Source organism: Rothia nasimurium (assembly GCF_049068285.1).
Lineage (GTDB): Bacteria > Actinomycetota > Actinomycetes > Actinomycetales > Micrococcaceae > Rothia > Rothia nasimurium_I.
Window position 1 is genome coordinate 226,832 of sequence record NZ_JBLKPV010000002.1, and the last position, 54,980, is coordinate 281,811.

58 protein-coding genes (2 of these 58 running past the window's edge) are annotated in these 54,980 nt (G+C 60.3%); 23 read left to right on the top strand and 35 right to left on the bottom strand.

Translation table 11 applies throughout. From position 1 onward, the window contains the following. Together ACMXX3_RS03045 and rarD are read left to right on the top strand one after the other, a co-directional pair. A protein-coding gene (locus tag ACMXX3_RS03045; protein ID WP_421083292.1) for a DUF6882 domain-containing protein crosses the window boundary here: on the top strand, window positions 1-628 show its 3' end. It extends 716 nt beyond the left edge of the window; the window shows 628 of its 1,344 coding nt (coding positions 717-1,344); the start codon falls outside the window, past its left edge; the stop codon is at window positions 626-628. Window positions 629-792: 164 nt separating this feature from the next. Beyond that, window positions 793-1,713, top strand: coding sequence for an EamA family transporter RarD (gene rarD / locus ACMXX3_RS03050; protein WP_421083293.1), 921 nt, complete (start codon window positions 793-795; stop codon window positions 1,711-1,713). A gap of 10 nt (window positions 1,714-1,723) precedes the next feature. On the opposite strand, the gene ACMXX3_RS03055 is transcribed toward rarD, so the two are convergent. The 3 genes from ACMXX3_RS03055 to ACMXX3_RS03065 form a co-directional block, all read right to left on the bottom strand. Further along, window positions 1,724-2,485, bottom strand: a complete 762-nt coding sequence (locus ACMXX3_RS03055; protein ID WP_421083294.1) for an amino acid ABC transporter ATP-binding protein — start codon at window positions 2,483-2,485, stop codon at window positions 1,724-1,726. A 30-nt stretch (window positions 2,486-2,515) separates the two neighbouring features. Then, window positions 2,516-3,310, bottom strand: coding sequence for an amino acid ABC transporter permease (locus ACMXX3_RS03060; RefSeq protein WP_421083295.1), 795 nt, complete (start codon window positions 3,308-3,310; stop codon window positions 2,516-2,518). 109 nt (window positions 3,311-3,419) lie between these two features. Beyond that, window positions 3,420-4,184 (bottom strand): ABC transporter substrate-binding protein, encoded by a 765-nt coding sequence (locus tag ACMXX3_RS03065; RefSeq protein WP_421083296.1) that lies wholly within the window; start codon window positions 4,182-4,184, stop codon window positions 3,420-3,422. Window positions 4,185-4,419: 235 nt separating this feature from the next. Here ACMXX3_RS03065 and ACMXX3_RS03070 point away from each other — a divergent pair, with 235 nt between their 5' ends. The 4 genes from ACMXX3_RS03070 (at window position 4,420) to ACMXX3_RS03085 (ending at window position 8,201) form a co-directional block, all read left to right on the top strand. Then, window positions 4,420-5,139 carry a demethylmenaquinone methyltransferase gene (locus tag ACMXX3_RS03070; protein WP_421083297.1) on the top strand — a complete coding sequence of 240 codons (720 nt, stop codon included), beginning with the start codon at window positions 4,420-4,422 and terminating at the stop codon, window positions 5,137-5,139. Between the two features lie 116 nt (window positions 5,140-5,255). Next, complete coding sequence (locus ACMXX3_RS03075) at window positions 5,256-6,278, top strand: polyprenyl synthetase family protein (RefSeq protein ID WP_421083387.1); 1,023 nt, start codon at window positions 5,256-5,258, stop codon at window positions 6,276-6,278. A gap of 163 nt (window positions 6,279-6,441) precedes the next feature. Then, complete coding sequence (locus tag ACMXX3_RS03080; RefSeq protein WP_421083298.1) at window positions 6,442-8,049, top strand: sodium-dependent transporter; 1,608 nt, start codon at window positions 6,442-6,444, stop codon at window positions 8,047-8,049. 2 nt (window positions 8,050-8,051) lie between these two features. Continuing rightward, window positions 8,052-8,201, top strand: coding sequence for a methionine/alanine import family NSS transporter small subunit (locus ACMXX3_RS03085; RefSeq protein WP_421083299.1), 150 nt, complete (start codon window positions 8,052-8,054; stop codon window positions 8,199-8,201). 84 nt (window positions 8,202-8,285) lie between these two features. Here the strand turns inward: ACMXX3_RS03085 and menD are convergent, their stop codons facing one another. Together menD and ACMXX3_RS03095 are read right to left on the bottom strand one after the other, a co-directional pair. Then, a complete protein-coding gene (gene menD / locus ACMXX3_RS03090) occupies window positions 8,286-9,983 on the bottom strand; it encodes a 2-succinyl-5-enolpyruvyl-6-hydroxy-3-cyclohexene-1-carboxylic-acid synthase (protein ID WP_421083300.1) in 1,698 nt (565 codons plus the stop codon). Between the two features lie 20 nt (window positions 9,984-10,003). Then, the gene (locus ACMXX3_RS03095; protein WP_421083301.1) at window positions 10,004-11,053 is read right to left on the bottom strand and encodes an o-succinylbenzoate synthase; all 1,050 of its coding nucleotides are present in this window, start codon (window positions 11,051-11,053) and stop codon (window positions 10,004-10,006) included. Between the two features lie 259 nt (window positions 11,054-11,312). Between ACMXX3_RS03095 and ACMXX3_RS03100 the strand changes: the two genes are divergently transcribed. After that, window positions 11,313-12,818 carry a phosphatase PAP2 family protein gene (locus ACMXX3_RS03100; RefSeq protein WP_421083302.1) on the top strand — a complete coding sequence of 502 codons (1,506 nt, stop codon included), beginning with the start codon at window positions 11,313-11,315 and terminating at the stop codon, window positions 12,816-12,818. 72 nt (window positions 12,819-12,890) lie between these two features. Here the strand turns inward: ACMXX3_RS03100 and ACMXX3_RS03105 are convergent, their stop codons facing one another. Then, the gene (locus tag ACMXX3_RS03105) at window positions 12,891-13,805 is read right to left on the bottom strand and encodes an MBL fold metallo-hydrolase (RefSeq protein ID WP_421083303.1); all 915 of its coding nucleotides are present in this window, start codon (window positions 13,803-13,805) and stop codon (window positions 12,891-12,893) included. A 114-nt stretch (window positions 13,806-13,919) separates the two neighbouring features. Here ACMXX3_RS03105 and gluQRS point away from each other — a divergent pair, with 114 nt between their 5' ends. From gluQRS to ACMXX3_RS03135, 6 genes are all read left to right on the top strand, one after another. After that, entirely contained in the window at window positions 13,920-14,894 is a 975-nt protein-coding gene (gene gluQRS / locus ACMXX3_RS03110) for a tRNA glutamyl-Q(34) synthetase GluQRS (RefSeq protein WP_421083304.1), read from the top strand. Between the two features lie 57 nt (window positions 14,895-14,951). Then, window positions 14,952-15,908 (top strand): EamA family transporter, encoded by a 957-nt coding sequence (locus ACMXX3_RS03115; RefSeq protein ID WP_421083305.1) that lies wholly within the window; start codon window positions 14,952-14,954, stop codon window positions 15,906-15,908. Between the two features lie 161 nt (window positions 15,909-16,069). Beyond that, on the top strand, window positions 16,070-17,569 hold the full coding sequence (putP, locus tag ACMXX3_RS03120) for a sodium/proline symporter PutP (protein ID WP_421083306.1): 1,500 nt from the start codon (window positions 16,070-16,072) through the stop codon (window positions 17,567-17,569). Between the two features lie 218 nt (window positions 17,570-17,787). Then, complete coding sequence (locus ACMXX3_RS03125; protein WP_421083307.1) at window positions 17,788-18,741, top strand: 1,4-dihydroxy-2-naphthoyl-CoA synthase; 954 nt, start codon at window positions 17,788-17,790, stop codon at window positions 18,739-18,741. Window positions 18,742-18,972: 231 nt separating this feature from the next. Then, on the top strand, window positions 18,973-19,227 hold the full coding sequence (locus tag ACMXX3_RS03130) for a type II toxin-antitoxin system Phd/YefM family antitoxin (RefSeq protein ID WP_083090784.1): 255 nt from the start codon (window positions 18,973-18,975) through the stop codon (window positions 19,225-19,227). A gap of 8 nt (window positions 19,228-19,235) precedes the next feature. Continuing rightward, a complete protein-coding gene (locus ACMXX3_RS03135; RefSeq protein WP_185174195.1) occupies window positions 19,236-19,493 on the top strand; it encodes a Txe/YoeB family addiction module toxin in 258 nt (85 codons plus the stop codon). A 187-nt stretch (window positions 19,494-19,680) separates the two neighbouring features. Here the strand turns inward: ACMXX3_RS03135 and ACMXX3_RS03140 are convergent, their stop codons facing one another. Next, entirely contained in the window at window positions 19,681-19,905 is a 225-nt protein-coding gene (locus ACMXX3_RS03140) for a hypothetical protein (protein WP_421083308.1), read from the bottom strand. A 3-nt stretch (window positions 19,906-19,908) separates the two neighbouring features. Then, complete coding sequence (locus tag ACMXX3_RS03145; protein ID WP_421083309.1) at window positions 19,909-20,082, bottom strand: hypothetical protein; 174 nt, start codon at window positions 20,080-20,082, stop codon at window positions 19,909-19,911. A 208-nt stretch (window positions 20,083-20,290) separates the two neighbouring features. Here ACMXX3_RS03145 and ACMXX3_RS03150 point away from each other — a divergent pair, with 208 nt between their 5' ends. Further along, window positions 20,291-22,468 carry an acyltransferase family protein gene (locus ACMXX3_RS03150; protein ID WP_421083310.1) on the top strand — a complete coding sequence of 726 codons (2,178 nt, stop codon included), beginning with the start codon at window positions 20,291-20,293 and terminating at the stop codon, window positions 22,466-22,468. Between the two features lie 120 nt (window positions 22,469-22,588). Here ACMXX3_RS03150 and ACMXX3_RS03155 read toward each other — a convergent pair whose 3' ends face one another. Then, a complete protein-coding gene (locus tag ACMXX3_RS03155) occupies window positions 22,589-22,819 on the bottom strand; it encodes a hypothetical protein (RefSeq protein WP_421083311.1) in 231 nt (76 codons plus the stop codon). Window positions 22,820-22,822: 3 nt separating this feature from the next. After that, a complete protein-coding gene (locus tag ACMXX3_RS03160) occupies window positions 22,823-22,999 on the bottom strand; it encodes a hypothetical protein (protein WP_421083312.1) in 177 nt (58 codons plus the stop codon). Between the two features lie 107 nt (window positions 23,000-23,106). Here ACMXX3_RS03160 and ACMXX3_RS03165 point away from each other — a divergent pair, with 107 nt between their 5' ends. Next, window positions 23,107-24,366, top strand: coding sequence for an AMP-binding protein (locus ACMXX3_RS03165; protein ID WP_421083313.1), 1,260 nt, complete (start codon window positions 23,107-23,109; stop codon window positions 24,364-24,366). A gap of 110 nt (window positions 24,367-24,476) precedes the next feature. Next, window positions 24,477-25,394 carry a 1,4-dihydroxy-2-naphthoate polyprenyltransferase gene (locus tag ACMXX3_RS03170; protein ID WP_421083314.1) on the top strand — a complete coding sequence of 306 codons (918 nt, stop codon included), beginning with the start codon at window positions 24,477-24,479 and terminating at the stop codon, window positions 25,392-25,394. Between the two features lie 82 nt (window positions 25,395-25,476). Here ACMXX3_RS03170 and ACMXX3_RS03175 read toward each other — a convergent pair whose 3' ends face one another. Continuing rightward, on the bottom strand, window positions 25,477-25,755 hold the full coding sequence (locus tag ACMXX3_RS03175; RefSeq protein WP_421083315.1) for a hypothetical protein: 279 nt from the start codon (window positions 25,753-25,755) through the stop codon (window positions 25,477-25,479). 117 nt (window positions 25,756-25,872) lie between these two features. Here ACMXX3_RS03175 and ACMXX3_RS03180 point away from each other — a divergent pair, with 117 nt between their 5' ends. Continuing rightward, window positions 25,873-26,268 carry a PLD nuclease N-terminal domain-containing protein gene (locus tag ACMXX3_RS03180; RefSeq protein WP_421083316.1) on the top strand — a complete coding sequence of 132 codons (396 nt, stop codon included), beginning with the start codon at window positions 25,873-25,875 and terminating at the stop codon, window positions 26,266-26,268. A gap of 76 nt (window positions 26,269-26,344) precedes the next feature. Here the strand turns inward: ACMXX3_RS03180 and ACMXX3_RS03185 are convergent, their stop codons facing one another. From ACMXX3_RS03185 to ACMXX3_RS03240, 12 genes are all read right to left on the bottom strand, one after another. After that, the gene (locus tag ACMXX3_RS03185; RefSeq protein WP_421083317.1) at window positions 26,345-27,409 is read right to left on the bottom strand and encodes a hypothetical protein; all 1,065 of its coding nucleotides are present in this window, start codon (window positions 27,407-27,409) and stop codon (window positions 26,345-26,347) included. Between the two features lie 39 nt (window positions 27,410-27,448). Next, the gene (locus tag ACMXX3_RS03190; protein WP_421083318.1) at window positions 27,449-27,766 is read right to left on the bottom strand and encodes a PadR family transcriptional regulator; all 318 of its coding nucleotides are present in this window, start codon (window positions 27,764-27,766) and stop codon (window positions 27,449-27,451) included. 124 nt (window positions 27,767-27,890) lie between these two features. Then, window positions 27,891-28,991 carry a c-type cytochrome biogenesis protein CcsB gene (gene ccsB, locus ACMXX3_RS03195; protein ID WP_421083319.1) on the bottom strand — a complete coding sequence of 367 codons (1,101 nt, stop codon included), beginning with the start codon at window positions 28,989-28,991 and terminating at the stop codon, window positions 27,891-27,893. A 39-nt stretch (window positions 28,992-29,030) separates the two neighbouring features. Continuing rightward, entirely contained in the window at window positions 29,031-30,623 is a 1,593-nt protein-coding gene (resB, locus tag ACMXX3_RS03200) for a cytochrome c biogenesis protein ResB (protein ID WP_421083320.1), read from the bottom strand. A 34-nt stretch (window positions 30,624-30,657) separates the two neighbouring features. Next, window positions 30,658-31,410 carry a cytochrome c biogenesis CcdA family protein gene (locus ACMXX3_RS03205; RefSeq protein ID WP_421083321.1) on the bottom strand — a complete coding sequence of 251 codons (753 nt, stop codon included), beginning with the start codon at window positions 31,408-31,410 and terminating at the stop codon, window positions 30,658-30,660. Next, window positions 31,403-32,014, bottom strand: a complete 612-nt coding sequence (locus ACMXX3_RS03210) for a TlpA family protein disulfide reductase (protein WP_421083322.1) — start codon at window positions 32,012-32,014, stop codon at window positions 31,403-31,405. The genes ACMXX3_RS03205 and ACMXX3_RS03210 overlap by 8 nt, the downstream gene beginning before the upstream one ends. Window positions 32,015-32,064: 50 nt before the next feature. Continuing rightward, the gene (locus tag ACMXX3_RS03215; protein ID WP_421083323.1) at window positions 32,065-32,751 is read right to left on the bottom strand and encodes a histidine phosphatase family protein; all 687 of its coding nucleotides are present in this window, start codon (window positions 32,749-32,751) and stop codon (window positions 32,065-32,067) included. A 64-nt stretch (window positions 32,752-32,815) separates the two neighbouring features. After that, window positions 32,816-33,070 carry a glutaredoxin family protein gene (locus ACMXX3_RS03220; protein ID WP_421083324.1) on the bottom strand — a complete coding sequence of 85 codons (255 nt, stop codon included), beginning with the start codon at window positions 33,068-33,070 and terminating at the stop codon, window positions 32,816-32,818. 167 nt (window positions 33,071-33,237) lie between these two features. Further along, window positions 33,238-33,336: a 30S ribosomal protein bS22 gene (locus tag ACMXX3_RS03225; protein WP_005504750.1), complete on the bottom strand. Its 99-nt coding sequence runs from the start codon at window positions 33,334-33,336 to the stop codon at window positions 33,238-33,240. 268 nt (window positions 33,337-33,604) lie between these two features. Further along, entirely contained in the window at window positions 33,605-35,617 is a 2,013-nt protein-coding gene (locus ACMXX3_RS03230; RefSeq protein ID WP_421083325.1) for an FCD domain-containing protein, read from the bottom strand. Between the two features lie 51 nt (window positions 35,618-35,668). Then, window positions 35,669-36,445, bottom strand: coding sequence for a metalloregulator ArsR/SmtB family transcription factor (locus ACMXX3_RS03235; protein WP_421083326.1), 777 nt, complete (start codon window positions 36,443-36,445; stop codon window positions 35,669-35,671). An 83-nt stretch (window positions 36,446-36,528) separates the two neighbouring features. Then, window positions 36,529-37,680 (bottom strand): acetoin utilization protein AcuC, encoded by a 1,152-nt coding sequence (locus ACMXX3_RS03240; RefSeq protein ID WP_421083388.1) that lies wholly within the window; start codon window positions 37,678-37,680, stop codon window positions 36,529-36,531. A 289-nt stretch (window positions 37,681-37,969) separates the two neighbouring features. Between ACMXX3_RS03240 and ACMXX3_RS03245 the strand changes: the two genes are divergently transcribed. Together ACMXX3_RS03245 and ACMXX3_RS03250 are read left to right on the top strand one after the other, a co-directional pair. Continuing rightward, window positions 37,970-39,319, top strand: coding sequence for a TrkH family potassium uptake protein (locus ACMXX3_RS03245; RefSeq protein WP_421083389.1), 1,350 nt, complete (start codon window positions 37,970-37,972; stop codon window positions 39,317-39,319). Next, complete coding sequence (locus ACMXX3_RS03250) at window positions 39,312-39,980, top strand: potassium channel family protein (protein ID WP_421083327.1); 669 nt, start codon at window positions 39,312-39,314, stop codon at window positions 39,978-39,980. The genes ACMXX3_RS03245 and ACMXX3_RS03250 overlap by 8 nt, the downstream gene beginning before the upstream one ends. A gap of 424 nt (window positions 39,981-40,404) precedes the next feature. On the opposite strand, the gene proC is transcribed toward ACMXX3_RS03250, so the two are convergent. The 6 genes from proC to ACMXX3_RS03280 form a co-directional block, all read right to left on the bottom strand. Continuing rightward, on the bottom strand, window positions 40,405-41,259 hold the full coding sequence (gene proC / locus ACMXX3_RS03255) for a pyrroline-5-carboxylate reductase (RefSeq protein WP_421083328.1): 855 nt from the start codon (window positions 41,257-41,259) through the stop codon (window positions 40,405-40,407). Between the two features lie 30 nt (window positions 41,260-41,289). After that, window positions 41,290-42,117 carry a sugar phosphate isomerase/epimerase family protein gene (locus ACMXX3_RS03260; protein ID WP_421083329.1) on the bottom strand — a complete coding sequence of 276 codons (828 nt, stop codon included), beginning with the start codon at window positions 42,115-42,117 and terminating at the stop codon, window positions 41,290-41,292. A 24-nt stretch (window positions 42,118-42,141) separates the two neighbouring features. Next, entirely contained in the window at window positions 42,142-43,119 is a 978-nt protein-coding gene (locus ACMXX3_RS03265) for a Ppx/GppA family phosphatase (RefSeq protein WP_421083330.1), read from the bottom strand. 109 nt (window positions 43,120-43,228) lie between these two features. Continuing rightward, window positions 43,229-46,027 carry a type I DNA topoisomerase gene (gene topA, locus ACMXX3_RS03270; protein WP_421083331.1) on the bottom strand — a complete coding sequence of 933 codons (2,799 nt, stop codon included), beginning with the start codon at window positions 46,025-46,027 and terminating at the stop codon, window positions 43,229-43,231. A 114-nt stretch (window positions 46,028-46,141) separates the two neighbouring features. Next, the gene (locus ACMXX3_RS03275) at window positions 46,142-46,561 is read right to left on the bottom strand and encodes a pyridoxamine 5'-phosphate oxidase family protein (protein WP_421083332.1); all 420 of its coding nucleotides are present in this window, start codon (window positions 46,559-46,561) and stop codon (window positions 46,142-46,144) included. A 15-nt stretch (window positions 46,562-46,576) separates the two neighbouring features. After that, complete coding sequence (locus tag ACMXX3_RS03280; protein WP_421083333.1) at window positions 46,577-48,214, bottom strand: DUF7059 domain-containing protein; 1,638 nt, start codon at window positions 48,212-48,214, stop codon at window positions 46,577-46,579. A 48-nt stretch (window positions 48,215-48,262) separates the two neighbouring features. Here ACMXX3_RS03280 and ACMXX3_RS03285 point away from each other — a divergent pair, with 48 nt between their 5' ends. Genes ACMXX3_RS03285 through ACMXX3_RS03295 form a run of 3 tightly spaced genes read left to right on the top strand, consistent with a single transcriptional unit; the run spans window position 48,263 to window position 49,208 of the window. Further along, window positions 48,263-48,580 carry a thiamine-binding protein gene (locus ACMXX3_RS03285; RefSeq protein ID WP_421083334.1) on the top strand — a complete coding sequence of 106 codons (318 nt, stop codon included), beginning with the start codon at window positions 48,263-48,265 and terminating at the stop codon, window positions 48,578-48,580. 2 nt (window positions 48,581-48,582) lie between these two features. Then, window positions 48,583-49,023 carry a pyrimidine dimer DNA glycosylase/endonuclease V gene (locus ACMXX3_RS03290; protein ID WP_421083335.1) on the top strand — a complete coding sequence of 147 codons (441 nt, stop codon included), beginning with the start codon at window positions 48,583-48,585 and terminating at the stop codon, window positions 49,021-49,023. A gap of 44 nt (window positions 49,024-49,067) precedes the next feature. Further along, entirely contained in the window at window positions 49,068-49,208 is a 141-nt protein-coding gene (locus ACMXX3_RS03295) for a hypothetical protein (RefSeq protein WP_421083336.1), read from the top strand. A gap of 132 nt (window positions 49,209-49,340) precedes the next feature. Here ACMXX3_RS03295 and ACMXX3_RS03300 read toward each other — a convergent pair whose 3' ends face one another. The 3 genes from ACMXX3_RS03300 to ACMXX3_RS03310 are packed head-to-tail and all read right to left on the bottom strand — an operon-like array spanning window position 49,341 to window position 51,210. Further along, a complete protein-coding gene (locus tag ACMXX3_RS03300) occupies window positions 49,341-49,844 on the bottom strand; it encodes a GyrI-like domain-containing protein (RefSeq protein WP_421083337.1) in 504 nt (167 codons plus the stop codon). A 1-nt stretch (window position 49,845) separates the two neighbouring features. After that, window positions 49,846-50,724: a rhodanese-related sulfurtransferase gene (locus ACMXX3_RS03305; protein WP_421083338.1), complete on the bottom strand. Its 879-nt coding sequence runs from the start codon at window positions 50,722-50,724 to the stop codon at window positions 49,846-49,848. A gap of 45 nt (window positions 50,725-50,769) precedes the next feature. Continuing rightward, the gene (locus tag ACMXX3_RS03310) at window positions 50,770-51,210 is read right to left on the bottom strand and encodes a pyridoxamine 5'-phosphate oxidase family protein (RefSeq protein WP_421083339.1); all 441 of its coding nucleotides are present in this window, start codon (window positions 51,208-51,210) and stop codon (window positions 50,770-50,772) included. A 132-nt stretch (window positions 51,211-51,342) separates the two neighbouring features. On the opposite strand from ACMXX3_RS03310, the gene ACMXX3_RS03315 reads away from it, so the two are divergent. After that, a complete protein-coding gene (locus ACMXX3_RS03315; RefSeq protein ID WP_421083390.1) occupies window positions 51,343-53,871 on the top strand; it encodes a DEAD/DEAH box helicase in 2,529 nt (842 codons plus the stop codon). 16 nt (window positions 53,872-53,887) lie between these two features. Here the strand turns inward: ACMXX3_RS03315 and ACMXX3_RS03320 are convergent, their stop codons facing one another. The 3 genes in view from ACMXX3_RS03320 to ACMXX3_RS03330 are tightly spaced (at most 14 nt apart) and all read right to left on the bottom strand, a layout consistent with a single transcriptional unit that may run on beyond the window. Continuing rightward, entirely contained in the window at window positions 53,888-54,313 is a 426-nt protein-coding gene (locus ACMXX3_RS03320; protein WP_421083340.1) for an Rv3654c family TadE-like protein, read from the bottom strand. Then, window positions 54,310-54,708, bottom strand: coding sequence for a TadE family type IV pilus minor pilin (locus tag ACMXX3_RS03325; protein ID WP_421083341.1), 399 nt, complete (start codon window positions 54,706-54,708; stop codon window positions 54,310-54,312). Before ACMXX3_RS03325 ends, ACMXX3_RS03320 begins: the two co-directional genes overlap by 4 nt. Window positions 54,709-54,722: 14 nt before the next feature. Continuing rightward, on the bottom strand, window positions 54,723-54,980 hold the 3' portion of the coding sequence (locus ACMXX3_RS03330; protein ID WP_421083342.1) for a DUF4244 domain-containing protein. The gene runs 6 nt beyond the window's last position; 258 of the gene's 264 nt are visible here — the last part of the coding sequence; its start codon lies off the right edge, out of view; the stop codon is at window positions 54,723-54,725.

A 54,980-nucleotide genomic window follows, 5' to 3' on the forward strand; every position in this document is an offset into this window, starting at 1 on the left:
CCGCGAGCAGCTTGAGGCTGAACGTCGTGAAGTTGAGGCCCTGGTTGCCCGTGAGGCCGCCGCCCAGCGTGCTGCCCGTGAAGAGGCTTCTCGTGTTGCAGCTGAAGAAGCTGCCCGTGAGGACGAGGCCCGGGCCGAGGCTGCCCGCGCTGCTGAGGCTGCCCGCGCTGCTGAGGCTGACCAGCTGGCTGCTGAGCAGGCTGCCGCTGAGTCCCGTGAGGTTGAGGCTGAGACTGTTGAGCAGCCTGTCTCCCCCGATGCTGAGCAGGTTGAGGAAGAGGTTGCCGGTACCGTAACCACCGACCGCGTCTACCCCAACGTCGAAGAGCCCTACGACCAGGAACCTGCCGAAGATGCCCAGCCCGGCCGGGTTACCACCAGCGCTATTGCTGATGAAAACATTGTGCGGGAAGAAGAACCTGCAGCTGAGGCTGTTGAGCTTGAAGAGGCTGCTGAGGTTCCCTCCGGTTACGAATCTGTTGAGGAGGAAGAGCCCGCCCGCCCTGCCGCTGAGATCCGTGTTGCCGGTTCGGCTCCTGATCTTGAGGCAGAACGGGCTGAAGCTGCAGCCCGTCCCAAGCCCAAGGAAGAAAAGAAGGGCTTCTTCAGCCGCTTCTTCGGCCTCTAAGCCTTCTGGCTGTCTGTGGTGGCTCCCCGCTTATTTGTGGGGGGCCACCCCTTTTTTTGTCTTCTGGTGAGGGCATTGGGCAGGGAGCGCGCCAAGCGGGGGAAAGAGCGGAGTATGCTTGGAAGAAAACTGCAGCTCTGTAGGTTTGTGCGAAAGGACGGGGTGTGATCCGGCAGAAGAATGATTCCATGATGGGCACCTTCTACTCGGTAGCCTGCTACCTGATGTGGGGCTTCTTCCCGCTCTACTTCATGCTCACTCCCCCGGCTTCTCCCCTGGAAGTTGTAGCGGCCCGCGTCCTTTTCTCCCTGCTCTTCTGCCTGGCCCTGCTGCCCCTGACCCGGCAGGTAAGGCCTGCCCTGAAAACCTTGACGTCGCCCCGGCAGATGGGGCTGATGGCCCTGGCCAGCGTCCTGATATTTGCTAACTGGCTCATCTTTGTTATAGCCACCACCACCGGCAACGTGATGGAGTCCTCGCTGGGCTACTACATAAACCCGATTGTCTCTGTAGCCCTGGGGGTTCTGTTCTTGGGCGAGAGGCTCCGCCGTCTCCAGTGGGCAGGGCTTGCTGTGGCTGCCCTGGCAGTTCTGGTGATGGTGGTCTTTTACGGGAAGGTTCCCTGGATTAGCCTGGGCCTAGCTCTCTCCTTTGGCCTCTACGGCCTGGTGAAAAAGCAGGTCGGGGGCATTCCGGCGGTTGTTTCTCTCACGCTTGAAACCCTGGTCTTAGCCCCGGTAGCCCTGCTTCTGATGGTCTATTTTGCCCAGCAGGGTAGCCTCACCCTCTTGAAGGAGGGCCTGGGTCATTTCACCGTCCTGGCCCTTTCCGGTGCCCTGACGGCCATTCCCCTGCTCTTCTTTGCCGGGGCGGCCTCCCGGATCCCCCTGTCCCTCATTGGCATGTTGCAGTACATCGGCCCGACCCTCCAGTTCCTGGTGGCTCTCGCCCTAGGGGAGGAGCTCAACGCCGGCCGCTGGGCTGGATTCTTGCTGGTGTGGGTCGCAGCCCTCTTCTTCATTGCTGATTCCCTAAAAACGCTCAAGGCGCACAGAAGACCTGTGCGCCTTGAAGAAGCGGGGTAAAGCTACTTGCCTACTGGGCGGTGGGGTTGAGGACGCGCGAGAGGAAGAGCTGGGTGCGTTCGTGCTGGGGGTTGCCAATGACCTCATCGGAGGGGCCTTCCTCAACGACGACGCCGCCGTCCATAAAGACCACCCGGTCAGCTACGTCGCGGGCGAAGGCCATTTCGTGGGTTACCACAATCATGGTCATGCCCTCGGAGGCCAGCTGACGCATGATGCTCAGAACATCGCCGACGGTTTCGGGGTCCAGGGCGGATGTTGGCTCGTCAAAGAGCATGAGGGCCGGGTTCATGGACAGGGCCCGGGCAATGGCCACCCGCTGCTGCTGACCGCCGGAGAGCTGGTCGGGGTGACGCTCAGCCTTATCGGCCAGGCCTACCTTCTCTAGGTTAGCTAGGGCAATTTTCTGGGCTTCAGCCTTGGAGCGCTTGAGCACCTTGATTTGGGCTACGGTGCAGTTTTCCAGCACGGTCAGGTGGGGGAAGAGGTTGAACTGCTGGAAGACCATGCCCACGGAACGGCGCATAGCGTCAATATCAACGTCGGGGTCGGTCACAGCATGGCCAGCGACCTCGATAGTGCCGGAGTTGGGGGTTTCTAGCAGGTTGACGCAGCGCAGCAGGGTGGATTTACCGGAGCCGGAGGGGCCGATGAGGCAGACAACTTCGCCGGGGGCAACAGAGACGTTGATTCCCTTGAGAACCTCAACCTCGCCATAGGATTTGTGCAGGTCTGTGATGGTCACAGAGGCCGGTGCGATCTGTTCAGTCATGTGGTTTTTCCTTGGGGTTTCGAGGGGACGTTACTTGCGGGAGCGGGCCTTGGTGCGCTTTTCGAAGTAGCGGGCCAGGAAGCCGAGGGGGACGGTAATAATCAGGTAGCAGGCACCGGCAATCACCAGGGGGGTCAGGCCTGCCCCGGAGGCCGAGATCCCCTCGCGGCCGAACTTGGTGAGCTCGTACTGGGCCACCGACATACCCAGCAGGTAGACCAGGGAGGAATCCTTGGTCAGCAGGATAATTTCGTTGGTCAGCGGGGGCAGGACGATGCGGAAGGCCTGGGGGATGATGACGGTAACCATGGCGCGGGTATGGCTCATACCCAAAGAACGGGCAGCCTCGTACTGGCCCTTGGGCACAGCTTCCAGGCCGGCACGCAAAACCTCACCAATATAGGCGGCCGAGACCATACCGAGAGCCAGCATGACGGTGACGTAGTTGTTCAGGCGCAGGCCAAAGGCCAGGGGAATACCGTAGCCAAAGGCAAGGAAGACCAGGAGGGCAGGCAGGCCCCGGAACAGTTCAATATACAGGGAAGAGAGCCAACGGTAGGGGGCAACCGAGGAGATCTTCATCAGGGCAAGGAGAATACCGCCAGCTAGACCCACCACAAAGCCCAGGGCCGTGTAGATCAGGGTGTTTTTGAGGGCCACCGTGATGATATTGGGGAACTGCTGGGCGATGATGTCAGGGTTGAAGGCCTTATCGCGGAGGGTGCCCCAGTCTGCAACAAGGAGGATGACAAGAGCCAAGATGATGAGCAGGGCATACTGGGCGTAGCGGGCGTAGTTCTGTTTCTGCCGGGTAGACAGGGCCATGGGCGGTATTTCCTTGGGGACGAAGTGCGGGGGTAGGGCTGCTGGGTGCAGGCCTACCCCCTTGGGTGAGGTTTAGGGTCCGTCGGGTAAGGACGGGGTGAGTAAAGCCTTACTGGCTGACACCGAGGTACTTCTCGCGCAGTTCTGCCAGGCGGCCGTCCTCTTCCATCTTCTGGAGGGTGCCGTTTGCAGCTTCAAGCAGGGCGGTGTTTTCGGTTGCGACAGCGCCAGCAATCTTTTCACCGGTTTCAATTTCCTGGACGACGGTGAGGGTGTCGTCGCTGGTCAGCATTTCTGACAGGACGGTGATGTTACCGACGATACCGTCGACCTGGCCGGTCTGAACAGCCTGGAGCAAGAGGCCATTGTCTTCGTACTGGACGGTTTCAGCGCCAGCTTCCTGGGCGTACTTTTCACCGCTGGTTGCCTGCTGGACGCCAATCTTGCGGCCGGAGAGATCTGCGTCGCTGGTGATGTCAGAACCGGCAGGAACCAGGATAGCTAGGTTGTCATCAACGTAGGAGTCAGTGAAGGTCATGACGGTTGCGCGTTCTTCGGTGACGGTGATACCGGAGAAGGCGATGTCACACTGGCCAGAGGAGAGGGCTACACCGGACTGGATGCCCTCAAAGGCGGTGGAGAACATCTCAGCTTCTACTCCCAGATCAGAGGCAATAGCTGCTGCGATGTCAGCGTCCAGGCCAACGATCTTGCCGTTTTCTTCGTATTCGAAAGGAGCGTAGGGAGGGTTGGTGCAGACGGTGAGCTTGCCCTCGTTGATGAGGGAGACACCGGACTCGGTGGTAGTGCCGGTTGAACCACATGCAGTGAGCAGGAGGGCGGTCGCTGCAAGAGCGAAGGGGGCCTTCTTCATAGGAGAACCTCTATCGGTAGGTGCTGGTGAATGTGTTTTGCTTTGTGCTTTATTCTGCACCCCCAAATGAATAAATGCAAACACCTGCATGAATATTCATGAGATCTTCTCCCCTCCCCTCCCCCGCCTCAACCCCGGTGAGCCGGGGCGGCTCCGTCCTTGTGCTACCCACCCCGCTGTTTCCTTCCCCACGAGAACATGGGCTTTGGCGGTAAAGCATGACACAATTACTTAGGTGAACCGAGCAGACCTTAACAAAAAGACCACCGACATCTCCTCCATGTTCGACCAGGTAGCCGAACGCTACGACCTGATGAACGGCATCATGTCCCTGGGCCAGCACATTTACTGGCGCAAACAAACCGTCGCCGCAGTCGACGCCCGCCCCGGCCAGAAGGTACTCGACGTCGCCGCCGGTACCGGCACCTCCTCTGAACCCTTTGCCGACGCCGGGGTTAAGGTCATCGCCGCAGACCTGTCCGAGGGCATGCTGGCCGTAGGACGCCGCCGCCGCCCCGACATCGAGTTCGTCCAGGCCGACGTCACCGCCCTCCCCTTTGCCGATAACGAATTTGACGCCGTCACCATGAGCTACGGCCTGCGGAACGTCGCCGACTACCCCCAGGCTCTGCGCGAACTCTACCGCGTCACCAAGCCCGGTGGCCGGATCGTCATCAACGAATTCTCAACCCCCACCTTCGCCCCCTTCCGCGCTATCTACCGCAACTACATCATGAAGCTGATCCCGCCGGTAGCCCGCGCCGTCTCCTCCAACCCCGAAAGCTACGAGTACCTGGCCGAATCTATCCTGGCCTGGCCCAACCAGGACGAGCTAGCAGCCCACTTCACCGCAGCAGGCTGGCAGGACGTCCAGTACCGCAACCTCACCGGCGGTATCGTGGCCCTGCACCGCGCCTACAAGCCCGAAAACCCAACACCAACGACCAAGAACTAACCAGGTACACTTAGTTAAGCCCGCCCAGATGTCAGCCAGAAGGCTAGAGATACCAACAAGAAGTGAACACAACAGTGACTGAAACCCCCGGTTCCCCCCTGAGCCCTTCAGACCTCATGCCTGAAGCTGACTTCACCCTCCCCAAGGGCTTTGAACTGATCGCCCAGGACCCCGAACTCGGTCCCCAGATTCTTGAAGCCCTCTCCGAGATTGAACTCCGCCTTGAGCGGGCCGTCGCCCAGACCAACCGCTTAGCAGACGTTGCCTCCCGTCACCTACTCTCAGCAGGCGGTAAGAGGGTCCGCCCCCTGCTCACCCTCTTGGCAGCAGCAGCCGGTGGCGGCATTAACGACCGGGTGATCGACGCGGCCGTCGTCGTTGAACTCACCCACCTGGCAACCCTCTACCACGATGACGTCATGGACGACGCCCCCAAGCGCCGCGGGGTCGATACCGCCCAGAACATCTGGGGTAACTCTGTAGCCATTCTGACCGGCGACCTCATCTTCTCCCGGGCCTCCCTGATCGTCTCAGAACTGGGCGGCCGAGCCCTGGCTGTTCAGGCTCAGACCTTTGAGCGCCTGGTCTTGGGCCAGCTCTTTGAAACCACCGGCCCCGAAGAGCACGAGGACCTCCTCAGCCACTACATCAAGGTCATCGAAGGTAAAACCGGCTCCCTGATTGCAGCAGCCGGCTCCTACGGCACCATCCTCTCTGACTCCCCCGAAGCCACCGTCCAAATGCTGGCCCGCTACGGCGAACTCGTCGGTGTTGCCTTCCAGCTGGCCGACGACGTCATCGACGTCACCAGCCCCTCAGCAGCCTCCGGCAAAACCCCCGGCACCGACCTGCGCGAAGGCGTCCCCACCCTGCCCACGATCTTGCTTGACCGGGCCGCAGCAATCGGCGACCTCGAAGCCAAGCACGTTCAGTCCCTTATCCAGGGAGATTTGAGCAGTGATGAGGCCCTGGCCGAAGCCGTCGCCGCCCTCGCTGCCCACCCCGTCACACGCGAGGCCTGGGAGATTGCCTACCAGTGGGCCGATGACGCCATCGCCGCCATTGAGCCCCTCCCCGACTCCGTCGTGAAAGAAGCCCTCAAGTCCTTCGCCCACGCCGTGGTTCACAGAGATTTCTAGCCACCTTCAGCTGACAAGCGCCAAAAGAATCCCAGTGGAAAACCACTGGGATTTTTTGATTAACTTTTCCATCCACTATTTGAGAATTATTTATCACTTGCTAGTCTGAACCCACATACTACAATTTGATTTTTATTCACAACACCCAGCGAGGGACTCTCCTATGAGTACACACACCACCTCAGCGCCCAAGAAACGCGAAGGCTTCTCCAGCCGCAAGGTCTTTATCTTCGCAGCCATCGGCTCCGCCGTCGGCCTTGGCAACATCTGGCGCTTCCCCTACGTCGCCTACGACAACGGTGGCGGCGCCTTCATGATCCCCTACCTGGTAGCCCTGCTCACCGCCGGTCTGCCCTTCCTCTTCTTTGACTACGTCATTGGCCACCGCGCCCGTGCTTCATCTCCCCTGGCCTTCCGCCGCTTCAACCGTAAGACCGAATTCATCGGCTGGTGGCACATGGGTATCAACGTCGTTATCGCCGTCTACTACGCGGTGATTCTGGCCTGGGCCGCCCGCTACTTCTTCTACTCCTTCACCAAGGCCTGGGGGGACTCCCCCAAGGACTTCCTCTACGGCGAAGTCCTGCACCTGGCAGAAACCCCCGCTATCACCTTTGATTTCGTCCCCGGAATTCTCTGGCCCCTCATTGCCATCTGGGTCCTGCTTGCCATCATCATGTCCCTGGGCGTGCAGAAGGGCGTCGGTATGGCCAACGTCGTCTTTATCCCGGTCCTGGTGCTCATGTTCGTCGGTATGGTCGGCTACTCCCTGACCCTGCCCGGCGCTATGACCGGCCTTGATGCCCTCTTCACCCCCGACTGGGCAGCCCTCACCGACCCCAAGGTCTGGGTCGCAGCCTACGGCCAGATCTTCTTCTCCCTGTCCATTGGCTTCGGCATTATGATCACTTACGCCTCCTACCTGAAGCGTAAGTCAGATCTGACCGGAACCGGCGCCGTTGTTGGTTTCGCCAACTCCTCCTTCGAACTGCTGGCCGGTATCGGCGTCTTCGCGGCCCTGGGCTTCATGGCTGTAGCCAGCAACTCAGACATCTCTGAGGTTGCCGGTGGCGGCATCGGCCTGGCCTTCGTCGCCTTCCCCACCATCATCTCCCAGGCCCCCGGCGGCACCCTGATCGGTGTCCTCTTCTTCGGTTCCCTGCTCTTTGCAGGCTTCACCTCCATGATTTCCATCGTCGAGGTGATCGTTGCCGGTATCGAAGACAAGTTCAACTTCGGTCGTGTGGGCTCCACCCTGCTGGTGATCTTCCCCGTTGCGATTATCTCCACCCTGCTGATGGCCACCACTTCTGGCCTCTACGTCCTGGATATTCTCGATAACTTTGTTAACCAGTTCGGTATCCTTGCAGCTGGCCTCGTCTCCATCTTCGTAATCGCCTACCTGCTACGCGGTCTGCCCGTCATGCGTGACCACCTGAACGCTACCTCTTCTTGGAAGATGGGCAAGCTCTGGATGTTCCTGCTGGCAGTGCTGACCCCGCTGATTCTGGGTTACTCCCTGATCAACACCTTCATCGGCCTGATCAACGAACCTTACGAGGGTTACCCGGCTGAGATGCTCAACATCTTCGGTTGGGGCATGGTGGCCTTCCTGCTGGTTGGTGCTGTGATTGTCTCCCTGCTGCCCTGGTCACCCACCTCCCGTGCGGCTCTTACTCCCCCGGCCCCTCCGGTTGCCGGCGGTAAAGTTGACCACAACCACGTCGACGTAGCAGCCAAGAACACCACCAGCTCCCAGGAAGGTGCATAAGCATGAGCTCCATCGCCATCACTATGCTGATTGTTTCTATCGCCCTGATTTGGGGTGGGTTGGGTATGGCTCTGGTCCATCTCACCCGCCACCCCGACTCAGACATCGAGGTTGAGGACGAGGTAGCCCCCTGGGCCACTGAGCAAGCCTAAGAGCTTCCCCTCCTTGAGAAAACCGGGCCTCCCCACAGATTGTGGGGAGGCCCGGTTTGTTGTACGTAGGGGGCAGCTGAGAGGCTAGGGGGTCACCACCGTTACCCTGATACCGTTCTCTCCCCAGGCCTGGGCCAAAGCTGGCAGGTCGGCGGTATGGGGGGTGGTAAAGAAGCGGGTGACGGCGGCGCTGAACTGCTCGGTCTGCCCCAGCTGGCCGTGTTCGAGGGTGGAGAAGATTCCGCCGCCCCGGTCGTCGTAAACCAAAACTTCCAGGTCAGGCTTTCGCTCCAGGGGGCCGATGTTGAGGGAGCCGGTATCGTGCAAGAAGGTCAGGTCTCCCACTAGGACGCGGACGGGCCGGTTCAGGCCCAGAGAAATACCGGAGGCGGTGGCAATGGTGCCGTCGATACCGGCAAGCCCCCGGTTGGCAAAGACCAGGGGGGAGACCGCAGAGGAGGGGGCGATGAGGTCCAGGTCGCGGATCAGGTTGGAAGAGCCCACCATAAGCACTGAGTCATCATCCAGACAGCGACGCCAGGTAGCCTCCGCCAGGGCGTAGCCTGCGGTGCGGTCAGCTGAACTGGCCCCGGGGTGGGAGCCGGGCCTGCCTGCCCGGTAGGCAGCTACCTGCTGGCCTAGGGCCTGGGCCAGGTCTTGCCCGGCGGTGATCCAGCTCGTCGTCCAATCATCTCCTGTGTCGGTGGTGGCCCCCTGCCCGCTTCCGGCAAAGTCGGCCAGCTCAGCCAGGGTCCCTACTTCGCGGAGGGTAAGGGCACCGGGTTCGTACCAGGGGGCAGGAGCCGGAGTGTAGAGAGCCCGTTCAATGCCGGGGTTGGCCAGCAGGGCTGCAACAGGTCGTGAGAGGGTAGGGTGGCCAAAGACCACGGCCTTCTCAATCTGCTGCCCGAGATCTCCGGCGAGGACCTGCCGGTAGGCTGCTACCGCAACCGGGGAGAAGCGGGCATTTGAGGAGGGCTCAGCCAGCAGAGGTAGGCCACATTTTTGGGCAAAGGCCTGGGCTATGGGCCCGGCTCCGTCACCGGCGATAACGACGGTGCGGCAGCTTTCTGCCGGCAGGTCAGTAGCCCGGAGCCAGGCCTCTGCGGTGGAGTCTGCCGGGGGCAGGGCAGCGGGCGCCTGCGGGGGCTCAGCGGCCAGAGATTGGGCCCAGCGGGAAAGAATGACGCGGTCTGCCTCGTTGGGGGTCAGGGGCGTATCGAAGCCCAGGTTGATCTGGACGGGGCCGCGCGGGGTGGTTGCGGGTTTACCCCAATCCTCTGCGCTGCGACCGGTGAGGACGGCCAGCGCCCGGTTGAGGGCAGCGCTTTGGGGATCTTCCGGGTCAGCTGAATAGTTGGCCAGGGTGACGGCAGCGCGGGTGTGGTCTTTGGCAATGGTCGCTTGTCGGGTGGTCTGGTTAGCCCCGGTTCCCTGGAGCCGCTCAGGCCGATCAGCCGACAGCAGGGCTAGGGGGACTCCGCTGTGGTAGGCCTCCATTAGGGCAGGGAGGGTTTCCCCCACTCCGGTTCCGCTGGTGGTCACCAGGCCGACGGGCTGGCCGGTCGCTTTGGCAATTCCGAGGGCGGTAAAAGCTGCAGAGCGTTCATCAATACGGACGTGGGCTTCAAGAACCCCGGCCTCAGCCAGGGAAGCAACCGCATAGGCCAGCGGGGCAGAGCGAGAGCCGGGAGAGACAAGGATGTGCCTCATCCCTGCCCTAACCAGGGTGTCGAGCAGGGAGACGGCGGTGATGAAGGTGGGTGAGGGTGCGTCAGTCACCCCACCAGTCTACTCCCCTCCTATTTCCCGGCCCCGGCAGCAAGTAGCCGGTAGCTTTCCCGGATCCTATAGTGCCACCAGGCTGTTCTTGCCTCGGATGCCTGGGCAGCGCGGACCAGGTAGCGATCGGGGACAACCTCCCTCAGGGGCAGGTTGCCGTTGATTGCTACCAGGGGCTGGGTCACGACGTCCTGGGCCATGAGGGAAACCGTACCGAGGCCGCAGCCGTAGGGTAGCTGGGGCAGGGCCGCTGCGAGCGCCGCCCCGGTCCGGATACCGATGGAACTTTCGAGGGCTGATGAGACGACGGCGGGCAGGCCGGCTTCTTCAACGATGGAAAGGGCCCGGCGGACGCCGCCGAGCGGGGCGGCTTTGATGATGATGAGGTCAGCTGCCCCCAGGCGGGCAACTTCGAGGGGGTCTTCGGCCTTGCGGACGGCTTCGTCGGCTGCAATCAGCAGGGGGTTACCTGCGGCGCGGAGCCGGTCCCTGACCCGGGCGAGTCCTTCGATGCCGGGGACGGGCTGTTCGGCGTAAAGAAGGTCGTAGTCAGCTAGGGCGGTCAGGGCCCGGACGGCTTGGTCTTCGCTCCAGCCGCCGTTGGCGTCGATCTTGAGGCGGGCAGAGGGGAGGGCAGCGCGGACGGCGGCCACCCGGTTGATATCTTCCTGGAGGGAGGCCTCAAAGGGCAGGCCGGTTTCAGCGACCTTAATTTTGATTTCTTGAATTTCCCCGTCAAAGCGGGCTAGGACGTCCTCTACCTGGTGGGCAGCAACAGCTGGCATCGTAGCGTTGAGGGGAATGCTGGTACGGACGGGCTCGGGGTAGGGAAGGTAGGCGGCTTCTAGGGCGCAGGCTAGCCAAGAGGCGCTTTCAGCTGGCCCGTATTCGGGGAAGGGGGCGAATTCTCCCCAGCCCTGCGGGCCTCGGATGAGAGCCGTTTCCCGCCGGGTCACGCCCCGGAATTTTACCGTCATGGGCAAGGTCACCACGAAGGTGTCAGCGAGTACCCGCTCTATGGGGGGCAGGTCAAAGGCAAGGGGCAGGTGTGGTGTATAAGTGTGGTTCATACTGTCAATTTACTCCTCTAGTGGGCAGAGGAGAAGGGTTCTCAGGGGCGGTTTATCCCGATGAAGCGCTGGCACTAAGCGTTCTCCCAGGAAAGTCACAAGTGTATCTGGCACAATATGCAGTGAAGCCAAACAATATGACTGTTTATTGCAGGTGGTGCCCGGTTTTTCCCTGCACCCCAGGCTTCGTGGTGATATGACAGCAGGCGAAAGGCGCGACGGGTTTCACGTGGACGGAAAGAAGCTCAAGACAGGTTCGATGCCCGGCATCGAGGATGATGCCACTGAGGTGCTCCCTGCCCTCACCGACCCCAAGCCTGCCGATACCTTTGAATTGACGGATGACGATGCGACCGTCGTCTTGCCCCCTCGCGCCTTTGATCAGATGAATCAGGCTGCCCCCGGGCCCCAGGGCCAGGACGCTGACGAGACCACGGTGCTTCCGCCCCGGCCCTCTAGCGCCCCTGACTCCTACGCCCAGGGCAGGTTTGACTCAGGCCAGCAGGCTAGCCCTGAGGACGCTACCCGCCCACTTTCCTCTGTCCAGGTACCCCCTTCTGCCAGCGAGGAGCTCAAAGCTAAGCTCCAGGCGGGGGCGGCTTCGTCCTTCTCAGCGGCAAAAAGTGGTCTGGCAGCTGCCAGCGCTAAGGCCAGCGTCAAGGCCAAGGAGACAGCCGAGCGGGTTAAGAAAGAACGCGCTGCCCGGGCCGCTGGAAAGGCCCAGGCCAAGGCAGCCCAGCAACCTCAGCAATCAGCCCCTTACAAGGTGCCCTCTTCCCCTGCCCCCTACAGCCAGCCTTCTGGCTTCCCCGGTGGTCCTAGCTACCCGGCCCAGGCCCACTCGGGTGAGGGGTCGCCGTCCGGTCGCCTGCAAATGCTGACCCCCTCCCATATCCGCCAGACCCGCCCCTCCCTCTGGACCCTCATCCAGCATTTCTCCGCAGGTGGCACCCTGTTTATCTTGCTGGTCATGGCCTTCGTCTTCTTTATTACAACCCCCACCGGCCAGCAGCTTGATGAAGTCTCCTTCCAGGAGTTCTCCTACCGGTTCATGACCTACACAGAGCAGACCTCCAGCCTGCTGGATATGATTCCGGCCGCAGCCGGTGTGATAGCAGGTATTGGCCTGCTCTTTGTGCTGATTTGGAAGCACCGCTTCGTCCCTGCCCTGGTAGGCCTGGGCATGGCTATTGGCGCTAATCTGACAACCCAGCTGCTGAAAAATTACTTCATTATCAAGCCGAATCTGGGTATCCAGGAGGCCCTGGGGAACTCTGCCCCTTCCGGCCATACCACTTTCGCGGCGGCTGCCGGGCTGGCCCTTTTCCTGGCCTCCCCCAAGCGCTTCCGTCCTACCGTTGCCCTGCTGAGTATGGTCTTTACGGTAGCTGCCGGTTACTCCACCGTGGTCAACGGCTGGCACCGGCCGGCCGACGTCGTCACCGCAATTTTGGTGACCGGCCTCTGGGGGGTGCTGGGCCTGATTATCCTTCGGTTCATGCGCTCTGAAGAGCTGGATATGAGCAACACCCAGCGATCCGGCCTGATCCTGGTGCCCCTGCTCTCCATTTCAGGATTCTTTATCGGCTTCTGCGCTTTCGCCCTCTACTGGGTGACCTACACCAACCCCATTCCCGGCTCGGCCTTCGTGGCCGCCATCTGCCTGATTGCAGCGGTTGCCTCCCTGACCACCAGCATCCTCATCGCCCTGCTCCGCCCTCAAAACAAGCAGCGCAGCGCCTACCGCCGGGTCTGGGCCTACTAGCCCGAACCGGTGCATAGGTAACAAAAAACCCACGGGGTCTTACAGACCTCGTGGGTTTTCTCATCAGGCAGGTTAGCCCTGGCCCAGGGTGATGGGGCCGGTTAGTCCGGACGCCTGATCCCCGTCAAAACGGACGGTGGACAGGCCCTGCCCCTCAGCTTCACGGGCCTCAAGTTTCATGAGACGATCCAGCAGAATACGGGTAGAGCCCCCGGAGTAGGGGAGCTTATACATGGAGGCGGTGGTTGCGCCCTTGACCTCATTGAGGGCCGAATCTGCAATCTTCTGCACGGCGTCCTCCATGGTGTCAGCCATGCGTTCAATGAAGGTGCGCTCAACGGGGGTGCCGTGGCCCGGTACGAAAATCCGGTAGCGGTCAAGACCGGCTAGAGTCCGCAGGGTGCTCACCCACAGGGCAGGGTAGGAGTCGTCAAAGGCCGGGTCTGAGCCCTGCTCGATGATGTCACCGGCAAAAAGTACATCGTCAACCCCCACCAGGACGTCCCCGTCCGTGTGGGCCAGGCCCAGGTACATGAGGGTCACAGCCCTCTCCCCCAGTTCAACGCGGGTGAAAGCAGGACGGGTTCCGTCGCCGGGAAGGAAACGGGTGGGGACGACCAGCTCCGTGTTGTGGCCCTGCTGGTGGGCCATCTCAGGTTCTAGCACCTCAACGTAGAGGCGCTGACGGTCGCCATAGTTCTCAATGGCCCGGGCCGCACGCGGGTGGGCCCAAAAATCGGTGACGCCGTCGCCCTTGAAGACCGCGTTCCCCATGAAGCGGTCGAAGTGGGCGTGGGTATTCACCACCACCAGGGGAAGGTCAGTGACCCGCCGGACGGCCCGCAAAATTTCAGCGCCCTGACGGGGACCGGCCCCGGTATCAACGATCATTGATTTGGTGGCACCAACGATGAGGCCCGAGTTGAGTCGGTAGTTATCGGTGGAGATTTGGTAGACACCATCGGCGATTTCTAGAGTTCTAGCCATGCTTTAAAACTACTGGAAACCGGGCGGTGCCACTCCGTTTTCTCCCCCTTGGCCGTGTTATTTCTTGCCACATTGGGCCGGGCACCTGCTGAAGCCGTGTTCTAGACTGGAAGGGTGCATAGCGACAATAAGCCCTTCCCCCCTGTTCCCTGCGGCCGGTACGCCCCCTCGCCCTCGGGTGATTTACACCTGGGTAACCTGCGGACTGCCCTCCTGGCCTGGCTCATGGCCCGGTCCGCTGGCGGCCGTTTTGTCATGCGGGTAGAGGACCTAGACCGGGTGAGGCAGGGGGCAGCTGAACGGCAGCTGGCTGACCTTGCCGCCCTGGGCATTGACTGGGACGGGCCGGTGCTCTACCAGTCCACCCGAAGCGAGGCTTACCAGGACGCCCTCGCCCAGCTTCAGCAAGCAGGGCTGGTCTACGAGTGCTTCTGTACCCGCCGGGAAATCCAGGAAGCCTCCAGCGCCCCCCACGGGGCCCCCGGCGCCTACCCGGGAACCTGCCGCAACCTCACCGAGGAGGAACGGGCCGTCCGCCGAGCTGGGAGGCCTGCAGCCCTCCGTCTGAAAGCTGACGTTGCTACATGGACTGTCACAGACCGCTTTGCCGGAGAATACACCGGCATCGTCGATGATTTTGTACTGGTACGAACCGATGGGGTCTACGCCTACAACCTGGTCTGCGTGGTTGATGACGCCTACCAGAAAGTCACCGAAGTGGTGCGCGGTGACGACCTGCTACCGTCCGCCCCCCGCCAGGCCTACCTGGCCCACCTTTTAGGCTTGCCCGTGCCCACCTATGCCCATGTGCCCCTGGCCATGAATACTGAGGGCAAACGCCTGGCCAAACGAGACGGGGCTGTTACCCTGGCCGAACTCACCGCCGCCGGTATCAGCACCGAGCACATCATGCGGATGATTTCAGCCTCCATTCCCCTGCCCCCTGTCACCGGGCAGGCAGCAGGTGAAAGCGGCCCGCACCTGCCTGAAACTGCAGCCGAAATGCTTGCCGTCTTCACACCCGACCGGATCAAGCAAGCCCCCTGGATTGTTATCGACCCCCTGATGACCAGCACCTGCGGGCTCTAAACCACCCGCAGCTCCCAGCCCTGATAGCCGAATCCCACCCCACCCGAAAGGCCACCAGTGAGCTTCACCGACCGCGTCCCCGTCCAGCACCGGGGCACAGCCGCCCTGCTCCTCATCCTGACAGGCTCCTTGGGCATTCAAATTTCAGCAGCCATCGTCTCTGACCTCTTCACCCAGGTTGGCCCCACCCAGGTCGCTGCCCTGCGGGCCCTAGTTGCTGCAATCGTCCTCTGGATGATCGTGCGCCCCAACCCCCTGGCCCTTCGCCGGGCCGACCTCACCCAGGTCCTGGTCTACGGTCTGGTACTGACCCTCATGAGTATCTGCTTCTACAATGCCGTCCACCATATTCCGCTCGGCGTTGCCGTCACCTTTGAGTATCTAGGTGCCTTCATCGTGGCCCTGCTCGGGGTGCGCCGCCTGCGCGACGGGCTCATGGCCCTCTTCGCCCTGCTGGGGGTGGTCATGATCGCCGGGCCCACGATCGCCGGAGACTCCAACCCGATTGGGTTCATCTGGGCCCTTGGATCTGCAGCTTCCATGGCCGGCTACACCATCTACTCAGCCCGTATGGGGTCTGGGTCAGCAGCTACCAGCGGCCTCAAGGGCACCACCATGTCCCTAGCCTTTTCAGCCCTGATCCAGCTCCCCCTGTCCCTACCTGCCACAACCGGGCTGGACGGGGCCGCCTGGGGCAAACTCGCCCTCTCAGCGATCGTGGGGGTCGCCCTGGCCTACTCGGCTGACAACATCGCCGGGCAGCTGACCAGTGCCGGGGTGATCGGGGTACTCTTCGCCATTGACCCGGTGGTAGGGGCAGCCGTCGGCACCCTCATGCTCCACGAGATTCTCTCCCCCTGGTCATATGCTGGAATCCTCCTCATTGCCGGATCAGGTGCCTACATTGTCTGGCGCACCAACCGATCCAACCTGCACCTACCGGCCACCGGGTCCATTCCCACCCTGCCCCGCCCTGAAAAACCGGGACGGGGGCGTCCTCATCAGGAAAGCTAAAGATAGCCCCCAAGATATGTGAAAGGGCAACCCCTCCCCTCTCAGCCAACACCCCTGTGAGCTAACCCACAGGCAGAGATGTGACCTGCAGTCTATTCATCACGTAATCTAAACGAATTAGTTTAGAAGAACTACAGCATTACAACCTCTAAGGGGAGCACATGAGCAACACCGCCTACCAGCTGGTGGCCCTGGCTATCTACTTTGCCGCCATGATCGCCATCGGCATCTGGGCCAAATCGAAGAATCGCAACCTTGATGACTACGTCCTCGGGGGTCGGTCCCTCTCCCCCACGGCAGCAGCCCTCTCAGCCGGAGCCTCGGACATGTCCGGCTGGCTGCTCATGGGCCTGCCCGGTGCCCTCTACATCACCGGCCTGGCCGAAGCCTGGATCGCCATCGGTCTCACCATCGGGGCCTGGCTCAACTGGAAGTTCGTCGCCCCCCGCCTGCGCTCCTACACCGAAGTCGCCGGTAACTCAGTGACCGTCCCCTCCTTCTTCTCCAACCGCCTGCGCGACTCCAAGGGCCTGATCCGTATCTTCGCAGCCCTGGTTATCCTGATCTTCTTCACCTTCTACGTCTCATCCGGCATGGTCGCCGGTGGCGTCTTCTTCCAGTCCTCCTTCGGCGGCAACTTCCACACCGGCATGCTCCTGGTTGCCGGCATTACCATCGCCTACACCCTCTTCGGTGGCTTTTTGGGAGCCACCTACACAGACGTCGTCCAGGGCCTGCTCATGCTCACTGCCCTGCTCTTGCTCCCCCTCATGGCCCTCTTCTACGTCGGCGGCTTTGAGGGCCTAGCCACCACCATTGAGGCCGTCAACCCCACCGCCCTCTCCCTCTTCGCCGGAACCACCACCCTCGGAATCCTGTCGTCTGCCGCCTGGGGCCTGGGCTACTTCGGCCAACCCCACATCATCGTGCGCTTCATGGGCCTGCGCTCAGCCCAGGACGCCACCGCCGGCCGCCGCATCGGAATCACCTGGATGATCGCCACCCTGGTCGGTGCCATGAGCGCCGGCCTCATCGGTATCGCCTACTTTGCCCGCCACCCCGAAGCAACCCTGACCGACGCCACCAACGCCGAATCAGTCTTCCTGGATATGTCCCAGATTCTGCTCCACCCCCTCCTGGCCGGTTTCGTGCTGGCCGCGGTACTGGCAGCCATCATGTCCACCCTCTCCTCCCAGCTGATTGTCTGCGCTTCCGCCCTTGCCGAAGACCTCTACAAGCTCACCAGCGGCGGCAAGGACCTCTCAGACGCTAAAGGCCTCTGGCTTGGCCGGGCCGGTGTTATCGTAGTAGCCCTGATCGCTATTATCTTGGCCTGGAACCCCGAATCCTCCGTGCTCGGCCTGGTCGCCTTCGCCTGGGCTGGCTTCGGTGCAGCCTTCGGCCCCGCCGTGCTGCTAGCCCTCTACTGGCGTAAGTTCACCGCTGCAGGTGCCGTTGCGGGTATGGTCGCCGCGACCATCACCGTCTTTGCCTGGGGCTACAACGACACCCTCTCTGGCCTCATGTACGAGATTGTGCCCGGCTTCGCCGTCAACCTGCTCTTCTCTTACATCGTGTCTGTAGCCACCTACAAGGGCGATACCCCCCAGGCCCAGGAAATCGAAGCCGAGTTCACCAAGGCCGTAGAGCTCTCCCGCTAAGCTAGCTTCCGCTAGAACCGTTAGCTAAGGTTCTTCTTTTTCAGGACGCCGCACCCCGCTCCCCTGCCCCTTATGCAGGAAGCAGGGGGCGGCGTCCGTCCTTTCTACCGCTGAATGTCATCGAAAGCTTCATGTGCGTGGTCTTTGAAGGCGCAGATGAAGTTTTCGGTTACGCGCAAGGAGCCAGCGGCGGGGTGCCCCTGGGTAGACTGGTGGCTATGACTAACGAACTTCCTGCCAAGGTTTCTGACATTTTTGACCCCCACCAGTGGCGCCTGGTCGAGGGCTTTGAAGACCTGACCGACATCACCTACCACCGCCAGGTCGAGCGCAACGAGGCCGGTGAGATCCTGCGGGATCTGCCGACCGTCCGTATCGCTTTTGACCGGCCCGAGGTACGTAACGCCTTCCGCCCCCACACCGTCGATGAGCTCTACCGGGTGCTAGATCACGCCCGTATGACCTCCAACGTGGGTACCGTACTGCTGACCGGCAACGGCCCCTCAGCCAAGGACGGCGGCTGGGCCTTTTGCTCCGGCGGCGACCAGCGTATTCGTGGCCGCGACGGCTACCGCTACGCCGAGGGTGAGACCCGCGATTCCATCGACCCGGCCCGCGCAGGCCGCCTGCACATCCTGGAGGTTCAGCGCCTGATCCGCACCATGCCCAAGGTGGTTATCGCCCTGGTGTCGGGCTGGGCTGCCGGTGGCGGCCACTCCCTGCATGTGGTTGCTGACCTGACTATTGCCTCTGAGGAGTACGGCAAGTTTAAGCAGACCGACGCAACCGTTGGATCCTTTGACGCCGGCTACGGCTCTGCCCTGCTGGCCCGCCAGGTAGGCCAGAAGTTTGCCCGCGAGATTTTCTTCCTGGCCAAGGAGTATGACGCCCAGCGCATGCACGAAATGGGCGCTGTGAACGACGTAGTGCCCCACGCTGAGCTGGAGACCAAGGGCCTGGAGTACGCGGCCCACATTGCCCGCCAGTCCCCGCAGGCTATCCGTATGCTCAAGTTCGCTTTCAATCTGCCGGACGACGGCATGGTCGGCCAGCAGGTCTTCGCCGGCGAAGCCACCCGCATGGCCTACATGACCGACGAGGCCGTCGAGGGCCGCGACGCTTTCCTTGAGAAGCGCGACCCCAACTGGGAAAACTACCCCTACTACTTCTAGCCGACCGGCGGCGTCCGCGCGCCCAGATCAGAGCAGCACAGGCTCAGTGCCCACCAAACTCTCGTACTGCCCACCCCGCTCGTGGACAGTGCGCGAGTCTGGTGGGCTTTCGCCGTCCGGGCAAAAAAATAAGACTATACCTCCCTGCCATGTGCGGAATTCTAAAGGAAAATCATTGGCTCTTGAAGATACCGCCTCTCAAGCGTACAGTTTTCTGTACAGGAGGTTTTGATGAAAACTATGACCTACACAGAATCGCGCGCTAACTACGCCCAGGTGCTCGATATCGCGGTAGAAGACCTTGAAGAAGTCGTCATCACCAGGGCAGGGCGCGAACCTGCCGTCATTCTTTCACTTGCCGAATACGAATCGCTCAAAGAAACCGCTCACCTCTTACGTTCTCCGGCCAATGCTCGTCGGCTGCTAGATTCAATTGACGAACTTGAAGCAGGCGGAGGATCCAGCCAGGCACTTCTCGAAGACTAGGCAGCGGCATGGAACTTATCTGGAGCAGTCAGGCCTGGGAAGATTACCTATGGTGGCAGAGGCAAGATCGCAAGGTTCTCAAAAGAATCAATACGCTACTCAAAGATATCCAACGCAACGGTAACGAAGGTATTGGCAAGCCTGAGGCGCTGCGCAACAACCTCTCCGGATACTGGTCACGCAGGATTACTGAAGAGCACCGACTGGTTTACAAAATCGTGGGCAACTCTGTGCGTATTGCTGCGGTAAGGTACCACTACGAATAGACGCAGCAGCCAGAAGAAAATAACTGAGTGCCCACCAGACTCGCGCCCTGCCCACGAAGGGCGTAGACAGTACGCGAGTCTGGTGGGCTTTCGCCGCCTGGGCACACAATAAGGACGCCCCGCCCACCTTCTTCACGGAAGGCGGGGCGGGGCGTCCTTATGTTATTTCTGAGGCTAGGCGCTGGGGCTAGACCTCAGATTCTGCTTTGCGGGCAGCCTTGCGCTTGTCGATGGCGCGTTCTTCGAACTCCAGCTCAATAATGCGCAGCTTGTTCTTGCGGTTCCAGGTCAGTAGCACATTGACCAGAAAGACCAGGAAAACCAGCATCAGCACCGGGTAGACCAGGCCAATCACAGAAAGAGCAGCTTCCCAGGCGGTAGGCACCAGCGGGTTGTTAGCAAGTACAGTCATGGTTTACGCTCCCTTATCCGGCTTACCCGCAGTATTCTCGCCCAGCCCCAGGCGCTTACGAATCACCCGGATCTCGGTCTTGTTCTTCTTATGAAACCCCGAGAGAACCACAAAGAGGAGCACCCAAAAAGCGAGATAAATCAACAGTGATATGACTTCACCGGCGGAAATCTCCAACGCCTGAACAGTCCTTTCAACGGCAAGTCAACAATTCACCTTCAGAACAACTTTTCCATTACCGCACATCAAGAGCCACCTGTTGCAACAAAGCCGATAAATACCTTGTTAGCTTTGAAATCCGCCCACGCCTTGGGACAATGTTAGAAGAATTTTCAGTTGCCTAGCTCACATAAGCTGGGCCAAGGTAACTCCCCCCGAGGATTCCATGCCCCGCATTACACAAGAGCCCCAGAGCCCTGCCCCCACCACCAAGCAGTTCCGAACCGATATCCAGGCACTGCGTGCCACTGCCGTCCTGCTCGTCATAGCCAACCACTTCTGGCCCCAACACCTCACCGGCGGCTACATCGGCGTCGACATCTTCTTCGTCATCTCCGGATACCTCATCACCCTCCACCTCCTCAAAGAACTCACCCACAAAAACACCCTCAACTTCAAACACTTCTACGCAAGCCGAGCCCGACGACTCCTCCCAGCAGCCCTCTTCGTCGGAGCAATCTCCTTCGCCGCCACCCTCATCCTCACCCCCTCCAACTACTGGACACGCACCGCCTGGGACTTCTTCGCAGCAAGCGCCTACTTCCACAACTGGAACCTCTACACAGCAGCCACAGACTATTTCGCCCAAGACAGCAACCCCACCGTATTCCAGCACTACTGGTCCCTCTCAGTAGAGGAACAGTTTTACCTCATCTGGCCCCTTGCGCTTACTATCATCTTCACCCTTTCAGGTACGCTCATTAAATGGATCAAAGGCCGTGAACAATCTAAATTAATCATCATCGCCATATTTATGGTGTTCCTCGCAGGGACCTCTTTATTTGCCTCTACCCAAATGGTAGAAGCAGGCCACCCAGGCGCCTACTTCAGCACTTTCACTCGTGCTTGGGAATTCATGGTTGGTGGGCTTATAGCTCTCAGCTCTCCGGTATTAGCCCGCTTCCGACCACAATCCAGAGAGTCACTTTTCGCAACCCTGATTCGCAACGTCAGTCAGCTCGCAGCCTACCTAGCCATCGGATTCTCAGCCTTTTTCTTCACCGGTGCAGTTGGTGTCCCCGGGCCTATCACCCTTATTCCTGTACTAGCCACAGCAATAATTATTGCGCTCGGCCCGGATACTTTTATCCCTTGGCTCCGGGCTCTGGTTGAATGGCGTCCGGTTCAGTTCACCGGTGATATTTCGTATTCCCTCTATCTCTGGCACTGGCCAGTAGCTGTCCTACTGCCCTTTATCTTGAAGCAACCAGTGACCTGGTGGATGTTTCTACTTGCCCTTATACCCACCTACCTCCTAGCTTTTATTACCCAGCGATTTGTTGAAGAACCCTTCAGATTTAAAATCCCTGCTCTACAGCAACCAAGAATTGTCCTTTTGAGTGTTATCTCTACCCTGCTACTCGTAGCTTCTTCAGCTTTTGGCGCTAACCTCTTTACAAAGCACACAGAACAACAACAAAAAGAAGCATTACAAGCTGCGCTCTCTGGTGACAATAGCCAGCCCTGCATCGGTGCAATGGCTATTGCTGATTCTAGTCAGTGCCCCGACATATTCACTCAGGAGCCCCTTGTAGCCCCAGCTGCAGAAGACCAGGCCCCATGGCATGCCGAGACCGATGGATGCGAGACAATACACCATTGGGATGTGCCAAATGGCGGAGCGCTTTGGCGTTTACACTGCAATTACGCAGAGTCTTCTAACGACTCTACATCTGTATGGATTGTAGGAGATTCGCACTCTGAACAGTGGCGGGCGGCGTTCTTACCTTTAGCTGAAGAGCGGAAATGGGACCTCACATATTACACCCATTCTGGCTGTCCTCTTTGGACACGGCCGTTGAGTTTTTGGGTCAACGGAAGTCATCACACTCCAGTACGCGACATAGAAACCTCAACCTGCTCAGATTGGTCACATACTATCCAAAATGAAATTGAGAAATCTAAACCAGATGTCATCATTCTCAGCACCTATTCCACTGTGCAAGGAATCGACGACGGTTCGGGAGCTTCTCAAGAACAACAGTATAAATCTGCAATGGCAGAGACTCTGAAATCCTGGAGGGCCTGGAGCCCCAAAGTTATTGTGCTCAAAGATACTCCTAGGGCAGGCACTGTGATCGGCCCCGAGTGCGTCAGCGTTTCTGGAGTTGGCTGTGTAGCCCCTGCAAATGAACTACTCGCGCAGGATCCTCAGTTTGAAGCAGCAAAGACCCTGGGAGTAGCAACAATAGATATGACAGACTATTTCTGCCCAGATGATACCTGCTATGGAGTGATTGGCGGCCTGCCTGTCTTCTTCGATACGAATCATATTTCCAAGAGTTACAGCATTTCGCTCTCAACACCGCTGGCGAAGAAGTTGGAGGATGCCCTCCAACACTAAATGAGTATGATTTTGCTGGAAGCAAGGACTTAACGAACTGCGGGGTTTCCTTCGAGATACGGTTCTTTCTACCGCATCTCGAAGGAAACCCCGCAGTTCGAGTGCTTGGCAGGTAAATCTCTATAAGGCACCCTCTGATTTTCCTTCGCGGGCAGCCTTGCGTTTGTCGATGGCGCGTTCTTCAAACTCCAGCTCGATGATCCGCAGCTTGTTCTTGCGGTGCCAGGTCAGCAGCACGTTGATGAGAAAGACCAGGAAAACCAGCATGAAGACCAGGTAGGCCAGGCCAATCACAGAAAGAGCGGATTCCCAGGCGGTGGGCACCAGCGGATTAGTAGCAAGTACAGTCATGGTTTACGCTCCCTTATCCGGCTTACCCGCAGCATTCTCGCCCAGCCCCAGGCGCTTACGAATCACTCGGATTTCTGTCTTGTTCTTCTTATGAAACCCCAGCAGCACTACGAAAAAGAGCAGTAGCAGAGCAAGATACAGCAAGAGAGTGGCGATTTCTGCACCGGTTGCCTCAAGCATGGGAAGTCTCCTATCTCGACCTTGAGAATAAAGAACGTATTATCCACAAGATTACCAAGTAGGCATACTAACCGGCAAGCATCAGCAGGCGTAGACTAAAAAGAGCCATGATATTTGATTCCCTTACCCCGCTCCCCTGCCCGGTTGCACACGAGTTCGGGGCGGCCGTCCTCGTCGGGGCAGACCAGCCCGCCCGCCCTGCTACGCAGGAGCTTGATGAGGCCCTGCGTACTTTTAGCGCCCGCTTCACCGAGCTAGAGAAGGGGAAGGACGCCCCCGCCCTGGTTGTCACGACCAGCGGCTCCACCGGGGCCCCCAAACAGACGGTACTTGCGGCCTCGGCCCTGGTCGCCTCGGCTCGGGGAACCGAAGCCGCCACAAACACCCATGCCGCCCAGTGGCTCCTTGCCCTGCCCTTGCAGTACGTTGCCGGGGCGCAGGTGGTGGCCCGGTCTGCCCTGGCGGGCACCACACCCGTTCTCACCGCTTCAGTCAGCGAAGGTACCCGCTTCACCGCCCAGGACTTCGTCACCTCCACTGAAAAACTCTCAGCCCAGCACCGGCTAGTTTCCCTAGTTCCCACCCAGCTGCACCGCCTGCTAGAAACCCCCGAAGGCCCCCTCCGCACCGAAACCCTCGAAGCACTACGCTCTTTTTCCGCGATTCTTCTGGGTGGAGCCCCGGCTAGCGCCGACCTCATCAACACCGCCCACGACCTGACACTGCCGGTGGTTCGCACCTACGGCTCAGCTGAAACCGCAGGCGGCTGCGTCTATGAAGGTAAGCCGCTGCCGGGCGTCCGCGTGCAGATAGAGCCCGCTGCCACCGAACCCGAATCTCCCGGGCGCATCTGGCTGGGCGGACCTACCATTGCCAGCGGCTACGCCAACGACCCGCAGCGCACCGCCGCCCACTTTTTCGTCGATGACAATGGAACCCGCTGGTACCGCACCGACGATCTAGGCACCCTTAATTCACTGACCGGCTCCCTCACCGTCACCGGGCGGGCCGATGATGTGCTGATCTCCGGCGGAATCAAAACCAGCGCGGCAGCGGTAGCCACCGTCCTCGAAAGCCACTCGGACGTACGCGAAGCCCTGGTTGCCGGGGTTCCGGACGCCCGTTGGGGCACCGCCATCACCGCCGCAGTCACCCCGGTAGCCGGCAGAAACATCCAGCCCAGTGAGCTTAAGGACGCCCTCCCCCGCCTGGTAGCAGAACAGCTGGGGGCAGCGTCCGCACCTAAACTCGTTGAAGTGCTACCGGAGTTCCCCACCCTGCCCACGGGCAAGCCCGACCGGCGGGCGGTGCAGGCCCTCCTGGCTGCAGCCTGGCAGGGCCGCCAGGGCACATCACGCGGCAGCTAGCGGGCACCGACCGCTAAAAAGTGAGACAATAGGATGTATTTTTGTGGCCCTATTCCAGCGGGCCACCCCAGCCCACCCCGGCGAGCGCCGGCTGATAAGGAGCGAAAACCGTGGCTACCGTTGCACAGTGGATCGAAGGTGCCCGCCTCCGCACCCTGCCCTTGGCCGCTGCCCCGATTATTGCCGGCTCAGCAGCTGCCTACGAAATTGATCGCTTTGACCCGGTAAGGGCCCTGCTGGCTTTCTTCGTGGCCTTCTTCCTGCAGGTGGGCGTCAACTATGCCAACGATTATTCCGACGGCATTAAGGGGACGGACGAGGTCCGCGTCGGGCCCCTGCGTCTGGTCGGCTCAGGTGTCGCCAAGCCCGCCCATGTGAAGCTGGCGGCCTTTATCTGCTTTGGCCTGGCCGGAGTTAGCGGCCTGGGCCTGGTCTGGCTCTCCCAGCAGTGGTGGTTTATCGCTATTGGTGCATCGGCTGTGCTTGCGGCCTGGGGTTATACCGGCGGTAAACACCCTTACGGCTATATGGGCCTGGGCGATATTTTCGTTTTCATCTATTTTGGTTTGGTTGCTACCTTGGGCACCATGTTCACGCAGAGCGCCCATCTGACGCTGACGTCCTGGGTCTTCGCCCTAGCTATGGGTCTCTTCTCGTGTGCCCTGTTGATGGCCAATAATGTGCGTGATATTCCTACCGACATTGAGGCTGGCAAAAAGACCCTGGCGGTCCGTTTGGGCGATAAGGCTTCCCGTATCACCTATGCCCTCGAAATGGCGGTTGGTCTGGGGCTGACCCTGCTCCTGGTGCCGGGTAATCCCTGGTTTGCCCTGGCCTTTATTCTTATTGGCCCGATTGTTCATTCTTGCCTTGTGGTGCTCGGCGGGGCCCTGGGGCGGGATTTGATTCCGGTGCTCAAGCAGGCTGGCTTCGTGGCCCTCTTCTATTCGATTCTTGTAGCCCTTGCCATTATCTTGCAGCCTCTTGCTATCTTCGCTGATAACTCGGCAGTCTTCACCGGCTACTAGGCCAGGCTCCAGTTCAGAAGGACGTAGACACCCCGGGGGTTCTGCGTCCTTCTGAGTTTTTGGGTGCCTGCAGGAGGTTTATCTAGTGGCCCTGTTGGCGGCGGGCGCTCTCGTCGAGGGTGTCTTCGTAGGCGGCGTCAGCATCGGCGGCGGTGGCCTTGGGCTGCTTGCGGCGGATTATGCGGTTAAAGTCGGCGGCAGCGGCATCGTGCAGGCGGGGGAAGGCCAGGTAGCAAACAGCAAAGCCGATGACGGCCCCGCAGATGATTGACAGAATGAGGCCTGCGCCAAAGTAGTAGGAGGCAAAAAAGGCAGCGGCTGAAAACAGCAGGCGGAGCAGGGAATACTTCAGGAAATTCACCCCCTCATTCTACCAACCTGCTGGTGGTGCCTACAGGAGGCGGGCGCGTCCGCTCTTCTAGCACGCTGTGAGCGCACAAAGCCGGGCGGGCGGGTTCTGTCGTGGAAAAATGGGGGTATGGGTAGAGCTATTTTGATTATTGGCGGTGCCGCCCTTCTGCTGGGCGTGTGGATTTATTCGATTCTGGATGCCGCCCAGACTGATCGTTTGAGGGTGCGTACCCTGCCTAAGGGGGCCTGGCTGGCTGTGCTGGTGTTCTTCCCCTTGCTGGGGTCGGTGCTCTGGTTTTGGTTGGGCCGCCCCCGCGGGTCGCGCCACGGGTCTTTTGGGGCCCCTGTTGCCAAGCCACCGGTGGCTCCCGATGATGACCCTGAGTTTTTGAAGTTCTTGGAGGCCCGGGCCCGACGCGAACGTCAGGACGCCGAGTGGCAGGAACGTAAGAAGCATAAGGACGCCGGTGGGCAGGACCCTGCCCAGGACGAGGAGGCTACCGAGCCGGACGAGGAGTCCTAGTTTTTTCGAACCCCACCTTTTGTCACGAGCCCCAGGGTTTACAGGTGGGGCTCGTGACAAAGTGTGGGGTTCGCTCTTATTTCTTGGCCTGGCGGTAGGCCCGGTAGTGCCTTCTAGTTTCAAGAACACCACCGATGACAATAACAACTAGAAGGGGCAGACGCCAGGTCAAGCTAGCGTAGTCATCGGTCGTGTAAAGTCCGTAGCCCCATATACCGAAAATCGCGAGCATAAGTAGGGAGTGCAGGTAGAGCCGGTAGGGCTTGACCTTCTTTTGCTCTGAGAGGGAACGGGCATAGACTACCGGGTGGCCGAATTCTTCCAGGTAGCTACTGCCGCTTTCGTGGGCATGTTCTTTGACCCGGGACACTTCTTCCCGCACGCGGGCATCTGAAATATCGCCACGCCCCCTCAGCTCCTGCTTAAATCGAGCAAGCCAGGTTTCATCGTCTTGGTAGTCTTCCTCGTCCCCTAAACCTGTAACCTGCTGGGGTGAGGGCAGCAGGAAGCCCGCAGCTGTTCCCAAAACACCCAACCCCAGGGCAGCCACTAGGTGGGCCCAGCTGGGAAAGCGCTGGGTGAAAACCTCGTAGGAGGCAAATAAACCAAGCCCGATAGCTGCTGAGCCAGCCAGAATAACGAGCGCTGTCAGAAGTACGGCAGCGGTAAAGCCAAATTTTTTACGGCTATGTTGGAAGGTAACGAGCTGAACAAACAAAAGCATGCCCAAGGCCCCGGGAAGAAGATAGAAGCCCAGCGGCTGGGAGCTCGGCCTGTCGCTGGGTAGAACGCTAACAACCCAGAAAAGAATGCTAAAGAATGCCCCGGTGAAGAAACCTGCCACCATTACTTCTTTGAGGGCCCACGGTTCGTCTTCGGAAAAGGCCTGGGTCCCCTTTTCGCGCCAGGTGGTAATTTTTTCGGCGGCCCATTCCTGAGGGCTACCGTAGAGGTCGGTGGCACTTTGGCCGGTTTCAGCCACCTGGCGGATGACGCCATTGAGGGCACTTTCACTGGTGACTGCTTTGACCCCGTTCGTAGCGAGGGTCGCAAAGGCTGTTTGCACCCAGTCCTTGTCTGCCGGGCTCTTGCTGGCTTCTTCGATTGCGACAGTCAGGCGTTCGTAAGGATTGTTAGCCATGTCTCCTCCTTGAGTTATGTTGAAACACTTCCGGTGGTTTTAGGCCCCGAGGGCGCTGGTCAGCCGGGCCAGGGTGGCTCGTTCCTCAGCGAGTTGGCGGGCGCCTGCGTCCGTAAGCCGGTATTGGCGGCGGGCGGGGCCGCTCTCCCCTTCCGTCCAGGTGGTGGTGACGTACCCGGCTTCTTCCAGCTTGGACAGCGCCGGGTAGAGGGAGCCGCCTTTGGGGCGTCCGTAGCCCAGCTTTTCAAGCTGTAGGGCAAGTCCGTAGCCGTGCAGGTCGTCCTGCTCTAGGCAGGCGAGGACGGCGGTGGGCAGGGTGGCTCGGATCAGGGAAGGCGGGTAGGTAGTAGGTTGCATATCACACCCCTCTCGTATCTAAGTACATCATATACCTAGATAGGTTTCAACCCTTACCCGCCCACAAGAAAGCGCCAGCAACTCCCCGCTGGGGGAGCCACTGGCGCTTACCGAAGGGAGCGGCCTACAGGCCCGAGTATGAATGGAGGCCTGAGAAGAAAACGTTCACAATCGTGAAATTGAAAATCACGCACAGGTAGCCAACAATGGACAGCCAGGCTGAAGGCGGGCCCGACCAGCCGCGGGTTGCCCGGGCGTGCAGGTAGGCTGCGTAAACCACCCAGATGATGAAGGTCCACACTTCCTTGGTATCCCAGCCCCAGTAACGGCCCCAGGCCTTTTCAGCCCACACCGCACCGGCAGCCAGGGTAAAGGTCCACATGGCAAAGCCAACGGTATTCAGGCGGAAGGAGAAGTTCTCCAGGGCGGTCGATGAGGGAATCAGCCGCATGAAACCGATCCGGGCCAAAGTGCTATCGGTACCCTCAATAATGGAGCGCTCACGGGCAGTCTGTAACAGCTGCAGAACAGCCATAGCGAAGGTAATGGTAAAAATTGCTGATGCTAAAACCGCAATAGAAACGTGAATGACCAACCAATAGGATTGCAGGGCCGGGACCAACTGCCCCACCGGGGTGGGGTAGGCAATGGTGGCGGCAGCCATCATAATCACAGCTAGACCGGATACCAGGCTTCCCACAAACCGCAGGTCCCGGAAGATCAGGAAGCCCAGGTAAACAGCGGTCACCAGGAAGGCACCTGTGGTCAGGAACTCGTACATATTGCCCCAGGGCACCCGGTTGGCGGCAAAGGCCCGGGAGAGTACACCGGCTAGGTGGATCAGGGTGCCCAGGGCCAAGATAGCGACGCCAGCGCGGGCGGCCGGGCGACGTTCTCCGCTGCCGTAGCGCATGTCAGCGTCAGCAACATGGCCAGAAATTTTAGCGGCAGCGGACTGCTTATAGCCCATACCGCGGGCACCGGTACCCTGCTCAGTGCCGCTGATACGGGCTGAGCGGGCTGAGCGACCACCGGATTTTGCCGCAGCGCCGACGAGCTCCTGCTCCCGGTCGGTGGCAGAATCGGCTGATTCTAGGCGCTTGGTGGTGCGCGAGTGGACGGCAACGTCCCAGGCGAAGGCGACAAAGGCGACCGTGTAGGCAATGGCCGCAAGGTACATAAAGAGGTCGCTCCACCGGGCGAGTTCGAGATTGACTTCTGGCATGGCTAGCTCACTTTTCGGGTGCGATATGTGGGGGTGGTTTTATGCTTCATCAAATTCTAGCCCCCATTTCTGGGCAAATAGATCGGTCAGGCGGTCTGCTTCGGTGGCAAGTCGGGGATCTTCACCGCGGGCCAACAGACCGTATTCGACGGTGAGGGTGCCTTCAGCGGGGTTTTCGATGGCCCTGACCCAGACCCGGCGACGGGCAACAAAGACCGAAACCAGCAGACCTGCAAAGAGCAGGAGGGCTGAAACTAGGGCAATGGGACGGCCGGGATCAGAGCGGATTTCTATGCCGGCATAGCGTTTGACGCCGAGCAACTCAATGGTGCCGTGGTCGTTAGGTAGCTTGGCTGAGGGGTTGGTTGCATCCAGGACGATACCGTTGCCTGCGGCCATGGTGTTGAGTGGCTCTAGATTGTTGATATCCAGGACGTAGACGTTCTGCGGCACCCCGTTATCAAGGCCGAGGTCCCCGGTGTAAGACTGTAGCACCAGCATGGGGTTTAGCAGGTCAGAATCGATGGAGGTGGGGGCAGCGCCTAGGCGTTCTTCGCCGGTGGGCAGGAACATGCCGACAAAGCCCAGCTGGCCGGGGGTTGCGTCCGGCACCTTCAAGACGACGGAAGACAGGTAGCTGGTGCCGCCGGGCAGGCCGACCACGGGCCCCTCGTAGGCAATTGTGCCGTCGTTGTTAGTCACCCGGACGACCGGGGAATACCCGTTACCAAGCAGGTAGATGGAGGTTCCCTCAAAGTAGATAGGCTCGTTCACCTTGAGTTTCTGCTGGCTGGTGTTGCCATCAGCATCGGTCAGGGTGAAGTCAGCTTCATAGTTGATGTCAGACCCGTAGGTGGGTGAGCCCTTCTGCCGGTCGTATTCAACGGTGAGTTGGTCCATGGTGGCGGAGTAGGGAACCAACCAGTCGGGGTTGTAGTTGGTACCGGGGCTAAAGGAATCATAGGACACCAGAGAGTTCACGAAGGTTTCTTCCTCGGCGACAATGCGCTGGCCGGAGTAGCCAAAGAGGGAACCCACCGCCACAGCAATCAGCACCCCGATCATAGCCAGGTGGAAGAGGATATTCCCCAGTTCGCGCAGGTAGCCGCGTTCAGCACCGACGTTGACGACCCCGTCCTTTTCCGGGCGGATTTCAACCCGGTAGCCACGTTTTTTCAGGACGGCCGCAGCGTCCCCTATCGCCGAGGCGGCGGTGAATTCACCGGCTTCAACAGGTATGGTCAGGACGCGGTGCTGCGGCAGCCGGGTGAAGTTGAGGGGGGTGCGGGCCGGGGCCGACCGCATGGCCTTGGCGTGCTTGGTTGCCCGGGGCAGCACACAGCCGATGAGGGAGATAAAGAGCAGGATATAAATGGCCGCGAACCAGACCGATGAGAAGACGTCAAAAAGCTGGAGCTTATCGGCGATGGGCCCCCAGGTCGGGTGGGTTTCTATGTAGTCAGCGACCAGGGCTGGGTCTTGGATACGCTGGGGGAAGACTGAGCCCGGGACAGCTGCAACAGCAAGCATAAGCAGCAAGAAGAGGGCCGTGTTCATTTTGGTCAGCTGGGTCCAGGCCCAGCGGAGCATCTCGACGGCTCCGAGCGCAGGTGCGTCTTTGGTTTCTGCCATTGTTTCCTTGCAGCCTTGTGTGGTGGTGTGTGGTTTAGATGGGGAGGGTGTAGACCGGCATGGTTGCCTGGAACCAGGACATCATGGCCGTCCAGAGGCCGGTCGCCAGGAGCAAGCCGATGATGATCAGCATAGCGCCGCCCAGCCTTTGGAGTAGCAGGTGGTTCCTGCGGGCCCAGCCCATGGTGGTAACGCCGCGGGCAACCCCGAGAGCAACGAGCAGGAAGGGGATTCCCAGCCCTAAGCAGTAGGCCAGGGTCAGGACGATGGCCTTGGTGTTATCAGACCCGCCCGAGTAGACCAGCATCTGCACCGCAGCGAAGGTCGGGCCGATACAGGGGGCCCAGCCCAGGCCAAAGGTAATACCGAGAATCGGAGCCCCCCACAGGCCAGCGGGGGGTTTAGCCTCAATCTTGCGGTCCCGCTGGAAGAAGGAGAAGCGGCCCATAAAGACCAGACCCATCACTATAACCAGTAAGCCCAGGACCACATCAACCCAGCCCTGGCCGCGGAGCCAGGGGGCAGCCCCCAGCTGGGCCAGCACCACCGACATCAAGACAAAGATGAAGGAGAAGCCCAGCACGAAGAGGCTAATGCCAACCAGCATCCGGGTGGTCCGCCGTCGGCCGCTCATATCACCGCCGGTGAGGCCGGTGACATACCCCAGGTAGCCAGGAACCAGGGGAAGGACGCAGGGAGAAGCAAAAGAAATGAGACCGGCCAGCGCCGCCAGGGGCAGGGCTAGCCAGAGAGAGCCATCAAGAACAATCTGACCGAAGTTAGGCACTGACCTGGTCTTCGAGTAGGGTTCTGACAACGGACTGATCAATCTGCCCCAGGATTCGGGCAGCAACCCGGCCCTCGGCGTCCAAAATAACGGTAGTAGGCACCGCCTGGGCCGGAACGTACTTGCTCATGGCCAGCAGAATCTTGCCGTTCAGATCGCGGAAAGAGGGATAGGGGACTTCAAAGTTTTTCTCAAAGGCCTCGGCGGTGCCCTTCTCATCACGCACGTTGGCCCCGTAGAAGGCAACCTTCTCGCCAAAGGTCTGGTGGAGCTCATTCAGCCAGGGGGCCTCGGTCCGGCAGGGGGCACACCCTGCGTACCAGAAGTTGAGCAGGACGGGCTTGCCCCGCAGTTCAGCGGCAGTAACGACTGTGCCGTCAAAGAGTTCGTTCTCAAATTCGACCGGCTCACCCCGTTCAGCTGCCGCGTATTCGGTCACTGAACCGTCGCCAGCGATGTAGCCCTTGGAGTCACCAGCATCAGCCTGGGCAGCCAGGGAGTCTTTACCGCTTGATGAGCAGGCAGAGAGCAGGCCGACTGCGCCCAGGGCCGCGAGGCTCAGGGCCGTCTTGCGCGTCACCGGGTACTGGGAAGGTGTAGGCATGTGAGATGTTCTTTCAACCAGATGTGTAGGTGTTGGTGTATCAGAGGTCATTATGACCCCGGTAACTGAATAACACCTGAGTAGAGCTCGGCAGCAGGCTCAATATAAGAGAGTTTTGGCTTGCCAGGGCTGAAAATATCGGGGAATGTAAAACTTGTAATAGAAGCTAAATTGCACTGGCGACTGCGCGGATCATGGGGCAGGGGGCGGCCTTCAACAGAGGTGCGGGCCATCCAGATAGGCAGCTGGTGGGAGACGATAATCGCCTCGGCCCCGGCCCCGCCCTTCTCGTAGGCGGTGCGGGCGGCGTCCTTAATAGCTTCTGCCATGCGGGCCACCTGGTCGCGGTAGGGTTCCCCCCAGGACGGACGCAGGGGGTTGAGCAGGTGCTTCCAGTGGCGGGGATTCTTCAGTAGCTCGTCCTTGTTGACGTGCAGGCCCTCAAAGTAGTTGCCGGCCTCAATCACGCGCTCATCGGGCTGGGCGCTTAGACCCAAGAGCTCTTCGATGGGAGCAGCTGATTCGCGGGTGCGGGTGAGCGGGGAGCAGACCAGGTGCACAATATTGGCCCCGGCGTCGGCGCGGCGCTTGAATTCTTCTGCGGACAGGCGCACCATCTTCTGCCCGGTTTCAGACAGGTGGTAGTTGGGCAGGCGGCCATACACGATACGGTCGGGGTTATGCACCTCACCGTGGCGCATGAGGTGAACGGTGACAGTTGCCGAAGAAGTGTTCATACCCCTAGTCTCTCAAACCCAGGGGCACAACGCTAACCAGGGCCCACTTGGCCTCCCGGAGAAGCTACTGGGCTAGTTTCTTTTCGATGATCTTGGCCAGCCGCTTGGCGTTGACCTGCCAGAAGTCCTTGACTTCCCCGTCAACCAGGAGGACGGGAATCTCGGTGCGGTAGCGCTCTAGGAGGTCAGGGTGGTCCTCAACATTTACCTCAGAGAAGGTCAATCCATAGCGGGAGACAACCTCGCCGGTGGTAGCCCGGGCATCTTCACAGAGGTGGCAGCCGGGTTTCGTCAACAGTTCGATCTGGGGTGTAGCCATACTCCTACCCTACCGGCTCAGCCCGGCACCAGCAGACCTTCGAGGTTCAGCTACCCCACGCTAGATGTGCCCTAGCCCGATTGGGCGGGGCAAGAGGTTGCAAACGGGGGAGGGTGAAAACAGCACGGGCCCTGCACCAAAGTGGTGCAGGGCCCGTGGTGAAGAATTTACTTCTTGTTGCGGCGCTGGTGGCGAGTCTTGCGAAGCAGCTTGCGGTGCTTCTTCTTAGACATACGCTTGCGGCGCTTCTTGATAACTGAACCCATTGGATTCACCTCACTTATTAAATAGTGGTCGATACCCGGCCGACGCCACCACCCTTACGGGTAGCGGGTGCGGTAGCTATCCGGGCGTTATACCGGTATAAACGCTCCATAGAACACGCTGAGGGCACAAAAGTGCCCTCGACGTGAAAAACGCTCTGAAATCAAGAGTACAGGTTTAGGGCAGATTTCGCCCCCTGTTCACCGGCAAGTGAGAGCATTTTCTCTTTAAAAAACCAACCGGTGGGGCTTGGAACCCCACCGGTTGGGTTTAGCGACGCTTTTTCTTCTTCTTTTTCTTTCCCTGGGAACGGGAAGCCTGGGCCGGAGGTGCCGCTACCTTGCGCTCGGACTGGGCGGCGTCAGTTCCCTTAGCCTCGGAGTCGTCACGATCTGGGAGGTCCTCCTGCGGCTCCTCACCCGGGTAGGAGTTGTCGTCCCCGTAGGTGTCATAGTCTTCATCAGCGTACTCATAGCCATCACGCAGCTTTTCGCGGGGCTCTTCGGGCTCATCCCAAACCGGCTCGGGGGCTGGATTTTCAGCTACCTCATCTGCGGCTTCGGGGGCAGGACGGTCAGCGCTTGCCTGGCCCTGGCGGAAACCGAAGTAGCCCAGCACGTCAAAAGACTTTGCCCGGCTGGCAAAGGCTTTTGCACTATCGGCCAGGGACTTTGAGTTCCCAGGCTGGTCTGATTCGGTGACGGTAGTGCCCCCACCCCGGATCGGGGTGACAGCCTGCTGCCCCGTGGCCTCGGAGTCGGTTGCCTGCCCCTGTGGTTCTTGCTCGGTATCAACCGCGTTTGCAGCCAGAGCGGCAAGGCGGGCTTCTTCTTGCTTGAGCTTTTCGCGCAGGTCAGCTGCAGGTTGACGGGGACGGTGGCGCGGCCGCTCAGGGGCGGCAGCTGGCTCGGTCTCGGTGGCAGGCTCGGTCTCGGTGGCAGGCTCGGTCTCGGCAGCTGGCTCAGTTTCGGTGGCAGGCTCTGCTTCGGGTTCGTTTTCAGGCTCAGACTCGGCAGCCGGTACCGGATCGTCAGCTGGGGCCACCACAGGCTCAGATTCCTTCTTCACTGATTCTGGGGTGGCAGACTCAGCTGCAACCGGGCTAGGGTCTTCGTCGGCGTCCTGGGCCGGGGAGGGCTCAGGGGCTGCGACCGGGGCAAGTGGGGAAATAACAGCTGCGTGGACGGCGGAGCTGACGGTTCCCCGGCGCTTACGGACGCTGCTGCCGGTGGGGACCTCACGGGCTTCAGGTGCCTCTGCGAGGTCCTGGTCAGCTGCAGTAGTCGCTATTGCAACAGGTTCTGCCCCCGCTTCCTCTTCGGCCGCAAGATCCTTAGCCGGGGCGATATCGTCCTGCCCCCACTGGCTCGTATCATCTACCTGCACCAGAGGCAGGGACGTAGTATCAAGGGCCGGCTCCAGCTCCTTGACAGCCTCCTGTTCTTGCCCCTTGGGCTGGATGGACGCTAGGGCGGTGAGTAGGTTGGGGTCTAGGGTCTGGCCCCAGCGGTTGGGCATGGGCTCAAACTCGGGGACCTCCACCGGCTGAATCTGGTTGCTCGCTGCAGGTGCTTCGGAGGGTGCAGCCTGGGGCTTTTCAAGCTGGTGGCCGGCCTCTGCGAACCGCTCATGCAGGTTTGCCTGGAGCAGGGTCTGGGCCAGGGCGGAATCCCCCGACTTCACCGCATCGAGGATAGCCCGGTATTCCATCCGCAGGCGGTTGGCGGTGGCACTCCACAGGGGAACCTGGGTCACCAGCTCGAACCGGGCCTCAATCATCGCATCGCGCAGGGTAGCGAGCAGGGCCGAGATCAGGGCATTGTTGGATAGCCGTCCCAGCTGGATATGGAAGTCAGCTTCAAGGTCATGGAAGTCACTGAGACTGGTTGTAGCATCCTGCATAGCTTCCAGGATTCGTTCCAGCTCAGGTAGGGCGGACTCATCAAAGGTAGGCCCGGCCAGGGAATACCCTTCAAGTAACATGCAGGCATTGAGCAGGTCCTGACGGGGGGATTTCGCACCTGCTAAATACAGGCCCAGAGCAGTACCGGCTGAGGCAGCAGGTTCCCGGTTAAGAACCGCGATAATGCTCTTTCGGCGGCCTTCAAACAGGCGAAGAATCCCAATCTCTTCACAGTGCTTGAGGCTTTCCCTCATGTGGTTTTGGCTCATGCCAACGAGGTGGGCAAGCTCCCGGTCTTCAGGAAGCTCATCCCCCAGGGTCAGGGTGTTATTAATCAGTTGGTTCTCGATCCAATCAAGAAGCTGCTGATGGTGTGCCATAGGGTCTTGTGTCTCTTTAGGGTGTCGTAGGCGGGTGGAGTGATGGTGGTGTTAGCGGTTGGTGCGACGCCAGCGGGCAAATTTAGCCAGCAGGCCCCGGTCTTCGCTCTCTTCCCGGGTAGGCTCAAGGTCTTCGGGGTGGACCAGCTCGTAGGCGGCCTCTGTTTCTTCCGCTTCGGAGGGGGACTCGGTTGCAGGCTGGACGGTAGCGGCCACCTCCTTGTGGGCAATTTCGGCAGGGCCTGCCAGCTCAGCCGGTTCGGGGGCGGGGTCTTCCTCTACCAGGACGTCCGGGGTGAAGACGGTGGGGGTGAAGCTGGTTAGCGGGGTGAAGGTAATAGCCGATTGGACGGAGGCACCTTCCCCCTGACCTGCCTTTTCGGCTGGAGCTTCTGGGCTAGTACCAGGGGCAGTCTCAGCACTGGCCTCAGAAACTTCCTCAGCAACGGGTTCAGAAACTTCCTCAGTAATGGACTCAGAGACTTCCTCAGCACTGGCCTCAGAAACTTCCTCAGTAATGGGCTCAGGGGCGGTCTCAGCAGGCTGGGCCAGACCTGAGGGGGCCGGATCTGTCTGAAGCAGGTGGGAGACCCAGTCGGCGACGGTCGCCAGGGGGGCGGGGGTCAGGGAATAGAAACGCTTCTGGCCTACAGCCTCGGTTTCAACCAGGCCTGCGGTACGCAGGACCTTGAGGTGCTTTGAGACGGTCGGCTGGGAGACTCCCAGTTCCTCGACCAACTCGCCCACGGCAAGCCGTTCTACTGCCAGTGCCTGCAGGATATGTCGCCTAGTGGGGTCGGCGATTACAGCAAAGACGTCATCTTTCATACGCCCATCATGACACATATATAACCCCTGGCGCATGTTCTACATGCCCCAGGGGTTAACTCCCAGCTCTTTTTGAGGTCTGACTAGTCATACCAGGGGTCCAGACCCCAGAGGGGAAAGACCTCCTTGCGGGTTGCCATGATGCTTCGGTCAATACTGCTGGCCGGATCAAAACCGACCTCCCAGGAGTGCCACCAGAGGTCAACGGGGTCCCCCATCATGGTAGGCACCTTGGTCCCGTAGGTTTCAAGCATGTGCCTCTGCCAAGATTCCGGAGTCGGAATATTTAGATCGAGGGGGTGGCCAGCTGCCACGGCGATCAGGTGACTCCAGGACCGTGGAACAGCATTGTAAATTGAGTAACCTCCCCCACCGGTTGCGATCCACCGGCCCTCACACAGTTCATCGGCCAGCAGGGAGATATGGGCTGCAATTTCCCGTTGACCGTTGATACTGAGAGCCAGGTGGGACATATCGTCATCCATGTGGGAATCGCAGCCGTGCTGGCTGACGATCACCTCGGGCTGGAACTGCCGCAGCAGAGGCGGGACGACAGCGTCGAAAGCCCTAAGCCAGCCTGAGTCAGTGGTGCTTTCTGGCAGGGCAAGATTGACGCTGGTGCCAGCAGCCAGCCCCTCAGGGCCGACCTCATTGGCAAAGCCAGTTCCAGGGAAGAGGGTCATGCCGCTTTCGTGGATGGAGATAGTCATGACGTTGGGGTTATCCCAAAAAATACTCTGGGTCCCATCCCCGTGGTGGGCATCCACGTCAATGTAGACCACCCTCTGAACCCCCTGCTCCAGCAGACGGCCAATGCCAACGGCACAGTCATTGTAGATACAGAAACCACTGGCGTGATCCCGGGAAGCATGGTGCATGCCGCCACCAAAATTGACGGCGTGCTTCACCTTCCCGCTCAGAATCGCGTCAGCGGCCTGGTAGGTTCCCCCTGCCAGCCGTGCTGAGGCTTCATGCACCCCCTCGAAGCCGGGGGTGTCTTCCGTCCCCAACCCGCAGGAGGCGATAGTCAAGGTCGGATCAGCACTAATTTTCTGCACCGCATCTATATAGGGATAGTCGTGGGCCAGCATCAACTGGTGGACGCTTGCGATCTCAGGCTCTTCAAGCTGGATTTCCGGCAGGTCAAAGAGACCCAGGTCCCGGGCCAGGGAGGCGGTTGCCTCCAGGCGGGAGGGGTGCATGGGGTGGTAATCGCCAAAGAAATAGTTGGCCATCTTGGGCGTCCATAAAACCCGAACATCGGTTGGTGTCAGTCGGTCAGCAACTCCCACGTTCTTTACCCCCTTTGGTAAGTTAAGTCACATTCTCCATTAAACACATTAAAACTCAGCAGACACCACACCCCGCTTTTATGACGCGCAGACTACGCTAGAAACGATGTCACGAAAGAGAGGTGAAACCATGGGAAAGCCCCACACGCCCCAGCCCCCTGCGCCCCCCGTCCCGCAGGGTAAGGACGGCAGCATCCCCCTTCCCCCGGCTGGGCAGCGGCTCAGGGACACCATGGCGGCAGGACGCAAGCTACTCACCCACCTGTTTGCTTCATCGTCCTCTCGCATAGCAATTTTTGCCTTCCTGCTTGTCATCCTCTTGTTCACCCTCATGTTGGCAACCCCCTGGGCCTCCAGGACCGGCCAGGCAGCCCCCTTTCACCATGCCGCCTTTACCGCCACCAGCGCCGTGACCGTCACCGGCCTCACCACCGTCTCCACCGCCGACCAGTGGAGTTTCTTCGGCCAGCTCATGATCCTGCTCGGCTCCCAAATCGGTGGCCTGGGCACCCTGACCCTCACCTCAATCCTGGCCCTGGCCGTCGGCCGCAAACTCGGCCTACGCTCCAAAATCATTGCCCAAGAATCCCTCAACATCGGCCGACTAGGTGAAGTAGGCTCCGTCCTTCAAACCGTTGCCTTCACCTCTATCAGTATCGAAGCCTTCATTGCGGCCATCCTGATTCCCCGCTTTCTCACCCTGGGTGAACCCCTGGGGCTGGCAGTCTGGCACGGCATCTTCTACGCCGTCTCCTCCTTCAACAACGCAGGCTTCACCCCCCACTCCGACGGTATCGTCCCCTACGGCCACGACCTCTGGATCCTTGCCCCCATAGCCCTCGGGGTCATGACCGGATCCCTGGGTTTTCCCGTCATTCTCGTCATCAAAAACAATTTCCGGTTCAGCCGCTGGAACCTCAACGCCAAGCTCACCGTCATCGGAACCCTCGTTCTCTTTGTAGTCGGCACCCTCGCCTGGGGCGCCCTCGAATGGGCCAACCCCAAAACCCTCGGCGGCATGAGCCTGGGAGATAAAATCCTCAACGCGGCCTTCGCCTCGGTCATGACCCGCTCAGGGGGTTTCAACCTGGTTGAGATGAATGACCTCACCCCGGTCACCATGCTGCTCACCGACGTCCTCATGTTCATCGGCGGAGGATCAGCCTCCACCGCCGGAGGAATCAAAATCACCACCATTGCGGTGGTCTTCCTCGCCATTCTGGCAGAGGCCCGGGGCGACCAGTTCGTCGTCGCCTTCAACCGGACCATCCCCGATGCCGCCCTCCGCATTGCCATCTCGGTCATCATGATGAGCGCAGCCTTCGTCTTCATCGGCACCGTCACCATCATGCTCATCAGCGGGGCCAGCCTAGACCGATCCCTCTTTGAAGTCATCTCCGCCTACGCCACCTGCGGGCTCTCCACCGGGCTCTCTGCCGAACTTCCCCCCTCCGGCACCTATGTGCTCTCCTTCCTCATGCTCGTTGGCCGCATCGGCACCATCACCGTAGCTACCGGCCTGGCCATGCGGTCCCGCCGCCGCCTCTACAAGCTCCCCGAAGAAAGGCCCATCATTGGCTAAGAACTCCACCCACAACGCCCCCGTCCTCGTGATCGGCCTGGGCCGCTTCGGCTCTGCCACCGCCGCCCAGCTGGTCCGCCAGAATAAAGAGGTCCTGGCCGTTGAAAAGGACCCCTCCCTGGTGCAGAAATGGTCCGGCGAGCTGACCCATATTGTCGAAGCGGACGCCACCGACATGAACGCCCTCCGCCAGCTTGGGGCCCAAGACTTCAATGCAGCGGTCGTTGGAGTCGGCACTTCAGTTGAGGCCTCCGTCCTGATCACCGCCAACCTGGTTGACCTGGGCATTGAACGTATCTGGGCCAAAGCCATCACCCCCTCCCACGGCAAAATCCTCTCCCGTATTGGGGCCCACCACGTCGTCTTCCCCGAGTCGGACGCCGGCGTCCGGGCCGCCCACCTAGTCTCTGGCCGCCTGCTTGACTTCATCGAGTTTGACGACGACTTCGCCATCGTCAAAATGTACCCGCCCAAAGAAACCCACGGCTTCACCCTGGCAGAATCCGATGTACGCTCCAAATACGGCGTCACTATCGTCGGTGTTAAGTCACCGGGCGAAGAAATTACCTATGCAACCCCCCAGACCCGGGTGTCCTCCCGGGACCTTTTGATTGTTTCAGGCCAGGTCGATTTGATCGAACGGTTCGCTGCCCGCCCCTAGCAACGGCCTAGGAGCTTAAAATCACCCCTGCCCAGACTCTTTCACCAAGTGGGTGCTGACTATAACCGATACTGACAAGGTTAAACTAATCAAACTAGTCAGTTCGGAAATAATCTGTCATTTTTTCCCGTTCAAGATGCACATTTCAAAAATGTCGTATATAGTAATAACTACCTCTAAAGGTGCGAGTGATTACTGAACGGTCCGCGAACCCGTTCAAGTAGCTTGTGACGAGGAATTTCTAGGTGGTTCCCCCTAATACCATCATTCCTCAGTCCCAAGCCCTCTCTGGTGGTCAGTTCCACTGGGCTTCCAGAGAACTCAAAGGCCAGTCCGATTCCCTACGGACTGGCCTTTGCTGTATCTACTATTAGACGGCCGCTTCCCTCACCCAGGGAAGCGGGCGTCTCATGACTAGGTGTAACTACTTTGCGCTCGGTGTGCTGAACTCGGCCGTCATTTCCTCATTGCGGTCATAGCAGGCCTGCATAGCGGCCTGGGTCAGTTCAAAGAGGCCCCCGTCCCGGTAGGTGTTAATAGCCCGTTCGGTCGTACCGTTGGGGCTGGTCACAGCCTTGCGCAGGTCGGCAGGGTGGGGGTCAGCGTCCAGCAGATACCCTGCCCCGGCAAGAGTTGCAGCGGCAAGCTCGGTAGCAGTCTTTTCATCCAGACCCAGCTTGGCCCCGGCTGCAGCCATCGTTTCAGCCAGCAAGAAGGCGTAGGCCGGGCCTGAACCCGAGACAGCGGTAACAGCCCCCATCTGGTCTTCTGCAACCTCAATCACCCGGCCAGCGGCCGAAAGAACCGAAGCGGCGGCCTCCTTCTGGGCTTCACTGACCGTCTCTCCCACCGAAATAGCAAGTACACCCTTGCCGACGCGGGAGGGGGTATTGGGCATACAGCGGATAGCAGGCTGGCCCTCAGGCAGGGCTGCCTGGAGGGCTTCAAGGGTAATACCGGCGGCGACAGAAACCACCACAGCCTCGGGGGAAAGAGCTGGGCCAACCTCGCGGGCCAGATCAAGAATGGCGTAGGGTTTGACGCCCAACAGAACCACATCGGCCCCGGTAACAGCCTTGAGATTAGCCTCAGGATCCTGCTCCCCGGCCAAGATTGTCAGGCTCTCTGCCCCCTCCCCCAGTTTGGCGCGGAGCTTCTCAATACTGGCGGTTGAGCCAACAGTAGCCCGGACGGAGGCCGGATCAGCACCCCCTGTTAGCAGACCGGCGGCGATAGCTCCGTTCATGGAGCCGGTTCCAATAAAAGCTACTGTAGGCATACTCTCTCTCCTCTGAGGTAGACGTCGGTGTTAGCGGGCTAGGTGGGTTCGGGCAAACTGTAAGGTCTCATAGAGCCATTCATCGCGTTCGCCAGCCCCCTTGGCCTTGCGGGTTGAAACTTCAGCGCACACTACACCGGCAAAGTCGCTGGCCGCAATGTACTGCAAGGTTTCAGCAACTGGCTGGGTGCCGTGCCCCGGGATCAGGTGCTCGTCCATGACCTTATCCCCCGACCCGTCCGTCAGATGAACATGCCCCAGGCGGGAACCAATACGCTTGATAGCTTCTAGGGAGTCGTCCCCGGCGGCAGCTGCGTGGGAGAAGTCCCAGGTCATCCAGTCATAGTCAAAGCGGGAAGGGTCCCAGTGGGGGGCGTACATTTCAACGGCCTTCCCCTTGAAAGACCAGGGGTACATGTTTTCAACCGCAATTTTGACCTGCTCTAGCTCAGAAATCTCGCGGACGCCGGCCACGAAATTCTTGGCGTAGTGCTTCTGCCAGCGGAAGGGCGGGTGGGCAACGATGACGTCGGCCCCTACAGCCTTGGTCATTTTGGCGGCCATCTGCATCTTGTTCCAGGCCCGGCCCCAAACCTGCTGGGTGAGCAGGAGGGTGGGGGCATGAATGGCGGAGATGGGAATCTGGTATTTCTGAATGAGGTTCAGCAGGTCGTAGGGTTCCTGGGAGAGGGCCGAGTGGGTGATCATCACCTCAACGCTGTCGTAGCCCAAGTCGACGGCGGTAGAGAAGGTTTCAGGCACGCCAAGGGGGAAGACGCAGGAGGTGGAAAGGGCCACGGGAATGGGCGGACGCTGGGGGCTACTCTGGTCGGAGGCCGGAGGCTGGGTGGTGGTCATGGTGTTGCCCTGGGGTGCTTCGGGTTAGGGTTTGAGGAGGGTCGCCGGGTTAATCATGGCTTCTTCTCCCTGCTGGGCCAGGTAGTTCATCCGGCGCAGGATCAGGCCTTCGCGCAGGGCCCAGGGGGAAACCCGCATGATGTCGATACCGAAGACGTCCATGGCGGTTTCGGCTGCAATGGCTCCTGCCAGCATTTGTTCGGCGCGGACGTCCGACACCCCGGGGAGGTCCTCTCGTTCGCTGGGGGGCATGGCCTCCATACGGCGGGTCCACAGGCGCAGATCCTGGAGCATCATTTCGCGCTTGACGAAGGGCCCGGCTGAGTAGGGGGCTGCCCCGCAGATTCGGGCGAGGGAGCGGAAGGTTTTGGAGGTGCCCACGACCATGTTGGGCTGCCCGTAGGCCAGCAGGGTCTCGGCTACCGGTTCGAGGGTTTCTCGCACATACTTGCGGAGTTTTTTGATTTCCTTGGGGCTGGGTACTTCGCTGGTGAACCAGTCCCCGGTCAGGCGGGTGGCACCCAGGGGGACGGAGATAGCGTCGTCGGGGTAGGCGTCGATACCGGTGGAGAATTCAAAAGAGCCGCCGCCGATATCGAAGTTGAGGATACGGCCAGCGCCCCAGCCCTGCCAGTGGCGCACGGCGTGGTAGGTAATGGCAGCTTCCTGGTCGCCGGTGATTTCGGTCAGATTAACCCCGGTTTCATTCTGCACATGCTGCAGGACCTCGGGGCCGTTCTTGGACTCGCGAATGGCGCTGGTGGCGAAGGCCAGCAAGTCCTCTGCCCCGTGCTGCACTGCGTACTGGACCGCTGACTGGACAAAGGTGGTAAGGCGGTCCCGTCCCTCAGTGGTGATGTTGCCGTCCGCATCGATATAGCGCACCAGTTGCAGGGGCTCCTTATGGGCCGCGGTGTAAGCTTCAGGGCGGGAGCCAAGCTGCCCCTCGATCAGGAGCAGATGGCCGGTATTTGAGCCGATGTCGAGTACGCCAAGTCGCATGGGTCCCCCAGGGTGTGATGATGAAGTATTTTCCTGCCTTCTAGTCTAAAGGACGGCACCCGCCCAGCTTTCTCAGGTTGAGCTAGCGGGGCGGGTGCTTCATCTTTTTCTAGGATTTTGAGGCGCTTTTCTTAGCCGGTGCCTTCTTGGCAGTTGCTTTCTTGGCTGCCGGCTTCTTAGCGGTGGTCTTGCGCTTGACCGGGCCCTTAGCCCGTTTTTCGGCCAGCAGTTCTACCGCCCGGGTGTGGGTGAGGGACTCGATGGTTTCGCTACGGGGCACCGTAATGTTGGTGATGCCGTCGGTGATGTAGGGGCCGAAGCGGCCGTCCTTGACCACAATCTTCTTCTCAGAAACCGGGTCAACGCCCAGTTCAGCCAGCGGGGGCTTGGCGGCGGCCCGGCCCCGCTGCTTGGGCTGGGAGTAAATCTCCAGGGCCTGCTCCAGGGTAATCGAGAAGATTTGGTCCTCGGTTTCCAGGGAGCGGGAGTCGGTGCCCTTTTTCAGGTAGGGACCAAAGCGGCCGTTCTGGGCGGTGATTTCGTTGCCCTCGGCGTCGGTTCCGATGACGCGGGGCAGGCTCATGATTTTGAGGGCGTCCTCAAGGGTGACGGTAGCCAGGCTCATGGAGGCAAAGAGGGAGCCGGTGCGGGGCTTTTCAGCCTTGGGCTTCTTCTTGGGTTTGGGCTTGCCGTTCTTGTAGTACTCGGTGGGCTGGGCCTCCATCCAGGCGGCAATTTCTTCCTCGGTCATTTCGGGGATGACCTCGGTGACGTAGGGGCCAAAACGGCCGTCACGGGCGACGATAGTGCGGCCGGTTTCTGGGTCAACGCCAAGCTCGCGGCCGTCATTCTTCCCAGCTTCAAGTAGCTCGGCGACCTTGTCCTCGGTCAGCTCATCGGGGGCCAGGTCAGCCGGTACGTTGGCTCGTACCGGGTCCTTGATTTCACCGGTTTCGGTGTCGATCTCGCCACCGGTTTCCAGGTAGGGGCCAAACTTACCCACGCGCAGGTTGACCCCGGGGGCAACTTCAACCGAGTTAATGGCGCGGGCGTCAATCTCGCCCAGGTTATCGACGATGGGCTTCAGACCCCGCTTGTCTCCCCCACCGAAGTAGAAGTGGGAGAGCCACTCAGGCCGGGCTTCTTCGCCGCGGGCGATACGGTCAAGGTCCTCTTCCATTTCCGCGGTGAATTCGTAGTCCACATACTTGGCGAAGTGTTCTTCGAGCAGGCGGACAACGGAGAAGGCCGTCCAGGAGGGCACCAGGGAGCCGGAGCGGTTATTGACGTAGCCGCGGTCCATGATGGTGGAGATGACGGCTGCGTAGGTGGAGGGGCGGCCGATCCCGAGTTCGTCCATGGCCTTGACCAGGGAGGCTTCGGTGTAGCGGGGCGGGGGTGAGGTTTCGTGGCGGGCAGCTTCGATGTCGCTACCGCGCAGGGGGTTGCCCTCGGCCAGGTTGGGTAGGCGCTTGTCGTCCTTACCGTCCTTGGCTTCGGTGTTCTCTTCGCCGCGCTTGACGTCCTGGCCCTCCTCGTAGGCGGCCAGGAAGCCACGGAAGGTAATAACGGTGCCGGACGCTGCAAACTCGGCATCCCGGCCGTCGGCTGCGGTAGCCCCTAAGCGGACGGAGGCAGTGGAGCCCTTGGCATCTGCCATCTGGGAGGCGACGGTGCGCTTCCAAATCAGCTCGTAGAGGCGGAACTCGTCAAAGCTCAGGGCCCCCTTAACCTCGGCGGGGGTGCGGAAGGAATCGCCGGCGGGGCGGATTGCTTCGTGAGCTTCCTGGGCGTTCTTGGACTTGGAGGAGTAAACGCGGGGGGAGGCCGGAACGTAGTCGGGGCCGTAGAGCTCAGAGGCCTGCTTGCGGGCGGCCTGGGTTGCCTGGGTGGAGAGGGCAACCGAGTCGGTTCGCATGTAGGTGATGTAACCGTTCTCGTAGAGGCGCTGGGCCACCTGCATGGTGGAGCGGGATGAGAAGCGGAGCTTGCGGGCGGCCTCCTGCTGCAGGGTGGAGGTGGTGAAGGGCGCGGCAGGACGGCGGGTGTAGGGCTTGGTTTCTACCGAGCGGACGGCGAAAGCGGCGGACGCGAGCGCGGTAGCCAGGGAGCTGGCGGAGGCTTCATCCAGGTGGGCGACCTTACCGGCTGCGGCAGGCTTGAGGGTGCCGTTATCGGCAAAATCCTTGCCGGTAGCGACGCGGGCCCCGTCAACAGCTGAGAGCTTGGCGGTGAAGGATTCAGCAGCTTCGGTGGTGAAGGTGCCGGTCAGATCCCAGTAGGTGGCTGAGCGGAAGGCCATGCGTTCGCGTTCGCGCTCGACAACCAGGCGGGTGGCAACGGACTGCACACGCCCGGCGGAGAGGCCCCGGGAGACCTTGCGCCAGAGGACGGGTGAGAGTTCGTAGCCGTAGATTCGGTCAAGGACGCGGCGGGTTTCCTGGGCATCGACCAGGTTGGTGTCTATTTCGCGTAGCTCCTTGAAACCGCGTTGAATCGCTTCCTTGGTGATTTCGGGGAAGGTCAGTCGGTAGACGGGCACCTTGGGCTTGAGCACTTCCAGCAGGTGCCAGGCAATAGCTTCACCTTCGCGGTCCCCATCGGTTGCCAGGTAGAGGGCGTCGCACTCTTTGAGCAGGCGCTTGAGTTCGGTGACCTTCTTTTTCTTATCGGGATTGACCACATAGTAGGGCTCAAAACCCTCATCGACATTCACCGCAAACTTGCCAACGGGGCTCTTTTTGAGCTCGTCCGGCAGCTCAGAGGGCTGGGGAAGGTCCCGGATATGCCCCATGGAGGACTCCACGATAAAGGCGTCCCCCAGGTAACCACTAATGGTTTTGACCTTCGAGGGGGATTCCACAATCAGCAGTGACTTGCCGTGCTCGGTTGCGGCCTTGGTGGGCACAGAGGGCTCCTTGGGGTTGTTTGTACGCGTGTATGCACAACAATAGCGGACATACCGCTCTTCATGCCTACTTACCCCTGTGTGACCTTCTAGAGGAAGCTGGTGCGAAAGCCCCTACAGCTCATCAAAGGGCTCTTCGCCCAGCTCAAATTCCCGGCCGCTGATCCGGTCAGGGACCATCTGCACCCAGTTAGTTTTGTAGGTGGGAACCCAGGTCTTGAAACCCAGGGCTTCAACAGCTTCAATGTCAGCTTCACTGGTCAGCCAGTTAGCCTGGCCATGAATCACCACAGACCGGGCAACCCCGTCCCGCACCTCATCAATTTCGAAGGCGGCCTTGCGGCTAATCACCACTTCGGTCAGTTTTTGGCCAGATCCGGTGCGGAAATAGATGTTCTTCTCGTGAACACAGAAGTTAACGGGGTAAATATCTACTTCACCACCGGCTGATAGGGCCAGGCGGCCGACCTTATGGGCTTCGAGAAGTTCCCAGCAGCGTTCTTCGCTGAGCACAGTGACGGGGGTTGATTTCATGCTGTCAGTCTAGCCTTATTGGTCAATGACGAGGAAACCCTTCTCAAGGAGCTCCCTGATATTACTTATTAATACCCGGCGGGGCTGGTCGTCCTCCCAGCCCAAGAGGGCAGCAAGCGCCCCGATAATTTGCCCGGCGGATAGGTCCCCGTCGCAGGCTGACACGAAGCCGGACGTCTCGGTGGTTTCTAAAATGGTACGGCGCAGGCCGGCCCCTGCCCGCAGCAGAATCACGGAGGGGTGCTCAGACCCGGGAGTTGAGTGACGTTCTTCGGTCACGTCCCCGGCAACGATGAGGTGGGCTTCCAAAAGCTCATCATCGGTCAGGGCTGTGGTGGTGTCCCACCGGGCAACCGCCTCGGTAATAAAGGGGGCGATGGGTTGCTGGATCGGGTAGGTGATTTCTTCAAAGCGGTGCAGGCGCTCACCTGCCTGGCTGTCCTCAGGGGCCCGGAGCCAGATCATGCCAAAGCCAATAGAGCCGACCCCGCGGGAGGCAAAATCTCGCAGGTAGGCGGTGTAGGCGGCCTCGTAATGGGCTGGGTCGCGGTTCTCGCTGGCGTCCCGCAACCAGGTTTCAGCGTACTGTTCTGGTTCCAGCACCTCCCGCTGGATAAACCAGGCCTCGGTCTTTTCCCCCACCCAGGCGCGGGGGCGGGCTGACCAGTCCACGGGGCCGTCCTCCCCGTCAACGGGAATCTCCCAGTTACCTAGCATCTGGGCCCGGCCACCGGGGGCCAGCACAGAGGGGAGCTGGGCCACCAGGGTTGAAACAATGCCGTCCCCGGCCATACCGCCGTCCCGGTAGGTGTACTGGTCTTCGGGGGTTTCGTGGTCGCTACGCGGGGTGATGACGAAGGGCGGGTTCGAGACCACCAGGTCGAAGGTTTCCCCAGCCACCGGCTCCAGCAGGGAGCCTAAGCGCAGGCTGATACGCTCTTGCAGGTTAGCCGGGTCCAGGCCCAGTGCAGGGGCATTGAGGAGCAGGTTGAAACGGGTAAAGGCCAGGGCCCGCTCGGAAATATCGGTGGCGGTAACATGCCTGGCGTGGGCTAGCAGGTGGAAAACCTGAATACCGCAGCCGGTGCCCAGATCAAGGGCCCGGTCAACGGGAGTACGTTCGGTGAGCTGGGCCAGGGTCAAGGAAGCATGGCCAATGCCCAGCACATGGTCCTTTCTCAGGACGCCGGGGCGCTGGTGGGCGCCTAAATCACTGGCCACCAGCAGCTCGGTGCCGTCATCAGCTGCGTGAGGCCGCAGGTCCACCGAGGCCTGGAGCACCCCGGGCTGGGCGGTTGGTTCAGCCAAACCCAAGTCAAGGAGCAGGCCAGCTCCCTGTGCCCCGAGAGCCGCAGCCAGTTCGTCCTGGCCTACCTGTTGCCCAAAGAGGAAGAGACGCACCACCTGCGCCAGGTGCTGCTGCTGAACAGTAAAGACCTCGTGACTGGCTTCTTCGCCCAGAATCTGGCGGATCCGGTAGAGCCCGGGAACAATTTGGTCGCGGGTCATGGCCTCAAAGGCGCGAGAACCCAAAAGCGACTCAATACCGTCATAGGTGAAATTAACCCCGATCAGGGCTGCGTGTAGGCTCGCCAGGGCGGCCGGGTCAGCGCTAGAGGGGGCTCCTGGAATTGAAGAAAAATCAGTAGTCATCACGCCCCTAGTCTATCGTTAGCCCCGGTGACGGGTTACGGTAGAGGTATGTTGTTTGCTTTCTCCGTAGCCCCCACCGGCGGTGGCGACCCCAGCGGGTCAGTCCACGATGCTGTAGCCGAAGCCGTCCAGATTGTCCGTAATTCCGGCCTTCCCCACCGGACCGACGCCATGTTCACCACTATCGAAGGAGACTGGGACGAGTGCATGGCCGTCATCAAAGCCGCTACCGAAGCTGTGGGCAAGTACGGGAGCCGGGTCTCCCTCGTCCTCAAGGCTGATATCCGACCCGGCTATGATTCCGGGGAGCTCACCGGCAAGCTGGACCGCTTGGAGGACGCCATCGCCCGCCGCACCAAAGGCTAGGTATGCGGATTTGGTCCCTGCACCCCTCCCTGCTTGATTCCAAGGGGCTGGTAGCCTGCTGGCGGGAGACCCTGCTGGCCCAGAAAGTCCTGCAGGGACTCACCGCAGGCTATACCAACCACCCTCAGCTCAACCGTTTCAAGGCCTGCGAAGACCCCCTTCAAGCTATCTGCACCTACCTGCACGCCCTGGCGGATGAAGCTGACCGGCGGGGTTATTCTTTCAACAGGAAGCTAGTAGTACTGCAGAGTCAGAATACGGTGGGACTCATCCCCGTCACTTCCGGCCAAATCGACTACGAGTTTTCCTTCCTGCGCCAAAAAGTTCAAACCCGCAACCCGGCCTGGTTCCAGCATCGTCTCGCCAGGTCAGAAACAATTCCAGTCCACCCTATCTTTAGCATTATTGAAGGTGCCGTTGAAGACTGGGAAAAAGTTAAATAGTAATCAAGGTGATTTTTTGGTGATGAGTCGGTAGAGTTGCTTTCATGGCTAACTCAGAAAAAATTGCTGAACTGGAAAAGTCCCTCGCCGACTGGAAGGAAAAGGCCGCTAACGGTGGCCCCGACTTCATCGCCGAGATCGTTGCAAAGCTCGAAGCCGAACTGGCTGAAGCAAAGAACGCCTAAGACTTTTTCATAAAACGGCACATCAGTAATCATTCAAGGTTCGCACCTCGCTAAGTCTTGAAAATAAATACCTCCCGCTCTTCGCACAGCGGGAGGTATTTTTATATCAAAATAATGTCAGCTTCGGACGCCCTAGGCTGGCTGGCCGGTCACAGCCTGCCAGACATAGAGCCGGTAGTTCTCGGCGGTAACGTCGCCGGGGCCGTAGACCTCCAGGCAGACGCCCGTGGCTTCCAGGCCCTTAGCCGGAATGAAGTGTGTGCTGAGGTACTCAAATCCAGCCTTCACATGCTCAGGGGGATGACCGGGCAGAATCGGCCCCTCAACCAGGGCGGTAGCGTACATGGAGCCAGGCACAACGACGCCGGTTAAGCCGAGGGCAGCGACGTCCTTAATGCCACCGGGTACGATAAAGCCGGCGGTGTAGGTATAGCCGGTATCATCAGCATCCGGCATCACCACCCCCACCTTTTGGAGCTTCTCTGTTACCGCCTTGCGGGGTTCATCAAGCCTCTGGTAGAGGGTCTCCCACCAGGTACCCAGGTCGCTGGTTTCAGTCACGGGGGCGGTGTACCCGGCGACCATGAAGGTGCCGTATTCGATCAGGGCTGTCTCGTAGGGTTTCTGCTCACTCATGCTAGGCGGTGGCGGCTTCCAGCTCAGCCAGGGCCTTGGTTTCGCAGTCGGGGCAGAGCAAAACGAGGTCGCGCACGCCGTCGACGTCCAGGTTCACGAACTGGTTGGCCTTAGCACCGCAGTGCTCGCACTCGCCAATGGTGACGGTGTCGGGTGAGAAGTTCATGCGCTGGCGCTTGTCGAAGACGTAAAGGGAGCCTTCCCACAGGCCGGAGTCACCAAACTTTTCGCCGTAGCGCACAATGCCACCGTCGATCTGGTAAATCTCCTTGAAGCCGCGGTTCTTCATGAGGGCTGAGAGGATTTCACAGCGGATACCGCCGGTGCAGTAGGTAATGACAGGCTTATCTTTGAGGTCATCGTACTTGCCAGATTCGATTTCCTTGATGAAATCGTGGGTGGTACGAACGTCCGGGACGATGGCGTTCTTGAATTTGCCAATCTTCGCTTCAAAGGCGTTGCGGCCGTCAAAGAAGACAACCTCATCACCGCGTTCTTCAACGAGCTGGTTGACTTCTTCAGGCTTCAGGTGCACGCCACCACCGACGACGCCGTTTTCATCGACGACGAGCTCATCGGGGGTGCCAAAGGCAACGATTTCGTCGCGGGCTTTGACGGAGAGGCGGGGGAAGTCAGAAGCGCCACCGTCAGACCATTTGAGTTCGAGCTTTTCAAAGCCGGGGTACTGGCGGGTTGTTTTGCCGTACTGTTTGAGGGCATTGATATCGCCGCCGAGGGTGCCGTTGATGCCGTGCTTTGAGATGAGGATTCGGCCGGTGAGGCCGAGCTTCTCGCAGAGGGCACGTTGCCAGAGCATAACAGCCTTGGGGTCGGTTACGGGGGCGAAGCAGTAATACAGGATAATTCGTTCTTGAGCCACGCCCCCATTCTACTCCCTGCCCCCTGAGCCGGAGGCCTGGTGCTCCTAGCCGAGCCTGAAGCGACGGCCGGTGAGCTGGTGGGGGGTGAGCTCAACAAACTCCAGCTTTTCAGTATCAAGCCAGGGGGCCAGGTTGAGCTTGGTGACGTAGTCAATATCGCGGGTGTCGGTGAGGACGCGGGCGGTGGCAAAGACATTGACCGAGTGGGCCTGGTGCCCCTCAGCCCGGTCGAATTGGAGGGTGACCTTGTCGTTGAGGATCAGCTGGGTGAGCTTGCTACCCTTGGCCGTGCGGAAGAAAATCCGCACGCCGTCGGTGACGATATTGAGCGGGGTGATGTGAACGTAGCCGTCTTCATCGACGGTGCCCAGCCGGGCAAAGCGGGTGTTCTCGATGAGCTCCCAAATCTGCTCATCGGTGAGGACGGTGACAGTCTGCTCAGCTTCCTGCTGCTTCTGACCCTGGATGTTCATAGGAATACTCATAGAACCATTATCCCACCCCTATTAGATAGGTCACAGTATTTTCTGATTATTTCACGGTGGGATAATGAACAGGTGTCTATCCTTTCCTCGAGCCCAAACTCCCGCCAGCCGCTACCCGGTGAACTAAACCTGGTGCTGGAGCAGCTGGGGCTGTCGTCCTTACCAGAGCAGGTGACCCACGTCCGAACCCTGCCTGCGCGGGAGGCTGTCACCGCACCGTGGCCCAGCTGGGTCAACCCCCGGGTGGTTGAGGCCTACCAAAATCTCGGGGTAGCCGAGCCCTATCTGCATCAGGTGCAGGCAGCGGGGGCGGCCTGGGAATCCCCGGGGAACCGGCACGTTATTTTGGCAACGGGGACGGCGTCGGGCAAGTCCCTGGCTTACCAGCTCCCCGCCCTGGACGCTATCTACCGGGGAGAGTTTGAGTCCCAGGGTTCTGGTTTTGATTCCGGCCGGGCAACGGTGCTCTATCTTTCGCCGACAAAGGCCCTTGCTGCAGACCAGCTGGCGTCCTTGCGGGCCTTGAATCTGCCGGGTTTAGTGGCTGAAACCTATGACGGCGATACGCCGGTAGCTGATCGCAGGTTTATTCGGGAGCGGGCTAATTTTGTCTTGGCAAATCCCGATATGCTGCACCACGCGGTGCTTCCGAATCATGCCCGGTGGGCAGCCTTCTTGCGGAAGCTCAAGTATGTGATTATTGATGAGGCGCACGGGTACCGGGGGGTGTTTGGTGCCCATGTTTCCCTCTTGATTCGACGGTTACGCCGGGTATGCCGCCAGTATGGGGCAACCCCTGTCTTTGTGGGGGCTTCTGCGACGAGTGCTGAGCCTGCCGCTTCCTTTGCGCGGTTGATTGGGTCGCGAGTGGAGGCGGTTACTGCGGTGACGGAGTCAACGGCCCCGCGGGGATCTACCCATGTGATCTTGTGGGAGCCTGAGTTTACTGACCTATCTGAGGTGGCCGATAAGCTCTCAGCCCATGCCAACGGGGTATCCCGACGGGGGGCCCAGGGCTCTGGGGCTGGCGAGAACGGGGCGCCGGTACGCAAGTCTGTGATTACCCAGGCTGCTGAGATGATGGCTGATTTGGTGGTGGGGCGGACCCGTACCATCGCTTTTATTAAGTCCCGCCGGGGCGCTGAGGCCCTGGCTCAGACTGCTGGCCGGTACTTAGATGAGGTGGATTCGGGGCTTTCTGACCGGATTGCTGCCTACCGGGCTGGCTACCTGCCTGAGGAGCGGCGGGCCTTGGAACTGGCTCTGCGCCGGGGGGAGATTCTGGCTGTGGCTTCAACCAACGCCCTTGAACTGGGTATTGATATAGCCGGTTTGGACGCGGTATTGGTTGCAGGTTGGCCGGGAACCCGGGCCTCCTTCTACCAGCAGATAGGACGGGCTGGCCGGGCTGGGCAGGACTCTCTGGCGGTGCTGATTGCCAGCGAAGACCCCTTGGATACCTACCTGGTTCACCATCCAGGCGATATTTTTGATACCGGGGTTGAGAAAACGGTCTTCGACCCTGAGAACCCCTATGTGTTGAGCCCGCACCTGTGCGCGGCTGCCGCTGAGATTCCCCTGCGCCGGGAGGAGCTGATGGTCTTTGGCAAGACGACAGAGGCCCTGCTGGAGAAGCTGGTGGCCCAGGGGTATTTGCGCCACCGGGCAACCGGCTGGTTCTGGACCCACCCGGAATCTGCTGCTGACCTTGTGAACCTCCGCGGGGGCGGCTCTCCCCTGCAGATTATTGAGGCTGAGACCGGCTCGGTCATTGGCACAATGGACGACGGCCATGCCCACTCTCAGGGGCACCCCGGTGCCATTTACACCCACCAGGGGCTGACCTATGTGGTTGAAGACCTGGATGAGGATCAGAGGGTGATTGTTGTCAGCCGGGTGAATCCGGACTATTACACGCAGTCGCGCGACATCACTGAGGTGACTGTTCTGGGTGCTGATGAGACGGTGCAGCAGGGGCAGGTGAGCTTAAATTACGGCCGGGTTCGGGTACGGTCCCAGGTAGTGGGGTACCAGCGGAAGTCGCTAGTTGGCCAGCAGGTGCTGGGAGATGAGCCCTTGGACCTGCCGCCCCAGGAGCTGCAGACCCGGGCGATTTGGTGGGCTATGCCCTCCTCTTTGCTCCATGCCGCTGGAATCCACGAACGGGATATACCCGGTGCCCTCCATGCTGCCGAGCACGCTTCTATTGGCCTGTTGCCCCTGGTGGCGACCTGCGACCGCTGGGATATTGGTGGCCTGTCGACTGCCTTCCATATCGATACGGAACAACCGACAATCTTTGTCTACGACGGCCACCCCGGCGGGGCGGGCTTTGCTGAGCGGGGCTTTGAGCAGGTGGGTTCTTGGGTGCGGGCTACCCTCGATACGATCTTGGCCTGTGAGTGTGAGCTGGGTTGCCCCTCATGCGTCCAATCCCCCAAGTGCGGTAACCGGAACGAACCCCTGCATAAGGCCGGGGCTGCCCGTCTGCTTGCGACCCTCCTGGTGGAGGCAGGGGAGCTGACGGACGGCGAGCGCCGCCAGCTTCTCAAGCCCCTGGGCCAGGTAGAGGCTGAGTCTGTCTCCGCTCAGGCTGACAGGCCGGTGTCTGCTGTTGAGGCGCTGACGGGGCGGGCTTCGGTAGAAGAAGATCCCTTCTAAGCCTTTCCTCGTGCTGTCAGGGGCTTTGTTCGGTGCCTGCTGGTGGCCCTGCCCGGGCGATTCCCCGTGCTGGCCCGAGGAAGGCAAAGGGGCCTGGGATGGGGACGGTGACGCTGATATCGACGGTTCCGGTTCGGCCGGCAGGACGGGCGCACCCGGCTAAGTCTGCCCCGTTTGCCTGGCTCACTTCGGCAGCTAGCTCACAGGGCTGACCGGGGGTCAGGCCGCGGGCTGCGTCGGCAGCGGCTAGGGCGGCGAGATCAGCTGCTGTGGCGGCCCGGTGGTTAGCGCCTAAAAGTCCGGCAAGTCCGGCACAGGCTAACCCCAGAATGAGGAGGGCACAGACTATGCCTACTGAGGTTACGGTGGTGCTCCCCCTCTCCCGGTGGGTTAGGGGCACCTTGGGGCTGGCTTGCCTGCTTCTGGCTGTTTGCTTGTTCACTGCCCTGCTGCCCCTGCCCTGTGTTCGGTGAGGGCCTGAGCGTCGGCGGTGAGGTTCCAGCCGCTGATATTGCCGATGAGGCCGGGGGCTACCCTGCTGACGGCCACCTTAGTATAGGGGCCGTCTTCGTGGATGTGGACGGCCGCCTGGGGCTCAATGTCGAGGACGATTCGAGTGACCGTGGCGGGGTCTTCCCCTCGGGCTGCTGCCCGGGCACCGAGTCGGGCCCCTTCTTCAAGGCGTAGTTGCACCATTCCGGTGGCGGCAGCTCCCAGCACCAGGGCCAAGATGAAGACCACTCCGGGGAGGGCGACCGCAAATTCTGCGGTGGCCGAGCCCCGGTCCTTGCAGTGGCTCCGACGCAATCCCGGTGGAGCAAGCTGCCGCCTGACCATAAAAGCCACCCTTCTTAGGAGCCGGTGCTCAGGGCCGTCTGGACAATGCCCAAAAGCATCTGCCGGACTTCTTCAGATTTGAGGATCATGACCAGCAGGCCGGCAAAGCCAACAGCAGCTAGCATGACGATGCCGTATTCGGCGGTGGTTGCACCGGCTTCAGGGTCATCGAGGGAGGCATAATGGCCCTGCTCTGTACGGGCAGCTAGCGTTGCCTCATCAGTGTGCTCTAGCTGGTTATCCAGGGGGCCGGTGGTTTTCTGGGTAGGTAG

Excerpts from the sequence above, each read along its gene's own strand:
- ACMXX3_RS03060 (WP_421083295.1), bottom strand. The coding sequence starts at position 3,310 with ATGGCCCTGTCTACCCGGCAGAAACAGAACTACGCCCGCTACGCCCAG.
- ACMXX3_RS03235 (WP_421083326.1), bottom strand. The coding sequence starts at position 36,445 with ATGAAAGATGACGTCTTTGCTGTAATCGCCGACCCCACTAGGCGACAT.
- ccsB (WP_421083319.1), bottom strand. The coding sequence starts at position 28,991 with ATGCCAGAAGTCAATCTCGAACTCGCCCGGTGGAGCGACCTCTTTATG.
- ACMXX3_RS03065 (WP_421083296.1), bottom strand. The coding sequence starts at position 4,184 with ATGAAGAAGGCCCCCTTCGCTCTTGCAGCGACCGCCCTCCTGCTCACT.
- ACMXX3_RS03185 (WP_421083317.1), bottom strand. The coding sequence starts at position 27,409 with ATGGCTAACAATCCTTACGAACGCCTGACTGTCGCAATCGAAGAAGCC.
- ACMXX3_RS03210 (WP_421083322.1), bottom strand. The coding sequence starts at position 32,014 with ATGCCTACACCTTCCCAGTACCCGGTGACGCGCAAGACGGCCCTGAGC.
- ACMXX3_RS03160 (WP_421083312.1), bottom strand. The coding sequence starts at position 22,999 with ATGCTTGAGGCAACCGGTGCAGAAATCGCCACTCTCTTGCTGTATCTT.
- ACMXX3_RS03105 (WP_421083303.1), bottom strand. The coding sequence starts at position 13,805 with ATGGCTAGAACTCTAGAAATCGCCGATGGTGTCTACCAAATCTCCACC.
- ACMXX3_RS03085 (WP_421083299.1), top strand. The coding sequence starts at position 8,052 with ATGAGCTCCATCGCCATCACTATGCTGATTGTTTCTATCGCCCTGATT.
- ACMXX3_RS03295 (WP_421083336.1), top strand. The coding sequence starts at position 49,068 with ATGGCTAACTCAGAAAAAATTGCTGAACTGGAAAAGTCCCTCGCCGAC.
- ACMXX3_RS03190 (WP_421083318.1), bottom strand. The coding sequence starts at position 27,766 with ATGCAACCTACTACCTACCCGCCTTCCCTGATCCGAGCCACCCTGCCC.
- ACMXX3_RS03260 (WP_421083329.1), bottom strand. The coding sequence starts at position 42,117 with ATGACCACCACCCAGCCTCCGGCCTCCGACCAGAGTAGCCCCCAGCGT.
- ACMXX3_RS03075 (WP_421083387.1), top strand. The coding sequence starts at position 5,256 with ATGCCTGAAGCTGACTTCACCCTCCCCAAGGGCTTTGAACTGATCGCC.
- ACMXX3_RS03135 (WP_185174195.1), top strand. The coding sequence starts at position 19,236 with ATGGAACTTATCTGGAGCAGTCAGGCCTGGGAAGATTACCTATGGTGG.
- ACMXX3_RS03095 (WP_421083301.1), bottom strand. The coding sequence starts at position 11,053 with ATGAACCACACTTATACACCACACCTGCCCCTTGCCTTTGACCTGCCC.
- ACMXX3_RS03130 (WP_083090784.1), top strand. The coding sequence starts at position 18,973 with ATGAAAACTATGACCTACACAGAATCGCGCGCTAACTACGCCCAGGTG.
- ACMXX3_RS03230 (WP_421083325.1), bottom strand. The coding sequence starts at position 35,617 with ATGGCACACCATCAGCAGCTTCTTGATTGGATCGAGAACCAACTGATT.
- ACMXX3_RS03325 (WP_421083341.1), bottom strand. The coding sequence starts at position 54,708 with ATGGTCAGGCGGCAGCTTGCTCCACCGGGATTGCGTCGGAGCCACTGC.
- ACMXX3_RS03285 (WP_421083334.1), top strand. The coding sequence starts at position 48,263 with ATGTTGTTTGCTTTCTCCGTAGCCCCCACCGGCGGTGGCGACCCCAGC.
- ACMXX3_RS03125 (WP_421083307.1), top strand. The coding sequence starts at position 17,788 with ATGACTAACGAACTTCCTGCCAAGGTTTCTGACATTTTTGACCCCCAC.
- ACMXX3_RS03165 (WP_421083313.1), top strand. The coding sequence starts at position 23,107 with ATGATATTTGATTCCCTTACCCCGCTCCCCTGCCCGGTTGCACACGAG.
- ACMXX3_RS03275 (WP_421083332.1), bottom strand. The coding sequence starts at position 46,561 with ATGAAATCAACCCCCGTCACTGTGCTCAGCGAAGAACGCTGCTGGGAA.
- ACMXX3_RS03300 (WP_421083337.1), bottom strand. The coding sequence starts at position 49,844 with ATGAGTGAGCAGAAACCCTACGAGACAGCCCTGATCGAATACGGCACC.
- ACMXX3_RS03180 (WP_421083316.1), top strand. The coding sequence starts at position 25,873 with ATGGGTAGAGCTATTTTGATTATTGGCGGTGCCGCCCTTCTGCTGGGC.
- ACMXX3_RS03280 (WP_421083333.1), bottom strand. The coding sequence starts at position 48,214 with ATGACTACTGATTTTTCTTCAATTCCAGGAGCCCCCTCTAGCGCTGAC.
- ACMXX3_RS03265 (WP_421083330.1), bottom strand. The coding sequence starts at position 43,119 with ATGCGACTTGGCGTACTCGACATCGGCTCAAATACCGGCCATCTGCTC.
- ACMXX3_RS03220 (WP_421083324.1), bottom strand. The coding sequence starts at position 33,070 with ATGGCTACACCCCAGATCGAACTGTTGACGAAACCCGGCTGCCACCTC.
- ACMXX3_RS03150 (WP_421083310.1), top strand. The coding sequence starts at position 20,291 with ATGCCCCGCATTACACAAGAGCCCCAGAGCCCTGCCCCCACCACCAAG.
- ACMXX3_RS03225 (WP_005504750.1), bottom strand. The coding sequence starts at position 33,336 with ATGGGTTCAGTTATCAAGAAGCGCCGCAAGCGTATGTCTAAGAAGAAG.
- resB (WP_421083320.1), bottom strand. The coding sequence starts at position 30,623 with ATGGCAGAAACCAAAGACGCACCTGCGCTCGGAGCCGTCGAGATGCTC.
- proC (WP_421083328.1), bottom strand. The coding sequence starts at position 41,259 with ATGCCTACAGTAGCTTTTATTGGAACCGGCTCCATGAACGGAGCTATC.
- ACMXX3_RS03155 (WP_421083311.1), bottom strand. The coding sequence starts at position 22,819 with ATGACTGTACTTGCTACTAATCCGCTGGTGCCCACCGCCTGGGAATCC.
- ACMXX3_RS03290 (WP_421083335.1), top strand. The coding sequence starts at position 48,583 with ATGCGGATTTGGTCCCTGCACCCCTCCCTGCTTGATTCCAAGGGGCTG.
- ACMXX3_RS03240 (WP_421083388.1), bottom strand. The coding sequence starts at position 37,680 with ATGGCCAACTATTTCTTTGGCGATTACCACCCCATGCACCCCTCCCGC.
- ACMXX3_RS03215 (WP_421083323.1), bottom strand. The coding sequence starts at position 32,751 with ATGAACACTTCTTCGGCAACTGTCACCGTTCACCTCATGCGCCACGGT.
- ACMXX3_RS03310 (WP_421083339.1), bottom strand. The coding sequence starts at position 51,210 with ATGAGTATTCCTATGAACATCCAGGGTCAGAAGCAGCAGGAAGCTGAG.
- ACMXX3_RS03140 (WP_421083308.1), bottom strand. The coding sequence starts at position 19,905 with ATGACTGTACTTGCTAACAACCCGCTGGTGCCTACCGCCTGGGAAGCT.
- ACMXX3_RS03055 (WP_421083294.1), bottom strand. The coding sequence starts at position 2,485 with ATGACTGAACAGATCGCACCGGCCTCTGTGACCATCACAGACCTGCAC.
- ACMXX3_RS03245 (WP_421083389.1), top strand. The coding sequence starts at position 37,970 with ATGGCGGCAGGACGCAAGCTACTCACCCACCTGTTTGCTTCATCGTCC.
- ACMXX3_RS03100 (WP_421083302.1), top strand. The coding sequence starts at position 11,313 with ATGCCCGGCATCGAGGATGATGCCACTGAGGTGCTCCCTGCCCTCACC.
- putP (WP_421083306.1), top strand. The coding sequence starts at position 16,070 with ATGAGCAACACCGCCTACCAGCTGGTGGCCCTGGCTATCTACTTTGCC.
- ACMXX3_RS03080 (WP_421083298.1), top strand. The coding sequence starts at position 6,442 with ATGAGTACACACACCACCTCAGCGCCCAAGAAACGCGAAGGCTTCTCC.